Below are 56,179 nucleotides of genomic sequence, written 5' to 3'. Positions count from 1 at the left end.
GCCCTCGCCCGCTGGCAGAAGATCCGCGAGCTGGGGCCGCTGCGCTTCATCGTGCTCCGCGGCATGCTGGGCTGGGGCCTCACCACCGCCCTGCTGTGGTGCGGCTTGATGACGGTGTTCACCGACAGGGAGTTCGTGCCGCTACTGACGGCTGCGCTGATCGGCTTCCCCATCTGCGGCCTGGTCTGGGGTGGCGCGATGTGGTTCATGGCGGAGAAACATCGCGAGCGTTCGGAACGCTGACGAAGCACGCGCCTGACGGTTCGCAGCATCGACGACGGCCCGGCGAGGGGCCATTTTTTTTGCCGCATGTGCGGATGTTCTCCGCGCCGCCGGAAACCTTTGCTGCCGTGGGCGCGACGTGAGTCGCGATGAAGCGCTACCGATAGCCCATCGCGACTCACGTCGCTCCCACAAGAACCTCATGCCACGCCTGATCATCATGACGCGTCGAGCGTCACCCCACCCCCTCGCCCCGTGCAACGGGGAGAGGGGAGAGGGGAAGGCAAGACGAGCCCCATCGCTCGCACATTGCGCCCCGTGCACAAGGCTCGGAGCTCGATCAAGGGGGCTCCGGGTCCGATCTCGGACCTCGAGCCTTACGGCAACCGCAGCGTCACCATCACCGGGAAGTGATCGGACGGATAGCGACCGTTCCAGCGCGTCGTCACCGAGGCGACCGATTCCAGCTGCACGCCTCGTACGAAGATCCAGTCGATGCGCTTGTCGGCCTGGCCGGTGAACCCGTGGAACGTAGCGTCGCTGCCATCCACGCGCGGGGCGATCGTCCACGCATCCTGCAGCGCGCGTGCCAACACCGCATGCACTTCACTGTCGGGCGTGGTGTTGAAGTCGCCGGTCAGCACCACCGGCACGCCGGCCGGCAACGTGGCCAGGCGCGCGGCGATGGCCTGCGCTCCCTTCACCCGCGCGGCCTCGTCCTGCTCGCGGTACGGCAGGTGGGTGTTGAACAGGTAGAAGCGCTTGTGGTCGCCGAGGCGCTCGAACAATGCCCACGTCACCAGTCGCGGATGCGGGTGGTGCCAGGTGATGCTGCCGGGTACGTCGGGCGTGTCGGACAGCCAGAAGTCGCCGGACTCCACCACCTTCAACCGGTCCTTGTTGTAGAACACGCCCATGTGCTCGCCACCGCCATCGACCTCCCGCCCGCGACCGAACCAGGCGTACTGCGGCAGCTCCCGCGCGAGATAGTCGGCCTGCGTCTTCACCAGTTCCTGCAGGCCGATCACGTCCGGTGCCTGCTCGCGCAGCATGCGCACCGCCAGCGGCTTGCGCGTCTCCCAGTAGTCCACGCCGTCGCTCTCGGCGGGCAAGCGGATGTTGAAGCTCATCACGGAAAGCGGCGTGTCGTCCGCCGCGGATAAACCGGTACTGAAACCGGCTGCCACCACCAGCGCCAGCCATGCGATGCCACGTGCGATCCTCTTCATGCGCGCCTCGTCCACGGGAACCGGCCGCAGTATAGGCCGCGCGCACGACCGTCACGCATCAGGGAGAGATCATCATGTCGTTGCTCATCGCCACACTGTTCGCCTTCTCCGGACAAGCCGGCGCCCACGATCCGTACTACCTGGACCGCACCATCAACAGCGCCAACGATCTGGTGGGCTGGTGTCGTGCCGAGGCCGAAGCGCGCTATGCCGCACGCAGCATGCCGACCTACCAATGGACGTCGTCGCAGGTCGATCGCGGCAACACCCTGTTCGTTGAAGGCAAGCTGCGCGCGGACGGCCAGGATGCCATCGTCCGCTGCAGCGTCACCCGTGGCGCGCAGCTGCGCTATGCCAGCATCCAGATCGACGATGCCAGGATCCGCTGAATGATGCAGCCCCTCGTCCTTCTGCTGGCCTTGGCGTCTGCGCCCGATCCGGACATGCCGCATTCGATCCCGGACAACACGACCGCCTGCGTCGTGCAACGCCTGAAACCCTTCATGAGTCCCTACGGTATCCGGCAGGCGTGGCCGGTGATGGCTTCACCGCCGCCCGAGCTGCTGAACACACTGGGTTCGCCGATGTCGGACATGGGCCACATCGCCGACGGCTACCAGCAGTTCCTGCACGTCGATGCGCAGGCACGTGCGGTCTACGTGGTGGAGCAGGGTGGCTTCGCTGGCACCACGAAGGTGTTCGGGCCATTGCCGCTGCCGCGCTGCGCGCCAGACGCGCCTCCCGCATCGACGAGGCCACGCTGAGGTACGCGGCATCGCGGGTGCGGCTTATGCCGAGCGACGCTGAGCGCCGTGCTTGCCCTCGGCGATCTCTTCGACCAGCTTCGCGCAGAACGCCGGCAGATCTTTCGGCGTGCGACTGGTGACCAGGCCCTTGTCGACGACGACCTCATCGTCCTTCCAGGTCGCGCCGGCGTTTTCGAGATCCTTGCGGATGTTCGGCACCGAGGTGATCGTGCGGCCTTTCAGCACATCGGCGTTGGCGAGTACCCACGGCCCGTGGCAGATCGCGCCGACCGGCTTGCCCGCCTCGAAGAAGCCGCGCGTAAAGGCGAGCGCCTTGTCGTCAACGCGCAACGCGTCCGGGTTGAACAGACCGCCCGGGATGACCAGCGCATCGTAGTCCTGCGCGCTGACGTCGGACAGCACGCGGTCGACGGGGATTTCGTCGCCCTTGTCGAAGTGCTCGAAGCCCTGGATGCGTCCACTTTCCAGCGAAACGACGTCGACCTGCGCGTCGTGCTCCTTCAGCGCACGCATCGGCTCGATCAGTTCGGATTGCTCGAAACCGTCGGTGGCGAGGATGGCGACGCGTTTGCCGGTCAAGTGGCTCATGGGAAGACTCCCGTGCGAATGAACCATTACCGTAGCGTGCGCCATGCGCACGTCACGCGAAAGAATCGTTGCGGCCGCGTCAACACCCATCGCCGGCATGATTCAATGGCGCCCCCGCTCATGGAGCCGCACCCATGCCGAACCGCACGATCATCGTGCTGCGCAGCGCGCTGGGACTGGTGCTCGCCATCGCCGCGATCCCCGTCGTCAATCTGGCGGGCGGCGAACTGGCCGGCGTACTGGTACTGCCGCGCGGCGGCGATGCGCGTCTGGCCTACGACCTGCTGTGGGTCTTCCTGGCCGGAGTCGTCGGCAGTGTGTTGATGGTGGGCGTCGCAGCCGTGTCGAAGACCGCGCATGCATGGGCGATCTTCGTGCTCTACCTGGGCCTGGACCTGTACGTGACCGTGATGGCGTGGGACGACTTCCCGCGCTGGTTCACCCTCGGCTGTCTGCTGACGTTGCCGCTGCAGGTGTGGCTGGGCTGGTGGCTGGTGATGAAGCGAGGAGCGAACGCGAAGAAGTGAGTGGGCTTTCGCTCACTCCTCACTTCTCTTCACTCGTTCCTGCCTCACCGCCTGGGCCACGCCGCCAGCAGCGCCCACAGTCCGCCGATGCCGGCGATCCACGCAGCGGCCGGTACGTCGAACACGCTCGGACCACCGGCCTCCAGCCCGTACAGCACCGCAGCGACGATCAGCAGGCCGACACCGAGGATGGCGGCAACGACGCGGCGCTGCATGCCCTTCATCGTCTGCGCGAGATCTGCAAGGTCCTTCGAGCGCATCGCCAGTTCATGCCGCCCGTCCACCTGCTGGCTGAGCCACGCATGCACCAGCCGCGGCATGTCCGGCGCGTGCGTCATGATCTCCGGCAGGCGCTTGCGGAATTCCTGCGCGGCGCGCTGCGGGCTGTAGCGCTCCAGCAGGATGCGCTCCAGCACCGGTCGGGCGACCGCCCAGATGTCGATCTGCGGGTCCAGCTGGCGGCCGACGCCCTCGATGTTGAGCAGGGTCTTCTGCAGCAGGATCAGCTGCGGCTGCAGCGTCAGCTCGTAGCGCTGCGCGGTGCGGAACAGCTTGGCCAACACCTCGGCCAGCGAGATCTCGCTGAGCGGGCGGGTGAAGTAGGGTTCGCACACGGCGCGCGCAGCGGCTTCCAGTTCATCGATGCGGATATGCGCCGGCATCCAGCCGGCCTGCACGTGCAGTTCGGCGATGCGGCGGTAGTCGCGGTTGAAGATCGCCATGAAATTCTCGGCGAGCCAATACTGATCGTCGCGCGAGAGCTGCCCCATGATGCCGAAGTCGAGCGCGATGAAGCGTGGATCGGTCTTGCGTTCCGGATCGACCCAGATGTTGCCGGCGTGCGCGTCGGCATGGAAGAAATTGTCGCGGAACACCTGCTGGTAGAACACGCGCACGCCCTTGGCGGCGAGCGCCCGGCGGTCGATGCCGGCGGCATCGAGGGCGGCGATGTCGTCGGACGGGATGCCGCGCACGCGCTCCATCGTCATCGCGCGTTCGGCGGTATGCGACCAGATCACCTCAGGCACGTACAGGTCCGGCGACTCCGACCAGTTGCGCCGCAGCAGGCTGGCGTTGCCGGCCTCGCGCTGCAGGTCGAGTTCGGCCGCCAGCGTGTTCTCGATTTCGGCGACGATCTCGCGCGGGCGGATCTTGTCGGCGCTGGGATGCGCGCGCTCGACGATGGCGGCCACGCTTTCCAGCAGCGCGATGTCGCCGGCGATCTGCTTGCGGATGTCGGGGCGCAGCACCTTGACCACCACTTCGCGACCGCCTGGCAGCGTCGCCGCATGCACCTGCGCGATGGACGCTGATGCCAGCGGCGTGGTGTCGAACTGTTCGAACGCTTCGTGGATCGGGCGACCGAGTTCTTCTTCGACCAGCGCGCGCGCGCGGTCGCCATCGAATGGCGCCACCCGGTCCTGCAGCAGCGTCAGCTCTTCGGCGATGTCGGGCGGGATCAGGTCGCGCCGCGTGGACAGGATCTGCCCGAACTTGACGAAGATCGGACCGAGTTCCTGCAGTGCCAGGCGCAGGCGCGCGCCTCGCGGCTGCGCGGCGATTTCGGCCGATGCGCGTGGCACGAACGGGCGACCGAGTTTCAGCCAGCGCTCGACCGGCGTGCCATCAAGCAGGTCGTCGAGGCGGTAGCGGAGCAGCACCCGGCCGATGCGGCTGGCGCGCAGCACCGACTTCATGCGCGCTGCTCCACGCGGGCGGCCAGGCGACCGACGCGCACGGCCAAGCGCTCGACGTCGTCGCGGATCGCGTCGACGTCGTCGTGGAAGGCATTGAGTTCGTCGCGGCCGACGACGTCGCGCGACTCCTCGGTGATGTAGTCGGCGGCGGATTCCGCCAGGTTGCCGGCGGTGGCGCGCATCTGCTGCAGACCGCCGCGGACCGCGCTGGCGACCTGGACGCCGATCACGTCGCCGAACACACGGGTGAACGGCAGCGACCAGTCGGGATCGAAGCGCGTGGCGAGCGTTTGCAGGCGGCGTGCCAAGTCGGCATCGCCCGACACCTTGACCTTGCCCACCGGCGTCGCGTGGTCACGGCGGAGGAACGGCAGCTGCCCGAGCAGGCCACCGAGCGTGCTGCGCACGGCGAGATCGGCTTCGAGGACTTCGCTGGCCGGCCCCACCTGCAGGCGACCGCCGCCAACGATGATGTCCATCGCCAGCGGTGGTCCATCGACCTGCAACTGGATGCGACGACCTTCGAGCGGTCGCAGTGCCGCGGCGGTGTCGGGATCCAGCGTCAACGCATGGTTGAGCGCGGCTTCCAGCGCACGGCCGGCGAGTGGCTTGAGGGCATCGAACGGAGACAGGTCCATGCCGCCATTCTAGCGGCAAAGCCCGGACGCCCTGCCCGCCCGTCTGCCTGCATCGTGCAGTGCTCGGGGCGGGCTCGACGGCATCCTGCCGTCCCGGCGGAGACGAACAGGGACGACGTCAGACGCGCTTGCCACGCAGCAGCGAGATGATCGCCAGGATCACGAACACGACGAACAGCACCCACGCGATGTTGGTGGCGGCGCCGGCGATGCCGCTGAAACCAAGCACGGCCGCGATGAGGGCGATGACGAAGAAGATGACGGCGTAGCGCAGCATGGGAACTCCCTTTGGCATGTGGCCAGTGGTACAGCCGGTAGTGGCGTGGGGCCATGCTGGAGCGCGCGAAGTCACGGGCGCGTGATTGCCCGCGGCGCCCGGAAGGAAAAACTTCAGCGTCGTGATCCGTGCGTGAAGGCCGTTGCCGGTTGTAGGAGGGGCTTTAGCTCCGACCGCTTTTCGCCACCATTGAACCATTCACTATCCCTGCCGCGCGGCGGCGCGCTCATCTGCCTGCACGCGAATGATGCGCGTGGGCGCGGGCTAGAGCCCCTCCTACACAGGATGGTCACGCAACCAGGCGCGCAGGCGCTCGAACCCTTCGTCCATCGACACGCGCGGCACGTAGCCGAAGTCGCGCCGCGCCGGCGCCATGTCGTACCAGTGCGCGGTGCTGAGCTGTTCGGCCAGGAAGCGCGTCATCGGCGGTTCGCCCTTCAGCGGCAGCACGGTCCACAGCGTCTCGCACACGGCGCCGATGCGGTACGCCGCCTTGAACGACAGGTGCTTGTCCGCACGCGGTGCACCCGCGGTGTCCAGCAGCGCATTGAGCAGCTTGCGCATCGGCCACGGCTCGCCATTGGAGATGAAATAGGCCTTGCCGGCGCACGCGGCACCGGGCGCGAGATGCTCGAAGGCATCGAAGTGCGCCTGCGCGGCGTTGTCGATGTAGGTGGTGTCGACATGGTTCTCGCCACTGCCGACGATGCGCAGGCGACCGGCGCGCGCGCGCGACACCAGCCGCGGCAGGATCTGGTGGTCGCCGGGACCCCAGATCAGGCGCGGCCGCAGTGCCACCGTCGCCAGCGTGGCGTCATTGGCGGCGAGTACCGCCTTCTCCGCGATCATCTTGGTGGTGGCGTACGGCGCCTTGAAGCCCTCGCCGTACGGCACGTCGGCCGCGCTGCTGCCTTCCACCGGATGCGTGGCGCGATGCGTCACGCTGGGCGTGGAGGTGTAGACGAGGCGACCGATCCCATGCGTGCGGCAGGCATCCAGCACGTTCTGTGTGCCGACCACGTTGGCGTCGTGGTAGCTCCTGTAACTCCCCCACGCACCGGCCTTGGCCGCGTTGTGGAAGATCGCATCCATGCCTGCGGCGGCATGCATCACCGCATGGCCGTCGGCCAGGTCGCCCTGCACCTGCCCCACGCCAAGTTCGCGCAGCGCCGGATAGTTACCCCGGTTGAAGCTGATGACCTCATGCCCGCGCTCCACCAGGCCACTGCACAGCGCCTGGCCGAGGAAACCGCCGCCGCCGGTGACGAGGATCTTCATGCGTGCTGCTCCAGATGCGTTGTCGCCCACACGGCCAATTTCTCGCGGCCGATCTTGGCGTTGTGGCGGATGTCGACCGGGAAGCCGGGATGCGCCACGTACGCCGTGATGCGTGCGGTATGCGGATGACGCGTGGCGATGGTGCGCAGGTCGGCCTCGATGCGCAGCGGGTCGGCGCTGACGCCGGGCTGCAGTTCGTAGCAGAGCACGGGCTGCTGGCGCCCTGCTTCGCCGATGCCGACCAGCGCGGTGCGACGTACCTGCGGATGCGTGTTGAAGACCGGCTCCACCTGCTCGGTGTAGAGCGGACCGTCGACGGTTTCCACGCGCTGCGTCTTGCGGCCGCAGAACCACAACCGGCCTTCACCGTCGAACCAGCCGACATCGCCCATGCGGTGCACGATGCGCTCGCGGCCGCCGGCCTGCGCTTCGCGGATCTTGGCGATGCGGGTGGCGGCGTCGCGGCGGAAGTAGGTGTCGGTGGCGGTGGGGCCGGCGACGGTGATCTCGCCCACTTCGCCATCGGGCAACACCTCGACGCCGGCCCAGTCGGCAATGGCGTCATCGGTGATGCGGATGATGCGGACCTCGTTCGGCGACACGGCGCGGCCGACACAGGTGCCGGCGCCGGCTTCGGTCGCGGCGCGCGTGGCGTCCAGTTCACGACCTTCGATGACGGCCACCGGCAGGCATTCGGTGGCGCCGTACGGCGTCCAGAATTGTCCCGTGTCCGGCAGCAGCGTGCGGATCCTGGCGACCACATCCGGCGGCACCGGCGCGCCGGCCGAGGTCACGCGCTGCACGCCCGGAAGTGGCTGTCCATGGTCGGCCAGCACTTTCATCAGCGCCGGCGAACCAAACAGCTGGGTCACGCCGAAGCGCGCGATGGCCGCGTGCAGCTTCTCCGGATCGGCACTCGCGGGACGCGTGGGATCCATGTCGGGGATCACCGAGGTCAGCCCGAGCGCGGGATCGAACAGCGCGAACGGCGGGAATGTCGGCAGGTCGACACCGCCGGGCTGCATGCCGAAGGCGTTGCGCAGCAGCTCGATCTGCGCGACGAAATGGCGGTGGCGGTAGACCACGCCCTTCGGCACGCCGGTGGAGCCGCTGGTGAACAGGATGCCGGCCACGTCATCGGGCGAGGTGTCCGCCAACTGCGGACCCGCGCCCGCGCCACGCGCTTCGATCTTCGCCAGTGTGGTGCCGCCCCAGCCCCAGCGCGTGCCGACGGTGACGATCTTCGTCGCCGACCTGGCCCAGCGCAGCAGGCAGCGAGCGAACTGGGCCAGCGGGATGCCGATGAAGGCGTCGGGTTCGGCCTCGTCCAGGCACTGCTTCAGCGCGCGGCGATCAATGCCGGGATCGACCAGCACCGGCACGGCGCCCGCCTTGAACAGCGCGAACATCAGCAGGAAGAACTCCGGCGTGGGCCGCACCATCACCACGGTGCGCGTGCCACGGCCGATGCCGTAGGCGCCCAGCCCGGCGGCGATGGCGTCGCTGCGCGCGTCCAGCTGCGCGTAGGTCAGCTCGCGGGTGTAACGGCCGGCGCGGTCGGGACAGCGCATGGCCACGCGTTCGGGCTGCTCGCGGGCCAGTCGCGGAAGACTGGCGGCGATGTTGCACGGATCGGTCATGCGGCCATTGTCGCCGCTGGACGGTACTTGCGTCAGCCGCCGGCGTTGGCAGAATGCGCGTCCCGCCCGCGCCCCGACGCCAGCCCACGCCGATGCACCCCTGCCTGACCTGCGGCGCCTGCTGCGCCCACTTCCGCGTCAGCTTCCACTGGAGCGAGGCGGACCCCGACCAAGGCGGCGTGGTGCCGATCGGACTGACCGAGCCGCTGCGCGTGCACGAGCGCGTGATGCGCGGCACCTCGCGGAAAAGCCCGTGGTGCGTGGCGCTGGACGCCGACATCGGCCGCTACAGCCGTTGCACGATCCACGACCGGCGCCCGTCGGTATGCGCGCTGGTGCCGGCGTCGCTGGAGTTCGGCGAACGCAGCGTGCAATGCGACAAGGCACGGCTGGCGCATGGCCTGCCGTTGCTGGTGGAAGCGGACTGGGTGGGCGTGATGGAAGCGGAGAAAAATCCGTTGCCGGAGACTTAGTCCTTCTCCCCTCGTGGGAGAAGAGCCTGCCCCGTACTCGATACGGGGTGGCGCGCAGCGTCGGATGAAGGGAGGCGAGCGCAGCGAGCCACTCGGACACCCATCAAACAACGCAACAACAAGAGCGCCCCTCATCCGCCTTCGGCACCTTCTCCCCGCGAAGGCCTCGCCCCGTGGGGACAAGGATTCAATCGAGCGGATGGCGATCCAGGAAGTCCCGGATCAGCGGCACCAGGATCTCGTGCTTGTCTTCCAGCACGTAGTGGCCGGCGTCTTCGTACGCATGCACTTCGGCATTCGGCAGCGCAGCGCGGAAGCCGTCGAGGAAGTGCTTGTCGAACACGAAGTCCTTCAGGCCCCAACCTAGGAACACCGGGCGATCCGCGAACGACGGCAGCGCCTTGCCTGCCGCCTCGAGCAGCGACCACGCCTTGTCCTGCGGGCCCAGCGGGATGTCCTGCATGAAGCGGATGGTGGCGATGCGGTTCGCCCAGGTGTCGTACGGGGACACGTACGCGCGGCGCACGTCGGCCGGCATGCGCCGCTCCACGCCGATCCACGAGGCGCCGGCGGAGAACGCGTTGAAGCCGCGGATGACCCACTCGCCGATGGTCCAGTCGCGGCCCAGCCCGATCTGCCACGGCATCGCCTTCGCAGCTGGTATCGGGAACGCCGCGGTGTTGGTGACCACCAGCCGCTTCACCTGCGCCGCGTGCGAGAGCGCCCAGCCGAAGCCGATCATGCCGCCCCAGTCGTGCACGGCCAGCGTCACCGGGCCGGTGACGCCGAGGTGCTTGAGCAGCGCGGCGACGTCGTCCACGCGCGACTGCAGGGTGTACTCGTAGCGGCTGTCGTCCGGTTTGTCCGACAGACCCATGCCGATATGGTCGGGCACAATGCAGCGGTACTTGTCCGATAGCCCGGCCACCAGCGTGCGCCAGTAATAACTCCACGACGGATTGCCGTGCAGCATCATCACCACCTCGCCGTCACGCGGACCTTCGTCGAGGTAGTTCATCGACAGGCCCGGACGGACCTCGAAGCGCTTGGGATGGGGGGGATAGCCGGGAAGGTTCATCGTTAATCTCTTCGTTTGAGGCTTTACAGCAACGAAAGCTGATTGCCGCCCTCGTCGCGAAGGACCTCCGCACGACGAATCATCTGCTGGACATCTGCGACTGCATGGATCGCCACCAGTTCCACTTCGGGGTGCTCATTCGCAAACACGCGGAAGATTTCATCCGCAAAAGCCTGGCCGATGGTCGTGACGCCTTCGAAGTCCAGCATGACGCAACGGAATCGTTCGACCCGTCGCAGCAGCCGCTTGGCTTGCGATCGGGATATCAGGTTTTCGTCCCCTACCTTTGCCAGACGGACGGGCACGACCGTCTTCGCGAATGCGTATTCGTCCGGACCACTGGAGAATTCGGCGAAAACCTCTCGTGCAGTTCGTGGCGAGTCCATTGCGATCGTCATGCGCACCGCCGTACCCCCCACGTCGGCGGTTTCGTCGATGTCCAGAAGAATGTCATCCGGCTCATTAGCGTCATGGTCGAATACCAACTCCCCTGACTCGATCTCGAAATGATCGAACATGCGGGAAGTAAAAAAGACACCTTCACCGGAATGACGCCGGGGATCTGTCGTGAGCTTGCCCTTGGATAGCTCAAGTAGCGCGAGGCGCTCGTCCGGCAGCGCCAACGCCCTGGTGATCTTGCGGAAGATCCCGACACCGTCATCAATGACAGATAGACAGACTTGACCATTCTTCATGGCTACCACGACGTGTACGTCACTGCCTTCCGAATGATCTATCGCGTTGTTAACCATCTCCGTGATCGCGTGGTGGCATATGTCCAGTACGTTACCTGCCAGGCGGCGCAGCAGCGGCGACACATCACGCGACCAGACTTGGTCTTCCTGAAGGCCGTTCAGCGCATACCGGAACTCCACGTAGAAATTGCTACCTCGCCGATACGTGGGACGTGTCGTTCCCTCCTTGTCGAGGAAGCCCTGATCGGCCAATGCGCGCGCGCGCGAGGCCACCGCGGTGCGACTCAGCCCCAATGCTTCGGCGGCCACCCGCACCAGATCCTGCGGATGATCGTCGACCAGGCTCAGTAGAGCTTTCTCGATTTCTTGGGAGCGGTCTGGGCGTGCCATGGACCGATTGTAAAGTTAAGCGGCCTTATTTGAAAGTTAACCGCTCTAACTTAAAAGATATTCTCGCAATACAGAGAGATTTACCACTCCACCTCGGCCATCGTGCAGTTCAGGCCCGAGCCGATGCCGAGCAGGGCGATGCGGTCGCCTTTCTTCAGCTTGCCCAGTTCCTTCAGCTTGCTCAGCACGATCGGCACGCTGGCCGGGCCGATGTTGCCGTGCTCGGTGAAGATGGTCATGACCTTCTTCGGGTCGATGCCGAAGGACTTCACGAACGCCTGCGTGTGCGGGCGGCTGACCTGGTGGATGACGAACTGGTCCAGCTCGTCGACGGCCCAGCCCAGCGCGACCTTGGCGGCGGCGAACGTCTTGGTGGCCAGCTTCATGCCCTCGATCAGCAGCATGCGGGTATCGGTGACCATGCGGTCCAGGTTGCCGCGGCAGAGCTTGTTCCACTCGGTCGCCGAGCGGGTCACGCCGCCCTTGTAGCGCGGCGCTTCCGGGGCCAGCGCGCGGCGCGTCAGCACCATCGCCACGGCACCGCAGCCCAGGGTCAGGGCGGCGAGTTCGTCGCGGAACTGCTGCTCGGTGACATCGGGGGCGTTGAGGCGCTCGATGGTCTTTTCATAGACCAGGTTGGCGGTCTCCCCATCGACGACCAGGGCGTAGTCGATCTCGTCGCGCTCCAGCATGCGGGCGGCGATGTCCATGCCGTTGATGAAGGCGAGGCAGGCGTTGGCCACGTCGAAGGTCTGGCAGTGATCGCTTACGCCCAGGTTGCCGCAGACGATGCTGGCCGTGGACGGCTCCAGGTAGTCGCGGCTGACCGAGGTGTTGACGACCAGTCCGATCTTGTCGGCGCCGATGCCGGCGTCGAGCAGCGCCTTCCTGGCCGCCAGCGTGGCGGCGTCGGAGGCCTGCACGTCTGCGTCCCACAGGCGTCGGGCGTGCACGCCGGCGACGTCGTTCAACACATCCGTCTTGATGCCCAGGCGGTCGAGCGTGGGCTGCAGGCGCGCGTTGATTTCGTCGGACGTCAGCGTGTGCGGCGCATCGATATGCGCCAGTCCCGCGATGGAGACATTCTTGAAGAGCATCGAGGTTAGCGCCAAGGCTCAGGCGAGGGGGCCGACAAGGGTAACGACTTCGCGCCTTCACCGCATCTTTACGGATGCGCCGCGCCCCGCGAATCGATCCGAAAACTGTGACTCAGTTCACAATTAACGTCCGCAGCGGTAGGCCGCGAACCGCTGCTCGCCATTGGCCGGATCGCCCAGCGCCTGCAGCGTATTGGCCTGCAGGCCGGGAGCCTCGTTGCGGGCCAGGGTTTCCAGTTCGTCCCGGACACGCAGGGCGTTGCGCTCATAGAAGGCCACGCTGTCCTTGACCGACACCGAGACCTCGCCGCGCTTCTCGCAGCCCGACGGCATGGCGCCGGCAGCCACCACGCGGACGTCGCGGGCGGTCGGAGCCAGGTGGACCCAGGTGCAGGCGGACAGCAGCACGGCGGAAGCGGCGGCAAGCAGGACAACACGCATCGGGGTCACCTTGGAATGTGAGTCGGGGCCATTCTGGCCGATGCCGGATGAATCGAGGCGGGCCATGCGCCGCCCCTCGGCGGAGAGGCGGCGGCGTGTCGCGTCATCGCCCTGGCGCGTTGCGACGCGCTCAGGGCCGATGACAGCGGGTCACTTGGTGGGGCGCACCTTGCCGTCGGCGTCCAGCTCCACCGCTTCGCCCAGTTGCAGCGCGCGGACCGGTTCGCCGACCTTGGACAGGTCGCCCACCACCACCCATGTCAGTGAGGACGGGGACAGCGTGGCGGCCGCCTTGGCGACATCGGCGGCGCCAATGGCGTCGTTGCGGGCCTTGTACTGCACGATGTAGTCGTCCGGGCGGCCGTAGCGCTGGTTGGAGGCGATCTGGCTCAGCACGGCCGAGGCGGTTTCGTACGCGCCCGGCAGTTCCAGGGTGTTGGAGGCGCGGACCTTGGTGATCTCCTCCGGCGTGGCGGGTGCCTGGCCGGTGGCGAACTGGCTGATCTCCTTCTGCAGTTCCTTCATCGAATCGGCGGTGCGGTCGCTCTGCACGGCGGCGCTGGCCCACCAGGGACGCTGGCCCAGGGTGTTGCGCGCACCGCTGTAGGAACCGTAGGCCCAGTGCTTGTCCTCACGCAGGTTGGAGTTGAGGCGCGAGGTGAACTGCCCGCCCAGCACGCCGTTGGCGAAGTCGAAGTCGATCGTGCCGGCGTCGCCGGTGGGCGGCACCAGCTGCGCGGCATAGACGTTCGACTGGATGGCGCCGGGCTGGTCGATCAGGAACACGCGCGGCTTGGCGGCGTTGGCGACCTTGGGCACGGCCGCCAGCTTCGGCGCGTTCGGTGCGGCTTTCCAGTCGCCCAGGCGGGCTTCCAGCAGCGGCACGATCTCGGCCAGCGTGGTGTCGCCGACGATGGTGATACGGGCCTGGTCCGGCTGCAGCCAGTCGCGGTGGAAGGCGACCAGATCGTCGCGGGTCAGCGAGGCGATCGACGCTTCGGTGCCCGACCCGGTGAACGGGATCGCGTACGGATGGCCCGCGCCGTACAGCAGCGGCGGCAGGGTGCGCAGCGCGGCGGTCTGCGGACGCGCCTTCTCCTGCTTGATGCCCGCGATCCAGGTGGCGCGCACGCGCTCCACTTCCGCCGGAGCGAAGGTCGGACGGCGCAGCACGTCGGCCAGCAGGTCCAGCGAGGGCGCCAGCTTGTCGGTCAGCGCCGACAGCCCGACCGAGGCCGAGTCCAGACCGGCACCGGTGGTCAGTTCCGCACCCAGCGCTTCCTTGCGGGCGGCGAAATCGAGGGCGCCGTACTCGCCGGCGCCCTCGTCCATCATCTGCAGCGCGAAGCTGGCGGTGCCGAGCTTCTTGCCGACGTCGGCGGCATATCCGCCCGGGAACTCGACGTTGATCTGCACCACCGGGGTCTCGTGGCGCTCGGCCAGCGCGACCTGCATGCCGTTGGACAGCGTGGCGCGATGCACGGCGGGGAACTTCAGGTCGGGGAACGTGGTGGTCTTCGGCACGCCGGCACTGCGGTCGACCGTGCTGGCGATGGTCTTGAACTTCGGATCCACCTTCGGGGTGGCCGCCGGCGTGGTGGCCGGCGCCGCGAACACGGTCTCCGGCAATGCCGAAGCCGGGGTCTCGCTCGGCTGCACCAGGATGGTGTGCGATCCGCCGCTCAGCCACTTCTTCGCCGCCGCCTGCACCTCGGCCGGCGTGGCGCTGGCGTAGATGGCCAAGTCTTCCTTGTAGCAGTCGGGCTTGCTCTGGTAGACGGCGCAGGAAGCCAGCACGTCGGACTTGCCGCCGAAGCCGCCGATGCGCTCGATGCCGCGCACGAAGGCGGCCACGCCGGACACCCGCGCGCGCTCCAGTTCCTCGGCCGTCGGCCCCTGTGTGACCAGGCGCTTGAGTTCGTCATCCAGCGCGGCCTCGACCTTGGCCGGATCGACGCCTTCCTTGACGGTGGACATCAGGAAGAAGGTGCCGCTGATCTCGCTGCTCCACTGGTAAGCGCTGGCCTGGTCGGCGATCTTGTCGCCGTGCACCAGCCGCGTATCGAAGCGCGAGGCCGCGCTGCCGCCCAGCACCTGCGCGAACAGGTCGAGCAACACCGCATCCTTCGAGCCCATCTCGGCCACCGGCCAGGCGCGGTAGACGCGCACCTGCGGCACGCGGTCGGGGATGGTTTCGCGGGTGTCCTTGGCATGCACCGGGATGTTGGTCTTCATGTCCGCCAGCGTGGCGCTGGCCGGGATGTCGCCGAAGTAGCGGGTCACCTTTTCCTTGGCGGTGGCGAGGTCGATGTCGCCGGCCAGCACCAGCACCGCGTTGTTGGGGCCGTACCAGCTGCGGAACCAGGTCTTCACGTCGTCCAGCGTGGCGGCGTCGAGGTCGGCCATCGAACCGATGGTCTGCCAGCTGTACGGATGCCCGGCCGGATACAGCGCCTCGAACATGCGCGCGCTGATGCGGCGGCCGTAGGGCTGGTTCTCGCCCTGGCGCTTCTCGTTCTGCACCACGCCGCGCTGCTCGTCGAGCGCCTTCTGGTCGATCGCACCGAGCAGGTGGCCCATGCGGTCGGATTCCATCCACAGCGCCATGTCGAGCGCGGTGGTCGGCACGTTCTGGAAGTAGTTGGTGCGGTCCTGGTTGGTGGTGCCGTTCTGGTCGGTGGCGCCGACCAGTTCGAACGGGGTGAAGAACTCGCCGTCATGGTTCTCGCTGCCCTGGAACATCAGGTGTTCGAACAGGTGCGCAAAACCGGTGCGGCCCGGGGTCTCATTCTTGCTGCCCACGTGGTACCAGACGTTGACCGCCACGATCGGCGCCTTGCGGTCGGTATGCACGATGACCCGCAGCCCGTTCGGCAGGGTGAACTCCTCATACGGGATGACGATGTCCGCACCGGCGGCCGGCTTCGCATACGTCGGGGCCGGTGCGTACGCCACGCCGCCGAGGGCAGCGGACAGGGCAATGGCGAGCAGGGCGGCACGGGGCCGGCGGGAAAGGGACATCGGACACTCCTTAATACTGGATGGGCCTGCAGAACCCCCGATCCTAGCCGCCACCTGCGGTCATTACACTAGGCCACAAGCCATGACCAACGGCCTATGCGCCAACGGCTCGTGGTCTGCCGATCCTCCTGGAGGCGACATGGACCGCAAGCACTGCCTGGTGACCGGGGCCAATCGCGGCCTGGGACTGCAACTGGCCCTCCAGCTGCTGGCCCGCCAATGGCATGTGGTGGCGACCTGCCGCCACCCCGGCAAGGCGACGGCACTCAACCGGCTGGCCGGCGAGCACCCGGGCCGCCTGCACGTGCTGCCGCTGGACGTGGCCGATGCCCGCAGCCGCGATGCGTTGCTGCACGCACTGCCCCTGGTTGCCGATGAAGCACCGTTGCACCTGCTCATCAACAACGCCGGCGTGCTCCGTGGCGGCGAACGCTTCGGCCACGTCGCCGCCGAGGATCTGGACGCCAGCTTCCATACCCATGCCGCGGGTCCGTTCCTGCTGGCGCAGGCGCTCGCGCCGCAGCTGGCGGACGGCGCGGTGGTGGCGAACATCTCGTCCGAGATCGGTTCGATCGCGCTGCGGCAGGAGTTCCGCACGCCCAGCTACGCCATCGGCAAGGCCGCGCAGAACATGGCGACCTCCCTGCTGTCGCAGGCCTTGGCCCCACGCGGCATCAAGGTCGTCGCGCTGCATCCCGGCTGGGTGCGCACCGACATGGGCGGCGAGAACGCCGCGTTGTCGGTGGAGGAATCCGCCGCCGGACTGCTGCACGTGATCGACCACCTCACGCCCGGGGATAGTGGTCGCTTCCTCGACTGGCAGGGCGGGTCGCTGCCCTGGTGAAACTGAACGCTGGCTGCGCCCATCCGCCGTCCGCGCAACGCTTCCGGGTTGAACCGCATCCAAACACGTACGCGCTGGAATGACCGGACGTGGGGCGAAGCAGCGTGTTCGCCGTCACAACGAACATCACCGGCCGTCTTGATCCAGGCAGACGGACACCGGGACGGACGTTCGGCCCGGACAGCGGACACGCAGGAAGCAAGAAGAACCATTGATGGATCAACGATTTACGTTTGGCATGGTTTCTGCGTCACCAAGAACAAGAACGCGCAGCACCAGACGAACCTGACTGAAACCTGAACAATCCCACCAAAACGAAACGTTTTGCTTGATCGCTCCGTCTAGGTGTACTACATTACTACCACACCACCCAACAACATCACTACAGAGGCATGACAATGAACGCCAAGAACCTCCTCCCCCTGACCGCCGCCGTCGTGTTCGCCCTGTGCGCCGGCGCCATGGTCGTCTCCGCCACCCACGCCGACAACAATCACAACGGCGTCGCCCAGGCCGCTCGCATCGTCGACCTGCCGACCGTCACGGTGACCCCGGATGCCGCGGATCTGGCCCACTACCACACCTACAAGGACATCAAGATCGTCGACCTGGCCACGATCACCGTGACACCGGCGGCCGAGGACCTGGCCCAGTTTGTCGCCCAGCAGGCGGTCCGCATCGTCGACATGCCGGTGGTCACCGTGCGTCCGTCGGCCGAGGATGTGCAGCAGATCGCGGTACAGGCGGGCGTGCTGGCCGGCCAGCTGGCTTCGCGCTGAGTCGCAGGCGATACACGCTCCACCTGCGTCATCGTGCAAGCCGGCTGCGGCCGGAGTTCCACCGCAACACCCACCCGTGAGGCCATGCAGCGCCGCGTAGAATGCGCGCCATGACCGACACCCTGGACATCGACGTCCTGCTGTACCAGCCGGAAATTCCCCCGAATACCGGCAACGCCATCCGCCTCTGCGCGAACACCGGCGCGCGGCTGCACCTGATCGAACCGCTCGGGTTCGCATTGGAAGACAAGCAGCTCAAGCGCGCCGGCCTGGATTACCACGAATACGCCACGCTGCAGGTCCACGCCTCGCTCGATGCGGCCCTGCAGCGCATCCGTCCCGCCCGCCTGTTCGCCCTTAGCACGCGTGGCACGGTCCGCCACGACCAGCCCGCCTACCAGTCGGGCGATGCCTTCCTGTTCGGCCCCGAAACACGCGGCCTTCCGCAGGAGGTGCTGGACGGTGTGCCCGAAGACCAGCGCCTGCGCCTGCCGATGCGCCCGAACAACCGCAGCCTCAACCTGTCCAACACGGTCGCCGTGGTGGTGTTCGAGGCGTGGCGCCAGGCCGGATTCGTCGGCGGCGCGTAGTCTTCTGCTGTTCTGTAGGAGCGACGTGAGTCGCGACCGTACGCGTGGGCTGCCGATGCACCCACATCAGGCAAAAGCGCTCCGGCGAACCCCGGCATCAATCCCTTCGATCTGGATCCGTAGGTCTGACGATCCGAAGTCGCGATTCACGTCGCTCCTACAGACGCTGGAACCCGGTTAACCGAACCGCGCCAATGCGTACGGCGCCAGCGGAATCTCCGGCCGGTCGCCCGCCATCATCTGGTCGATCAATTTCCCCGTCACCGGCCCCTGCGTCAGCCCCAGATGCCCATGGCCCGTCGCCACGAAGATGCCCTCGCCCGGCACGCGGTCGATGATCGGCAGCGAGTCCGGTGTGCACGGGCGGTTGCCGGCCCACTCCGAGACCGGTTCGCCACGGATGCCCGGAAACAGCTTGCGCGCCTCCGGATCGAGCCGATGGATCAGCGCGTAGTGCGGATCGCGGTCGAGTGCGGTGAGTTCCTTGATGCTGGTCATGCGGATGCCCGCCTGCATCGGCGACACCACCATGTAGCGCTCGGCCCACAGCGTCGGGCGCTGCACCACGGCCTGCGTCTGCGGATACATCAGGTGGTAGCCGCGCGCCGGGATCACCGGGATCTTCAGGCCGAACGGCCGCAGTAGCGCATTGCTCCACGCACCGGCGGCCACGACCACGCGGCCGGCATGTACGGGACCGTGGTCGGTATCGACACGGTAGCCTTCGCCGTGACGCACGATGCCCGACGCGCTGGCGATCAGCGATGTCGCGCCTCGCGCACGGAGATCATCGAACAACCTCCGGCAGAAGTCGCCCGGATCGCGCATCGCCAGCGATTCGCGCTGGAACACGGCGCGCTGGAAGCCTGCACCGATGCCGGGTTCCAGCTCGCGCAACTGCACGGCGTCGAGTACGTCGAATGCCACGCCGCGTTCGCGCATCAGACCGCGCTCCCACTCACCCTTCGCGAACGTCGCGTCTTCGCTGTAGACATGCAGGTAGCCGGTGTGGGCGATCAGCTCGCTCGCACCGATCCGTTCGCCCAGGTCCAGCCACGCACCACGCGAGGCGGTATTGATCGCGCCCAGCGCATCGATGATCGGCAACACGTGCTGCAGCCGGCCCTGGTTGAGGAACTGCAGCAGCCAGCGCGCGTAGGACGGGCTGACGCCCCAGTCCAGCTTCAGCGGCGCCAGCGGGTTGGCGAGCATGCGCAGCGCCTTGGTGACGATGCCGGGCGTGGACTGCGGCATCACGTTGCCGACCGAAATGGACCCCGCATTGCCGAACGAGGTTTCGCCCGCCGGACCCTTGGCGTCGATCAGGAGGCAGGACAGCCCGCGATCCATCAGGTGGTGTGCGGTCGACAGGCCGACGATGCCGCTGCCGATCACTGCGACATCGGCCGTATGCAGCGAGGGGGAAGAAGGGGAAGGACTCATCGGATCGGGACGTCGTAGGCGGTACGGGGGGTAGGTTCGGGACGGAAGGTGAAGTGCCACCATTCCATTGCATAGTTCTGGAAGCCATGCCGTGCCATGGCCTGCACCAGTTGCGCACGATGGCGCCGCTGTTCGTCGGTGATCGACGGATGCGCCGTGTTGGCGCGCGGATCGAAGAAATCGAACGGCGTCCCCATGTCGAGTTCGACGCACGCTTCGCCGTCGCAGCGCACCAGCGTCAGGTCGAGCGTCGCGCCACGGCTGTGCCCGGAGGTTTCCGCGATGTAACCATCCAGCAGGCTCGCCTTCTCCAGGTTCGGGTAGTAGGCGGACTTGGTGCGCCGGTCGGCGGGGTCGTGCGCCCAGCGGACGAAGTGCTGCACCGCGCGCACCGGGCGATAGCAGTCGAACACCTTCAGCGACAGGCCTTCGCGCTGCACATCCTGCTGTACGCGCGCGAGCGCCTGCGCGACGGGCGCCAGCAGCAGGCACCTGGGCGCTTCGTAACCGGTGACGGGTGTTCCGACGAAGTTGTTGCCGCCGGCATAGCGGATCTCCTGCCGCAGGCCGGGAACGACCGCGGCCGCATCGACCAGATCCACCTCGGCCGCATCCTGCGCGGGCGAGACCTTCACGCCCGGCGAGGAGGCACAGGCACCCAGCCATGGCAACGCACAGGCCAGCAGCAGCCACGCGCCGCGCATGTCAGCGGCACGCCTGCGTGCGGTGGAAATCGAGATCGGCATAGTCGTAGCTGAAGTCGGCGTCCGGATCGACATGCGACAGTGTAAGTCCGGCGTCGCCACCTGCCGGCGCCATGGCGAAGTGCAGCCACGGTTCCGCGTCCACGCTGTCGTCGTCCCAGTCCACCAGCCAGCGTTCATCGACGCGCATGACCGTACCCGCCAGCATCGGCGAGCGCACGGCCACGAAGCGCACGCGATCGCCCTGCGGACACAGCGTCACATCGCCGAACCACGGATCGCGGTAGTGACCGGTCCATGCCGCCAGCGATCGCGCGCTGGCGGTCTTGCGATGCCGGGTATCCGGCTTGGGCCTGGCTGCGCGCTCACCGGCGCGCTCCTGGTCCAGCAGGTCTGCGTAGTACGCCACGGTGGGCGAGGACTGTGGCGCGGTGAAGTGCTTGGTCAGCACCTGGCCCAGCACCGTGCGCGCCGCTTCACCTTCGCCATTGATCAGGATGACGATGCCGGTGCGCTGGTCCGGCAACAGGATGACCGACGAATACATGCCGGCCAGCGTGCCGGTATGCGCGACTTTCCACGCCCCGTCCACGTCCGACAGCCGCCAGCCGTAACCGTAGGCGGAGAAATGGCTGTTGTCCCAGGTGCGCATGCGTGCGCCGACCGGCATCGGCATGTGCGGCGTCCACACCGCCTTGCGCTGCGCCGGCGACAGCCATGCGGGCGTCGCGTCCGGCGACAGCCACATGCGCATCCACGTCAGCATGTCGTCGAGGCTGCAGCGGATGCCGCCGGCCGCCATGGACGTGACGTTGGGGACGATCTCTTCGTCTTCGCGGATGACGCGGTTGCCTTGTGGCGTGCGCATGTGCGGCTGCGCCACGTTGCCGACATCGGCACGATTCCACTCGCCTACCTGGCAGCGCGACAGGCCCAGCGGCTGGAACAGCTGCCGCTTCACCAGTTCCTCGTACGATGCATCGCCCGCCGCTGCCGCGACCTCGCCGGCCACGACGTACAGCAGGTTGTCGTAGGCGTACGTGGCGCGGAAGCTGTGCGTCGGCTTGAGGTGCTGGAGGCCGGCGATGATGTCGTCGCGGGTGAACCGGTTGGGTTCCGGCCACAGCATCAGGTCTCCCGCGCCCAGGCCCAGGCCGCTGTTGTGGATCAGCAGGTCGCGCACCTGCATCTGCTGCGTAACCCACGGGTCGTGCATGCGGAACTGCGGCAGGTACTTCGTGACCGGGTCGTCCCACTTCAGCTTGCCGGCATCGACCAGGCGCGCGAGCACGCCGGCCGTCATCGCCTTGCTGTTGGAGGCGATCTTGAACAGCGTGTCGTTGTCGATCTTCTCGCCGCTGCCGCTTTCCAGTTCACCCAGCGTGCGCGTGTACACCACCTCGCCATCACGGATGATCCCGACCGCCATGCCGGGCAGTCGATACCGGTCGAACGCCTGCTGTACGGCCGCGTCGAACGTGGCGCTATCGGGGGCTGCATGCGCAGCAGACGACGACAACGCAAGCAGGACAAGAAGACGCTTCATGGCATGCCTCGGTGGGCTGCGTGGCGGCAGGCGCGGGCGCCTGCAAGCAGGAGGGCCGCCGCCGAATACCGGCGACGGCCCTGACCCCGGGCGATCCGCTGGCGGATCGGGTCAGTCGAACTTGTACTCGACCATCAGCGCGAACGAACGGCCGCGCGGATCGGCGACGCGAGGCTCCCATGCCGCACCGGACGCGAAGTCGTTCTGGTGCGCCGTGAACGGCGGATCCTCATTGAGCACATTGCGCATGACGAAGGTGAACTTGGCGTTCTCCAGCCCCGTCCAGCTGACGCTGTAGTTATAGGTGATGTATTCGTCGACATCCGGGTTCCAGTTCTCCGGAATGTAGCTGCCGTTGGCAACGCTGACCGGCAGTTCGTCCTTGTAGCCGTCGCGGTAGATCTGCGTCAGCGTGTGTGCCCAGTCGCCCTTGGCCCAGCTGAAACCAAGCGTGTGCTTCCACTTCAGCGGCAGGCTGTAGTAACGGACGTACTTGCCTACGAGGTTTTTGCCATAAGGCGACGTTTCCAGCGCCTTTTCCTGGAAGCTGTCGATGTAGCTGCCATTGAGGTTGACGCGCCAGGTGCCGCCGGCCAGCTCGCCGCGAAGGTTGGCATCGATCTCCACACCACTGATCAGCGTGCCGCCGGAATTGATGAAGCGGCGGTCGATCGCGATCACTTCGCCAGCCCCATTGCGGATCCAGTTGGCCGTGAACAGGTCATAGTTGGCGATCAACGTGGCCTGGTTGGGCGTGCGAATCGTGTTGGTGCGCTCGATCTCCCACCAGTCCAGACTGACGTTGAAGTTATCGGTCGGCGCAAACACCAGGCCGAAGCTCTTCTGTTCGGACTCTTCGGGCTTCAGATCCGCCTTGCCGCCGGTCAGGATGTCCGGCTGGATCGCCTCGCAACCGGGCACGGCCGGATTGGCGGCACCGCCAGGACACCTCGCCGGGTCAGCCAGGTCGAAGCCGGTATAGGGACTCTCGGTCACGCCGCTGAACAGCTTGGTGAACTCGGGCACCTTGAAGCCCGTGCTGTAGGCACCGCGGAACGCCAGCGCGTCGATCGGCTGCCACTTGAACGAGTACTTCGGATTGATGGTCGCGCCGAAGCCATCGTAATCATCGCGACGGACGGCAAGGCTGAGTTCCAGGCTGTCGACGATCGGCAGGAACGCCTCGGTGTAGACGGCCTTCACGTCACGCTGCACCTTGGGCATGTTGTTGGCCGCATCGAACGGCGCACCGAAGATGTATCTGTTGTCCAATATGATGCCGTCTTGTACCGAGCCGAACTCGAACTCTTCGCGGCGCAGGTCGATACCGACGGCCGCCATCACCTCACCGCCCCAGAGATTGAAACCAAGCCCACCGGAGAACGCGGCGTCCAGCGTGGTCACCGTGGACTCGCCGCCGTAGAGGCGGACGCCAGCGGCCGAAGCGGCCTGCAGGGCGGCCACGCCCTCGGGACGCTGCGACTGGCCCGGCATCAGGAACGGGTTCAACAAGCCGCTCCCCAGGACCGCCTTGAAGGCCGGAGTGAAGTAGTAGCCGCTGCCGAGCACCGACTCCGATTCACTGGAGGCACGAGAAATACCCACATCGTAGTCCCAGCTGCCGAGGCTGCCTTCAACGCCGGCCAGCAGGCGGTAGGCCTTGGTGGTCGTCTCGATCTGGCGCGGTCCACACACCTCGCAACGCCACCGGTACGCGATGCGATTGCCGTATACGAGATTCGCCGGGCCAAAATAACTGGCCAGCGCGTTGTAGACCATGTTGTAGGTGTCGCGCGTGTAGTCGTTCAGCGGATACCAGGTGCTCGGATCAAGGGTCGTGGCCGCGACGGTCGCGCTGGACGTGATCTGCTGCGCTTCGAACTGACGGTTGGATTCCGTCCGCGACCCCATGACTTCAGCGTAGATGCGATGGTTGTCGCTGATCTTGAAGGTGGCACGACCCAGCGCCTGGAGGCTCTCCTGCGGCTGCTGCATGACCTGCGCAGCCGGATAGTCCCATGCACAGGCGTAACGGGAATTCGCGACACCCCACAGCTGATAGGCGTACGGCCCCATCATGTCGCCGCCGGCCTCGCAGCCCGGCCCGCCGGGCAGGTTGAGGATGTTCACGAGGGCCTGGTTGGGACCGCCGGCAGGATTGACCAGCGTGCCAGTGATCATGCCGCCGGCAATGTTGGACACGGTGGCGAACGGCGTGCCCCGCGTATCCGGCGAAAGGCCACGGTCGAGCTGGAATGTATTGGAGAAATCACGGTCGGTACCCAGGAGAATCTCATTCTCCCGGTAGTTCAACGTACCCCACACGTTCCAGCGATCCGCATCCAGGTCGCCCGCACCACCCAGGATGCTGTAGGTGAAGACGTTGCCGCCCCCCTCCTGCGTCATGTCGAAGCCGGCATTGACGGTGATGCCCCGGTAGTCGCTGCGGGTGATGAAGTTGATGACGCCACCGATGGCATCGGTACCGTAGACCGCCGAGGCACCGTCGCGCAGGACTTCGACGCGGTCGATGGCAGCGAACGGAATGGAGTTGAGGTCCACCGCCTGGCCGCGCAGGCCGTGGGTGGCGACGCGGCGGCCGTTCAACAGCACCAGCGTTGCATCGGCGCCCTGGCCGCGCAGGTTGGCGCCCGATACGCCGTTGTTGCCGCGCAGGTCGGCAGGCGCGATGCCGGCGTTGGAGGCCAGGCTGTCCGAACCGTTACTGGCGATGTTGAGGAACTGCAGCAACTGCTCCGCCGACGTGATGCCCTGCGCCTCGATCTCCGCTTTCTGGATGATCGTGATCGGCAGTGCCGCTTCCACGTCCGTACGCTTGATGCGCGAACCGGTGACGGTCACGGTGTCCAGCGTGCGCGCACCACTGGCCGGTGACGCTTCCTCCTGCGCGAGCACGACGCCCGGGATGGCCAAGCCCAACAGGATGGCGGTGGCGAGATGGGTGGGCTTGAACGAACGACGGCGAGCGGGCATGCGGATCTCCTCTGGATGTCTGGACCGCGCAGTGCGCGCGATCGATGTGGTGGACTGCGATGCGCCCGACGCGCCGTTCCGGGAGTCCGACGCATTCGCCCCGGTCGGCGGCGTCGCTATCGATCTTCGATCCCGGCCCGGATGGCTCCCCATTCGCGCCTTGCAGCGCATCCCATCCCGGATGCGCACCACAGCTTGCAGATGAAACGGACGACACCGGCACCCCTGCCGGTAAAACCCCTGTGATGGCGGTGTAGCACGCAGCTTGACCGCAGTCAATAAATTATTCTTGCGCCGCAAAAAAATCGACTTGAATATTCCTGCCCATCACGGCGTCACGGCCGCTGGGCTTGTCAGCGCGTGAAGGATGCGCAGGTCCTCCGCATCTAGCTCGGTGCCTTCCATGCCACGGAAGCGATGGTGAAACGCCCGGACGGTATCGGCGCGATTGTCGACGGAGTAGCCGATCGCCTGAAGGGCCAGCCACGGATCGAAGCCGGGCGGCGGCTCGACCGCATCACCGGCCGGCCAGATGCCGAACCCGGCCTCGGCCAATCGCTTCCAGGGGAACAGGGGACCCGGATCGATCTTGCGCGTCGGGGCCAGGTCGGAATGGCCGATGATCTGCGACGGCGGAATGCGCAGGCGCTGCGTCAGGTCGCGCAGCAACACGATCAGGCTGTCCACCTGCGCATCGGGAAACGGACTCTTGCCGTTGTTGTCGATCTCGATGCCGATCGATGCGTTGTTGACGTCGGTGATCGCGCCCCAACGTCCGGCGCCGGCATGCCATGCGCGCTGCGAATCGCTGACCAGCTGGTAGACCTTGCCGTCCTTGCCGACGAGATAGTGGGAACTGACGCGCCCCCCGCTGTTGCGGCTGCGCAGCGTGTCCAGCGACTGCTCCACCGACTCCTGTTCGGTGTAATGCAACACGATGACGACCGGGCGCCGCTCATCGAAGTTCTTCGATGGCACCCAGGTGGCGAGTGGATTGCGGGGCGCAGTGTGCGCACAAGCGCCAAGGATGAGGATCAGCGATGCAAGGAGCATCGACCGGCAGGCGGAAGGAACGGACTTGGTCATGATGGATACCTCGGGGGAGCAGCCGCACGCAGGAATAGCACGGATGACTTCACGCAACGTCGATGGCGGGAGAAAAGAAAGGCCTGCCGCGAACGGCAGGCCACCGGAGAAAAAACGCGCCGACCGCATACGCCGCGCAATCAGAAATTCCAGGTCACCACGAGTTGCGTATAGCGCGGGGATTGCCAGACGGTACCCTGGCCGAAGTGCGGCATCGGTGTCCCGGGCGTACTTTCGTAGCGGGAATGGACATTGATGACGGTCTGCCGGTTGAGTAGGTTGTAGACCGAGAGGCGCGCCTTGAGATCGATGCCGTCCACAGGCAACGTCCACGTGACATTCGCACCCAGGTCGTAGACCCACGGCATGCGACCGAACGCGCCACGTTCGGAATAGACCAGCTGGCGCGTTGCCCAGGTGGAACAGTTGGCGACGCACAGCCAGCCAGAGCCACCTCCACTGAACTCGCCAGGCCCGCCCGCAGCGCGATTGTCGTTCGGCCACACCACGCCGTAAGCCGTGATCGGCCCGCCGGAGCGCGCGGAGAACGTACTGCCGAACGACCATTGCTCGTTGAACTTGTAGCTGCCCCTGAGCTTGATCTGATGTCGCGAATCGTTGAACAGCACGCCGTAGCGCTCATTGACGGCGGGATGATCGTAGTACTGGACCAGGTTGGTATCGGCATAACCGGTGTCCGAATTCACCGGCCCTTCGATGTTGCCCTCGGATTTGGACCACAAGTAGCTGGCATTGAAGGCCCATTTGTCGTCCCAGGCACGGTCCAGCTGGAACTCGACGGCCTTGTAGGTGCGCTTGGGCTTCTTGTAACCCATGATCGCGCCGCTGCCGGAGGCGATATAGCCGTCTCTCGACGAGTCGAATGTCACCCAGTCATCCGTCGTGGGGCACCACAACGTCGTGGTTTCACCCGGGTTGATGATCGGCCAGTCGCCGGAGTACCACGGGCATCCTTCGACATGATTGATGCGCGCATCCTCCACCGCGCGCGTCATGCGACGGTACGTCGCGTTGACGCCATACGACCAGGCGGGGTTGATCGCCTGCTGGAAACCGAGGATGAACTCGTCCTGGAAGACCATCTTCAGGTCTTTCGCGACCGCCGTACGGAAGTCCTCGGGAGCCGGCACATTGTTCGACGTGTTCACCGGGCCGATTTGCTGCCCCAGGATGGGAAGCAGGTAGGTTCCAGCCACCGGGTGCTCCAGTTGACGCCAGCCATCGAGCACGTAGTACGTATGCTCATCGGTGCTGCCAGCGAAGTAGTCGGCAAGCTTGTTGGTCAACGGCAAGTAATAGCGTCCCGCATTGCCGAAGAGCTTGGTCGAGCCGTCGCCCTTCATGTCCCAGCTGAAACCGACGCGTGGCGCGATCATGTCGGAGAAGTCCGCCTTTGCGAACGTCACGCCGGAGGCGTACTTGTTGTGGAACTTGTCGGCGCGCACCCCCAGGTTGAGCAACAGGTTGGGCGTCACGCTCCAGTTGTCTTCGATGTAGACCGCTTGCGCCTCGGTCGTGACGGGCGTGCCGGTGATATAGCGCCGTGCGTCGACGATCGCGGTGGTACCCGCCGGGATGATGGTCCCGTTTAGCGAGGCCCCCCCATTGGCGGCCTGCACCTGATAGCTCACTCCATCGTTGGGGTAACGCACCGCGCTGTTGGAATCCATGATCTCCTGATCAAGGCCGAAGCGCAGCAGGTGGTTGCCGAGTGACCATTCAAAGTCCAGGCGCGCAGCTTCACGCTTGTCCTCGCGCTGGCCGATGCTGGTGTCGGTGGGATGGCAGCCCTCGGGCGTTCCCTCAAGCCCGAAGCGGGTCGTGTAGCTGCCCGATCGGGTGACAATGCTGCAGTCGGGATCCTGATTGCTGCTATTTGCCGCACTGCGTTTGTTGACGCCGTACATTGCCTTGGCAGTGAAATTGTCGGTGAAGTGGCCGGTGTAGGTCAGCGACCAGTTGTCACCCCCCGAACCGGACACACTGTCGCCCTTCAATCGATCCTTTGAACCAGTGGCCCAGGTGTACTTGTAGATGCCGGTCGTCGATTCACTCTTGTCGGAGAACGCCAGGAGTTCCAACAGATGGTCGTCGTTGATTCGCCAGTCGAGCTTTGCGCCCCAGAAATCGTTGTCGCTTTTCGTGAGGAAAGCGTCGTTGGTATCGAAATCCTGCGGGTTGCTGTCGCGCTTCTCGTACATGGCAAAGAAGAACAGCTTGTCCTGCACGATGGCACCCGACGCCCAGACATTCGCCTTATAGAACGAACTCTTGTCGCGACTGGTGCGATTGCGCTCATCCAAAGTTCCGTCGCGGTGGAAGTGATCTTCCTTCGAGGATTCCCAGGCTGACGGCTCCAGCGTGACTTCTGCGCCTGCGTGGAACTCATTGCTGCCCGAGCGCGTCACGGCGTTGATGACGCCACCCGTGCTACGGCCGAACTCGGCCGAATAGCCACCCGTCTTGACCTGGAACTCCTGGTAGAAGGCGAAAGGAACCGACGAAAAGCCCTGCCGACGGTAAGGGTCCGTAACGTTGAGACCGTTGATGTAGACGGCGTTCTCCGCGACAGAGGAGCCGCCGAACGAAAGCCCCCCGAACGTGGCGCCTGAATTGACCACGCCGGGAGCCAGGAGGGCGACGGCGCTGAGGCTCTGATCGACCGGCAGCTTGGCCAGTTCTTCCCGATTGATGTTGGTCGCCGACTCCGTCGAGCGCACGTCCACGCGATTGACGACGCGCGACCCCACTACCTGCACCGCGTTGAGGTTCACCACGCCACCGTCGGCGCCCAGGTTCACCGTGGTCGTGCCGCCCAGCGAGACATTGACCCCGACGGCGTCGCCGACGTTGGCGCCATCGCGCTTGACCTGCAGGCTGTAGTCGCCGATCGGCAGCTGGGTCAGTCGGTAGCTGCCATTGCCTTCCACGGTGACCGTGCGCGTCGCACCTGTCGCGGTATTGACGATGGTGATCTGGTCGCCCGCATTCGCACGCCCCGCGACCGCGCCGGTGGCGCTCTGCGCCATCGCCAGCGGTGCCATCGTGGCGATACACGCGCCCAGCGCGATCCCCAGTGCCGCCTTCTTGATAACCCTGCCTTTCATCCCTGCTCTCTCCTGCTAAAGAGGTTGGTTGAATCGTGTGGTGGTGGAATCAGCCGCGCCCATCCCGGGGCAGCACGGTCCATTCGAACTGGTAATCCCATTGGTCGAAGTACAGGTTGCCGCCCTTCCATTCGACTTCGCCGCGCTGCAAGTCCACGGTTTCGGACCGCACATGCTGTTTGGCGGGGATGAACTCGCGCGAATAGTCGTCGTTGAAGGCAACACGGTAGGCATCCAGTCCACCGAGATAGAACCAGCGCAGCGCCGGGTCGTCCGAGGCCAACTGGCCGGTGGTCACGTCCATCGGCACCCACCCGTACGGCGCCAGGTACAGCGCGCCCCAGTCGTGCATGGTGTCGTGGCCTTCGACGTCTTCGGAAAAGGCCCAGCCGGATTGCCAGCGCGCGGGAATGCCGTTCATGCGCAGCAGCGTGATCAGCAGCAGCGTCTGCTGGCCGCAGTCGGCATGGCCGGCGCGGAACGCGTAGTCGCTGAGGTTGCTGATCGTGGAATATTCGCGCGCGCCGGCCCAGGGGATGCGGTCCACGGCGGCGAACAGTTTCTGCGCGACGCGATAGGGATTCGTCTCGTCGCCCACGACCTGTTCGCTGAATCGGCGCAGGTCATCGCCGAAGACGACATGCGGTGCGCGCTCGACGAGATAGGAAGCGAGTTCGGGCGTCGCGGGGGGCGGCACCACGCGATCAGGATCGATCGCCACCCGGCGCGCATGCACGGTGACTTCGTACGTCACCGAGAACGTCGTCGGCGTGCCTGCCACTGCCGCCTGTTCGAGATACGCGGTGCGCTGCAGCGCGCGCTCCGGTGCCACCTGCGGACGCGCAGGTCGGCTGTCCACCAGCGCGATCGCTTCCTGCTGGCCTGCGATGGCGCGTGGGTACGGCAGCCATGCGCGCACGGTGTCGCCCGCCGGCACGGCGTCGGGCTTCACGCTGAGGGTGTGGGTGATGCGCACGCGGCGCGGCAGCACGCTGGTAGCACCGGTCGCCTTCGCCACCTGCGTCACGTCACGATGATGGCGGTGCAACGATTCGTAAGGCCCCTGCGCGAACGGCCGCACCGGCGGCATACGGCGCGCAGCGGCCTCGGGACTCAGGCGGAACAGATTGGACGCGGACCGGTTGAAGTAGCGCGGTTCGCCGTCGATATCCAGCCGCTCGATCAGGCCGGCGCTGTCCCAGCGCTGGAACTCCTCTTCGCCCAGATCGGGGATCTGCGCGCGGATGCGGTCGCGCACCGTGGTGGCATCGAGGGCGAAGTCGAGGCGGATGCGACGCATGCGCTCGCGCTGGAATTGCAGGGCCTGGAGATCGTCGGCATCCGCATGCCCGCCCACCAGCGCCGCCATGATGGCCGCTTCGGCCTGCTGGAAGCGGCCCTGGTCGATGTCCGCCACGATGCCGGCCAGCGGATCGCCGGCCTCGGCCAGACCCGGCACCGGGAGTACCATCGGCCACCCGCACAGGGACAGCCACGCGGCCAGACGGCGCCGGGCGCGCCTGCCGCGTACTGTCACCACGTGCTGGCTCCTGCTGGCATCCACGTCGCACATCCCCACGCCGACCGGTGACGGCTGTGTAACACGGCGTGAACATGGGGGTCAATAATTTATTCTTGATTTTTCTTCAAGAAGAAATAAATATTCTTGTGGAATCCGCTGCCCGCCTGGCGTCATGGTGGCAGGGGGACGGAGCCTGACCGAGGGGAGTGAATGAACGCATCGATGCCGTATCGGCCGGACACGCGGCCCGGGATGCCCGGACGTACCGCCCTGGCCCGCCGATTGAATGCCCTTCTCCTGCTGGGCGCCCTGGTCACGGGCCTGTCTGCACAGGCTCGCGAACCTTTGCCCGTTCCCCCCAATGCCGTCGTCGGCGTGCAGGACCGGCATCTCCAGGCCGATGACTGGATCCATCGGCTGGACAGGCCGGATCGCGTACTGCTGGATCCCGCCGGCGTGGCGGCGCAGAACACCCGCATGTGGCAGCACGACCGGCATGTCCATGTGTTGCGGGACCTGCCCGCCGAACTCACGCGCGCGCAGGTCCGCAGCTGGCTGGATCCACTGTCCGCCCCGCCGACCCGCACCCTGTACGACGACCGCGGCCAGGAGATCGCAAAGCCGCGCCTTTCGGCGATCGCCGACAATGCCGCCGTCGATACCGTCGCCGCAACCGCCCCCGCGCGCTACGGCCTGGTCGTGCACCGCGCCGACCTGCGCACCTTCCCGACCCGCCAGCGCGTCTTCAGCAGCCAGGGCGACACCGACATCGACCGCTTCCAGGAAAGTGCGCTGTTCCCTGGCACGCCGGTGGTGATCGCGCATACCAGCGCCGACGGCGAGTGGTACTTCGTGGTGAGTCCGCTGTACGCCGCATGGATCGAAAAGCGGTTCGTCGGCGAAGGTTCCCGCGACACGGTGTTCGACTACGGCACGGGCACGCCGGTCCTGGTGGTCACCGGCGCCACCGCCCGCACGGTCTACAACCCCGAGGAACCCGGCCTCTCCGCGCTGCAACTGGACATGGGCGTGCGGGTCCCGGTGCTGTCCGACTGGCCGGCCGACAAGCCGGTGAACGGGCAGCATCCGTATACCTCGCATGTCATCCAGCTGCCGGTGCGCCGTGACGACGGTTCGCTGGAACTGTTGCCTGCGTTGTTGCAGCGCACCGCCGACGTCGCGCCAAGCTACCTGCCGTATACCTCCGCCAACCTGCTGCGCCAGAGCTTCAAGTTCCTCGGCGAGCGCTACGGCTGGGGCCACAGCTACGACAGCCGCGACTGCAGCGGTTTCGTTTCCGAGGTGTACCGCAGCATGGGCATCGTGCTGCCGCGCAACACCAGCGCGCAGGCGGTCAGCCCGGCGCTGGAACGCATCGGATTCGAACCGGGCGACAGCCACGAGAAGCGGCTCGCCGTGCTGCGCACGCTGCAGGTCGGCGACCTGGTCTATATCCCGGGCCACGTGATGATGGTGATCGGCCACGACAACGGCACCACGTACACCATCCACGACACCACCGGCATCACGTACCGCGGCGCCGACGGCAAGGTCGTTCGCACCACGCTCAACTCGGTGGCCGTCACCCCGCTGGAACCCTTGCTGTTCAACAGCGAGCAGCCCACCGTCGACCGCATCACCGCCATCCAGCGCATCCGTCCCCAAGGGGCTCCATGAAGATCACCGACATCACCTTCGGCATGCTGCGCGTGCCGCTGAAGACACCGTTCAAGACCGCGCTGCGCACCGTCGACACGGTGGAGGACATCGTGGTGATCGTGAAGACCGACACCGGCCACGTCGGCTATGGCGAAGCCCCCGCCACTGCCGTCATCACCGGCGACACGCACGGCTCGATCGTCGAGGCCATCGGCAAGTTCATCCGGCCACGGTTGATCGGCCAGGACATCGCCAACCTCAACCACATCACCGAGCTGGTGCAGACTGCGCTGGAGCGCAACACCAGCGCCAAGGCGGCGGTCGAAATCGCGGTCTACGACCTGTGGGCGCAGCTGTACGACGCGCCGCTGTACAAGATGCTGGGCGGCGGCGATCCCGTCATCACCACCGACATCACCATCAGCGTGGACTACATCGACAAAATGGTCGCCGACTCGATCAGCGCGGTGGAACGTGGCTTCGAGTCGCTGAAGATCAAGGTCGGCAAGGACATCGGCCTGGACATCGAACGGGTGAAGGCCATCTATTCCGCCGTGGAGGGCCGCGCGCTGCTGCGGCTGGACGCCAACCAGGGCTGGACCGCCAAGCAGGCAGTGTTCGCCATGCAGCACCTGGAGGACGCCGGCGTGGTGCTGGAACTGCTGGAGCAGCCGGTGAAGGCGCGCGACCTCGACGGCCTGAAGTACGTCACCGACCGCGTGCACACGCCGGTGATGGCGGACGAAAGCGTGTTCGGCCCCACCGAAGTCATCGACCTGATCAAGATGCGCGCCGCCGACATCATCAACATCAAGCTGATGAAGACCGGCGGCATCTCCAACGCCATCCGCATCGCCGACATCGCCTCGCTGTACGGCGTGGAGTGCATGATCGGCTGCATGATCGAAACCAGCATCAGCGTGGCCGCTGCCGTGCACGTGGCGGCGGCGAAAGCCAACGTCATCACCAAGGTGGACCTGGACGGCCCGTCGCTGGGCCAGTTCAATCCGGTCGAGGGCGGGGTGATCTTCAACGAGTCGGAAATCACCATTACCGACGCGCCGGGCCTGGGCATCCGCGAGATCCGCGGCCTGGAGCTGCTGCCGGGCTGAGCCCGGTGGCGATGGCCCGTTGTCAGCCCACTTCCACGCCATCACACTCACCCCATGACAACGTCCCTGGTGAAGATCCGCTCCGAACGCGACCAGATGTCGGCCATCGAGCGCCGCATCGCCGACTTCATCCTCGACAACGCGCACCTGCTGCGCGACTACTCGTCGCAGCAACTCGCCAGCGCGCTGGGCATCAGCCAGTCGAGCGTTGTGAAGTTCGCGCAGAAGTTCGGCTTCAAGGGCTATCCCGACCTCAAGTACACCATCGGTGAGGCGGTCGCCCGCAATGGCAACGGCCAGATGCAGCCGCCGGATTCGGTGGAGCACGACACGGCCGACGCTTACCAGCAACTCCAGGACGGCCTGCGCCGCAGCAAGATGGCCGCCGAAGAGGAGACGCGCAGCCTCAACCCGCGCACGCACATTGAGCCGATCGTCGAACTGATCGACCAAGCGGGCAAGGTGTTCGTCTGCGGCCTGGGCGATGACGGCCTGTTCGCGCGCGAGTTCGCCATGCGGCTGTCGCTGCTCGGGCTGCTGACCGTGCACCACGCGGACCCCATCCTGATGATGGCCAACCTGTCGGCCGCCCGCCCCGGCGATGTGCTGCTGATGTTCTCCGAGTTCGGCAAGCTGCCCGAACTGTCGCAGGTCAGCCGCCAGTTCCAGGCCTGCGAGGGCAAGGTCATCTCGATCACCCGGCATACCGCCAACCCACTGCGCGCGCACGCCGACGCCGCGCTGGTGATCTCGGCGCACGATCCCGCGCCGCACGTGGAACAGCTGCTTTACCGCTCATCGCTGCAATCGCTGCTGGATTTCGTCTTCGTGCTGCTGTGCCAGACCAATCCGGATCGCAACCGCCAGCTCGCCATCAACCTCGAGCGCATCCACCACCTGCTGGAATCCTGATGCCCGCCACCTCATTCCCGTTTCGCCCTTTCCGCCCGATCGCGCTTGCCGCGCTCATGTTGGCCTCGTTCGCCCAGCACGCTCAGGCGGCGGAGGCGGTGGTCGCGGCCCCGCACGCCTGGCGCGATGCCCGCCAATTGGTGCTTGTCATCACCGATGACTGGAACACCACCACGGGCACCCTGCAGCGCTTCGAAATGCGGGACGGACACTGGCAGGCGGCGTCGAACCCGGCGCCGATCTCGGTGGGACGGAACGGTGCAGCGTGGGGGCTTGGGCTGCATCCGGCGCAGGCGCAGGGACCGCAGAAACAGGAAGGCGACGGTCGCGCGCCGGCAGGCGTGTTCACGCTGGGCGATGCCTTCGGCTACGCGGAAAGCATCCGCACCGCCATGCCGTATCGTCCAATGCACGCGACCAGTTACTGCATCGACGTTCCGGATTCGCCGCTGTACAACCGCATCATCGATACACGCGACGAAGGCGAAGCCGCTGCGGAAGGTTCCACCGAACCCATGCGCCTCGACCTGCGCAACGAGGGCGATCCGCGCTACCGCGAAGGCCTGGTGATCGGCCACAACCCCGGCGCGATACCCCGCGCCGGCAGCTGCATCTTCGCGCACCTGTGGCGCATGCCGGGAGAAGCCACCGCCGGTTGCACGGCCATGGCCAGCGAGACCATGGACAGCCTGCTGGGCTGGCTGCGCCCTGACGCGCGCCCTGTCTTCGTGCTGCTGCCGCGTACCGAGTACACGCGCCTCTCCCGGGACTGGCAGTTGCCGGAGGCAGCCCGATGAGGTGGCCAGGCGCCACGGCGCGCGTACTCCTCGGCCTCACCGCAGGCGCGATCGTCGGCCTGTCGCTGGCGCACTGGCTGCCAGCCACCGCCGTCACGGCCGTGGCCATCGCCCAGCCGATCGGCAAACTGTGGCTCAGCGGCCTGCAGATGACCGTGGTGCCACTGGTGCTGTCACTGGTGATCCTCGGCGTCGCGACCGCCAGCGATGCCGCCGCGTCGGGCCGCGTGGCGCGGCGCGCGATGGTGGTATTCATCTCCCTGCTGTCGTTGTTCGCCGCCTATGCCGCCATCGTGGCCCCGCTGGTGCTGTCGCTGGTGCCGCCCAGCGCGGACCTCACCGCGACGTTGCATGGCACGCTGCCGCCGGCGGGCGGCACTGCGGCGCCGGGACTTTCCGACTGGATCGGATCCGTGGTCCCCAGCAACGCCATCATGGCTGCAGCGCAGGGCGCCATGCTGCCGGTGGTGGTGTTTGCGCTGTTCTTCGGCTTCGCGCTCACGCGCGTGCAGGAAGATCGCCGTGCGCAGATCATCGGCTTCTGCCACGGCATCGCCGACACCATGATCGTCATCGTGCGCTGGATGCTGCTGGCGGCGCCGATCGGGGTCTTCGCCCTGGTGCTCGCCGTCTGCGCACAGGCCGGCATCGGCGTGATCGGTGCACTGGCCGGCTACATCGCCCTGCAATGCGGGATGTACCTTGGCGCTACGCTGATCTGCTACGTGCTGGTGGCCGTCTTCGCACGGCAGTCGCCGCTCGCCTTCGCCAAGGCCATCCTGCCGGCACAGGTGGTGGCGGCCAGCACGCAGTCGTCGCTGGCGTCGCTGCCCGCGATGGTCGAAAGCGCGCGTTTCCGCCTTGGTCACCCGCGAGCGGTGGCCGCGCTGGTGCTGCCGATGGCGGTGACGCTGTTCCGCATCACCAGCCCGATCCAGTACATCGTCGCCGCGTGCTTCGTCGCATGGGCCTACGGCATCGACGTGCACGCGGTGACGCTTGCCGCCGGCGCGGCGCTCGCCGTGGTGATCAGCCTGGGGTCGATCGGCCTGCCCGGGCAGGTCAGCTTCATGGCGACCGTCATGCCCGTGACACAGTCGATGGGTCTGCCGATCGAACCGCTGGGCCTGCTGCTGGCCGTCGACACCATTCCCGATGTGTTCGCGACCACCGGCAATGTCACCGGTGACCTGACCGCCACCAGCATCGTTGCGAGGCAATCGCCCGATGCACGCGATAGCGACGCCGACACCGATTGACGAGTACCTCGGTCAACCGAGCTTGCGGGCGATCCGCGGCGTGCGATCGGGCAGTCTCACCGCATCGATATCGATCGCACGCCGGACCGCATCCAGGCAAATCTGGTGGATGTGTGATGCGTGGAGTGCTCATCGTCGCCGTGGACGATGAGCATGATGTCGGCCATGTGCATGTGATGGCCGGTGGTCTCGATGACCACGACGGTGTTCTCGGCAGGCATGGCGCCAACGTCTTGGTATCAGGCCACCGGACCTGGAGACCCGACTGCAATCAGAATGGAGTGAAGCGTGGACCGGCGCGTCGGTTGACGGACGCTGGATGGTGCGAGAGCAGGTAGTCGCTGACGAGCCGGCGCAGGGGGTCGGCGATGTCGGCATGCGATTGCAATGATGCGATCACTTCATCCCAGATGCCGTCCTGCGCCCACCGGGTAAACCGCACATAGATGCTGTGCCACGGACCCCATGCCGAGGGCAATCGACCCCATGGCTGGCGGGTGACCGCGATCCACAGCACCGCTTCCATGAACGCGCGGGTCCGCACCCCGTTCATCGCGCGTGCGCGAACGAGCGGCGGCAATATTGCCACGATCGCGTCCCAACGCGCTTGATCCAGTTGCAATGCGGCAGCCGTATCGACCATCTCCGCATCTCCGTCCCCGAGTCCCCGCTCCCAGCCGCGCTCTTCCATCATCGCGTGTCTCCCGACGCTCAAAAAAAAACCTGCGCATATCCCCGCGCTGCGGAATCCTTCCGCCCGTCTTTTCAATTCGCGTCTTTTCGGATGAAGCGGACATGCATCGCATTCGTGCGCCGCTGCAGGACGCAAGAAGAAGTTCCCGCGACGGACGGGTAATTTATGTACTGGTCAGTTTTATATTCAGGAGATGTTGTGAGCCGAAGCGGATACTTCGACCACCGTCGCTTCCACCAGGACGGACACACAACAACAAGAGAGAAGTACGCCCCATGAAGAAGTCCTTGCTTGCCCTCACCCTGCTGGCTGCCGCTCCCTTCGCCGCTTCGGCCGCGGAAGGCGTTTCCTACAACTATGTCGAAGGCGGTTACGCCGCGACCAACGTCAATGGTCCCGATGCCGATGGCTGGGCATTGAAAGGCTCCGTGGCCGTGCATCCGAATTTCCACGTCTTCGCCGACTACACCAAACAGGAAGTGGACGACGTCAATGTCGACTTCGACCAGTGGCGTATTGGCTTGGGCTACAACCACGAGCTCTCGCAGCGCGTCGACCTGCTGACCCGCGTGGCCTATGAAAAGGCGAAGACGGACAGCTTCACTGCCGGCAACGTGCGTTTCCCCAGCCTCAGCGCCGATGGCTACAGCGTTGAAGTCGGCGTCAACAGCGCGCTGACCAACCGCCTCAACGGCTATGCACTGGCAGGCTATGAAGACGGCGGCCGCGACTACGACGGCGAGTTCTACGGCCGCCTGGGTGCGCAGGTGAAGTTCACCCCGAACTGGAGCGCATCGGCCGACGTCAAGCTGATCGACGGCGACACCCAGTGGTTCGTGGGTCCGCGCTTCAGCTGGTAATCCGCGACAACGTTCCCCCGCGACGCGTCCTCTCTCCCCGCGTCGCACCCCAAAGCCCGGCCCCCACGGCCGGGCTTTTCTTTGTGTGGGAACCATGCAAGAGAAAGCCCGGCGTTGCCGGGCCTGTTTCATCGCACGGTGATGCGCCTTACTTGAACAGCGTCTCCGGATACTCCGGCTTCTGCTCGCGCGCGAGCAGGTGTTGCAGGCCATCGCGCGGGGTCAGATCGCCGTGCAGGACGGCACGCACCGCGCTGGATATCGGCAGGTCGATGCCATGGCGATCCGCCTGGCGCATGACTTCGTCGGCCGTCTGCACCGATTCCACCACCTGGCCGATTTCGCGCACCGCATCCTGCAGGGACTGGCCGCGCCCGAGCGCCAGGCCCAGGCGACGATTGCGCGACAGGTCTCCGGTGCAGGTCAGCACGAGGTCGCCGAGACCGGCAAGACCCATCAGGGTTTCCGGCTTGGCACCGATGGCGGCGGACAGGCGCAGCATCTCGTTGAGGCCGCGCGTGATCAGGCCGGCACGGGCATTGAGGCCCAGTTGCATGCCGTCGGATACGCCGGTCGCCACGGCGAGCACGTTCTTCATCGCGCCACCGAGTTCCGCACCGACCATGTCGTCGCCGGTGTAGGCACGGAACGCGGGGCCGTGCATCACGTCGGCGACGGCCTGCGCGAATTCCGGATCGGCACCGTGCACGGTGACGGCGGTCGGCAGGCCGAGTGCGACTTCCTTGGCGAACGAAGGCCCCGTCACGACCGCGATCGGCACGTCGGGGCCCAGTACTTCCTCCGCCACCTCGTGCAGGAAACGGCCCGAACCGGTTTCGAACCCCTTGGTCGCCCACGCCACGCCGGCCTTGGCCGGGCGCAATGGCGCGAGCGTGCGGAGGGTTTCGGTGAAGGCGTGCGACGGGACAACCACCAGTACCTGATCGGCATCGGCGAGCGACGCGGCCAGGTCGGTGGTGGCGCGCAGGCTGTCCGGCAACGGGATGCCGGGCAGATAGCGGGTGTTTTCGTGCTGGCGGTTGATGGCGGCCGCGACCACCGGGTCGCGACCCCACAACGTCACCTGGTGGCCATGGCGCGCCATCAGCGCGGCCAGGGCGGTACCCCACGAGCCGGCGCCCAGCACCGCGATCTTCAGCACATCGGCGGACTTCGGGTCAGACATCCGTCACCCCTGTGTGCGGCGTCGCCGCCCTGACGGGACCATGCATCGCCGGTCAGGCGTTGCCGGCCGGTTCCGAGTTGGCCAGGCTGGCTTCGCCGCCCTGTGTGCGCTGGCGCAGCGATTCGGCGTACAGCGCTTCGAAGTTGATCGGCTGCAGGAAGAACGGCGGGAAACCGCCAGCCTGCACCAGGTCGCTGACCAGCTGGCGCACGTACGGGAACAGGATGTTCGGGCACTGCGTGCCGAGCAGCACGTCCACGGCCTGCGGTTCCAGACCGATCAGGCCGAAGATGCCGGCCTGCTGCACTTCCGCCACGTACGCGGTCTTGTCGCCGGCCTTGCAGGTCAGCGTCACGCCGAGCACCACTTCGAAGGCGTTCTCGCCCAGGCGCTGCACGCGCTGGTTGAGGTTGAGCTGCAGTTCCGGCTGCACGTTCTCGGCGAACACGGCCGGCGCGCCGGGAGCCTCGAAGGAAACGTCCTTGACGTAGATCTTCTCGACAGTGAAAGCGGGGCCAGCGGCTTCGGCGGCAGGCGCAACCGCGCCGTTGGTGGTCTCGTCGGACATTTCGTTGACTCCGGAATCTGGATTGCAGCGGTGAATGGAAAGTATGTCATGGCGACACGCGGCGCCCGGTTCAAGGGCGGTTCCGCGGCCACCCGGGGCTCAGCGGCCCTTGATCAACGGCAGGTCGGCCTGCTGCCAGGCGGCGATACCGCCGTCCAGCACGTAGACCTTTTCGAAGCCGGCCTTCTTCAGGCGCTTGGCGGCGCCACCGGATGCCTGTCCGGTGCGGCAGACCAGCACGACCGGCTGGGCTTTCGCCCCGGCCAGCAGCTTGCTGTCGGGGTCGAAGTTGCTGGGCAGCACATTGCGGCTGCCGGCGATGTGGCCCTTCTCGAAATCGTTGCTTGCCGACAGGTCCACGACCAGTGCGTTCTCGCTGTTGACCAGCTGGGTCAGCTCGGCGGGGCGCAGCGTCCTGTAGCCGCGGAACAGGCGCGACAGCTCGGTGTAGACGATGGCGACCGTCAGGCCGACGAGGGCCAGCGACAGCATCTGGTTGAAGGGCGAACGGGTGGCAAAAGCCAGGATTTCTTCGAAATTCACGGGGTTGGCGATCTTCGAGCGGGCGGCGATTGTCGCACAGGACGCCATCGGGGCGCCGGAGGCTATTCCCCGTGCCAGAGGTCCGGCAGGCCCACCACCAGCCACCAGCGCTTGGCTTCAGGGTCCCAGCGCCAGCGCTCGCGGTAACGCATCGTCCGTTCCGCCATGGTGTGCTTGTTGACGACACGCAGTTCGATGGCACGCTCGATGGTGCCGTCCGGTCCGCCGCTGGTCGACAGGTCGCGGTAGCCGGAAATCTGCACCTGCTGGTAACGCTCGAACTCCAGCTCGGTCATCGGGTGCTCAGCCTTGTAGGCGGGATCGACGAACTGCCAGGCGCTCTCGAAATCGCCCCACCGGACGGCCGCCGCGTAGGCGTCCTGCAGGGGCGGCAGCTTGTTGCGCTGCAGCCGGCCCTGCGCGGATGCCGGTGCGAGCACCAGCGCCAGTACCGCCGCCAACAGCCACTTTCCGATCATATGTACGGCCACTCCCCCGATGATGTCCGCATGCTACCGCTTCGCGATGGCGACGAAGCGGCCACTCAGCGTGGTCGCCATGCCGCCTTCAGGCAGCTGCACACAGGCCTCCACCTGGATGCGCGCGCGGCCCCGCTGAACCAGCGTGTCGACGAACGTCTCCAGCGACTGGCCCTCGGCGAAGGTCGCGTCGGCGACCAGGTCGCCATACAGCGGCGCGAGATAGCGGATCTGGCTGTCGGCGACATAGACCTCGGCCTTCAGCCCGGCCAGCCGCAGCTTCAGCGTCACCAGCCCCCAGCCCGCCACGGTCATCAGCGACGTCAGGCTGCCGCCGAAAGCATTGCCCTTGTCGTTGACGTTGGCCGACAGCGGCGCGGTCAGCCGCAAGGCCTCGCCATGGAGGCCGTCGACGTTCACCCGCATCGCCGCCACCGGCGGCATGGCGAGGCAGTATTCACGCAGTTCCTGCAGGGCTTCTTCCGGACTCATCGCTCATAATCCGCGCATGGGACATCCAACGCCGCCGGCATGGTACGTCATCTCGCTGCGGCCCCAGGGCGGCCACGATGCGCTACGCCGCGCCGCGTCCCGGCACGGCGCGGGCCTGCTGGCGCTGTCGCCGTGGCGCATCCGGACCAACGACGACGGCGCCACGCGTGACGCACTGCGCGCTGCATTGGCCTGTCCGGTCGTCGTCTTCACCAGTCCGGCGGCCGTCGCTGCTGCACGGTCGCTGCAACCGCTGCAGGCGCACGCCGGACAGGCCTGGCTCGCCGTGGGCGAAGGCACGGCGAGGGCGCTGCGCCGGGCCGGCATCGGCCGCGTCGCATTCCCGACCCGCATGGACAGCGAAGGCCTGCTGGCCATGACCGAACTTGCCGCCGTGCGCGATACCGACCTCGGCTTCGTGACCGCACCCGACGGCCGCAACCTGCTGACGCCGACACTGGCGGCGCGCGGCGCGCGGCTGCACCGGGCCGAGGTCTACCATCGCGACCCCATCGCCCTGCCGGCGCGCGCGCAGGAAGCGCTGGCGCGCCTGGACGCGCCAGCCGTGCTGCTGCTCAGCAGTGGAGGCGCACTGGAAGAGGTGCTGTCGCATCTGTCGCCAGCCCTCGCCGCCCGCCTGAAGACCGCTGCGGTCGTGGCCGCCAGCGAGCGCCTGGCCGGCGCCGCGCTGCGTGCCGGATTTCCGCGCGTCGTCGTGGCCGACGGGCCGCGCCCCGCGCAGTTGATGAAGGCGGCGTGCACGGTCCGGCCCGCCGGCATCCGGTAGCATCTGCGGCATCCATCACGTTCTGCCGGTAGTCCAGGATGCTTGTGAACGACGATCCACCTTCTTCATCCCCAGCCGGCGTCAACGGACGGCTCGTCGTCGCGGCCCTGCTGGTGCTGGTCGTCGGCGTCGGCGCCTGGCGCGGCTGGGCGTGGTGGCTGGCGCGCGGCATGGAAGCGCAGATCGCGAAGACCGCAGCGGAGCAGCGCCTCGAAGCGCTGGAGTCGCGCACCGAGGCATTGCGCCGCGACCAGCGCGCGCAGGCGCAACGGTTGCTGGACGCCGCTGCCACCAACCGCGTACTGCGCGACGAAGTCCTCGGGCTGGGCCAGCGCGGTGCCCTGCTGGAAGAAAGCGTTGCCAAGCTCACCGATCCCAACCGGCATGGCGCGCAGGCACTGCGGCTGGACGAAGTGGAACTGCTGCTCTCGCAGGCGGCGCAGCGGCTGGACATCGCCCATGACCTTGGCGGCGCACGACGCGCCTATGCGCTGGCGGCTGGCGCGCTCGATGGCATCGACGACCATCGGCTGCTCAACCTGAAGCAGGCGCTGGCGCAGGAACGCACGGCACTGGACGCGCTGGGCGCGGGTGCGCAAGCGGACACGCTCGCGCACCTGGATGCCGTGGCGGTGGCGCTGGCCGGGCTGCCGGTCGGCGCCGCCGCAGACGTACCCGCGGCCTCGCGCCCGGCCTGGCAACGCTGGTTGGCGCCGTTCGTCGATATCCGCCCGACACGCGACACCACCCTGGTGGCGCCCACCGAACGCGCTGCCGCCAATGCCGCGCTGCAGGTGGAAATCAGCCTGGCGCGTGCCGCCGTCGAGCGCGACGACGATGCCGCCTACCGCGCGGCGCTCGCGCGCGTGGACGCATGGCTGCCGCAATTGTGGCCGGACTCATCCCAACGACGGCAGGTTCACGCGCAGTTGCGCACATTGCAGGCGACGCCCGCACCCGCGCGGCCGACCGAACTGGGCAGCACGCTGCAACAGCTGCGCGTGTTGCGCAACGCCGGCGTGCGGCTGGCGCCGATCACGCCCGAGGTGACCCCATGAAGCCGTTCCGCACCGTGGTGATGCTGCTGTTGCTGGTCCTGGCCGGCGTGCTGGCGGCGCAATGGATGGCGGGCACCGACCGCGACCTGGGCGAGGTCTTCGTCCGCTTCGCCGGTTACGACCTGCACACCAACGTGCCGCGCGCGCTGCTCGCGCTGGCGCTGGCCGCTGCGCTGGCCTGGCTCGCATGGCAACTGGTCACGCTGCCGTTCCGTACCTGGGGACGCCATCGCCGCAAGCAGGCGCGGGCGCGCCTCATCGACGGCCTGGAGGCCCTGCATGGCGGCCACTGGCAGAAGGCCGAGAAACTGCTGGAGCGCGCGGCGGACGACGACGAGGTCGGCGCCATCGCGCGCGTCGCGGCGGTGCGCGCGGCCCTGTCGCGTGGCGACGTCGCCGCCGTGCAACGGCATCTGGCCGCACTGCGCGAACGCTCCGCTTCCGCCCATGCCGTGGCGTCGGCGCAGATAGCACTCGATGAGGCGCGTCCGCTCGATGCCCTCGCGGCGCTCGATGCCGCCGACGTGCAGCCGCTGCCGCCTCGCGGCCTGGAGCTGCGCGCGCAGGCGCTGGCAGCCACGCATCGCGCCGGCGAAGCCTATGGCCTGCTCGGTGCGCTGAAGCAGCAGCAGGCATTGGCGCCGACCACGTTCGATACGCTGGAAACCCGCCTGGCGTCGCAATCGCTGCGCGAAGCCCACGACCCCAACATCCTGGCCGAACGCTGGGAAGCGCTCACCAAACCACTGCGCCACCAGCCGGCGGTGGTCGCTGCCTACGCGGAACGCGCGGCTGCGCTGCGCTGGGAAGACGCCGCGACACGCAGCATCGAGCAGGCGCTGGAATCGCACTGGAACGAGGACCTTGCGTCACTGTACGGTCGCCTCCCCGTCGGCAAACTCGACTCGCGTCGCGCCAGCGCGCAGCACTGGCTGCAGGCGCGGCCCGCCAGCCCCGGCCTGCTGGTGACGCTGGGCCGGCTCGCGCGCCTGCAGGGGCAATGGGCGCAGGCGCAGGAATTCCTGCACCGCGCGCTCGCGCAGGGCGCAGGTGCCGAAGCGTGGGAAGAACTGGGCCTCGGTTTCAGCGAGGCCGGCGATGCCGGCACGGCGCAGCAGTGTTATGCCAATGCCTTGAAGGCATCGCGCGGCGAAGCCTCCGTCCGCCTGCCAGTGCGCGACATGCGCCAGGAAATCCACGACGCGGCCGTCGTGGAGGAGCGCGACGAACACGGGCTGCCGCGGCTCAGGGGCTGAGCAGTCGCGCCGTCTTCAGCCTGCCGCCGGCTTCCTGCGCCAGCGGCGCCATGCGAGCACGCCAGCCAGCGCGACCAGCCACAGCGGCCACACCGCAGCCAGCACCACCAGGATATCCAGGCCACCGCGCCACCCGACCGCGAGCGATTCACCCAGCCGGCTGAAGAAGCCGGGGCCGTTGTCGCGCAATACCGCCTCCACGTCGACACGCTCGCTGCTGCGTATCCGGGCGTCCTGGCCCAGCGACAGCGTGATGGTGCTGAACGCCACGCGATCCTCGAACTCCTTCTGCGCGATCAACGCCTCGTCGCGACTGGTGCGAGCTTCGCCACGCGCCTGGATCGCATCGGCCTTGTCGCCGAGCTTGCCACCCGCCTGCACGGCCGCGCCGAGTTCCTGCTGCGCATCCTGCGCACGCTGACGCGCAAGCTGCTGGCGCAACAGATCGAACTGCGCATCGCGCGCGTTGAAGGTCCGCCTGTCCAGAAATTCCATCTGCGACGCGATGGCGCGCAGGAACACCTGCGTGCGCTCACTGGAGACGCGCACGGTCAACGTGCCCTGCAGGCGATACTCGGACAACTCCAGCCGCTTGCCATGGCCGATCGGCCGGCTCTGCACGCGCTGGACCTGCGCCTGGATGTCGTTGTCGACGACGAAGCCGCCCTGTTTCGCGACTTCGTCCTCGATGGCCAGCGCCGTTCGGTACACATCCTTGACCTGGAACTCCGCCATCGCGGTGCGGATGAAGCGGCGCTGCGGATCGGTCTGCACCAGGGCATCGGATGCGAGGTGCGAAGCCGCAACGCCGGGTTCCTGCAGCGCGGGCACTTCGAGATCCTGCGGAGCCGCCGCTGCGGCGAAGCCGTCCGGGGCCGCTTCGCTCGCTACCGCCGCATCCGCACTGGCCTCGGCAGGCGCCCTCTCGTGCTTGCTGCACGACATGGCCAGGACGGACACGATCAACATGGGGACAACGCGATACATCCTTGGCGTGCGCATGCAAGCTCCAAGCAGGGTGGTGGCCGACAGGCCGGTCAGACGTCCAACGCCCGGCGCCATCCACCGGGGTTGGCGGACATCATTCCATGCCCGGACACCCGCGTGGCGAGCGGCCGCACGTGTGACAATCCGGCGGCCTGTCATGCGGTGACGTCCGATGAACCGACTTCTGCGCGTCTCGTTGCTTCTGGTCGCGCTGGTGGCCACGGCCACCCAGGCCAAGACACCGGTCGCCAGGGGAACCGGGGGGGCCGCCGCCACGATCAGCGAGCAGGCCACGCAGTCCGCGATGACGATCCTGGACCAGGGCGGGAATGCCGTAGATGCTGCGGTGGCGGCGGCAGCCACGCTCGGCGTGACCGATCCCTTCAGCTGCGGCATCGGCGGCGGCGGCTTCATGGTCGTGTACCTGGCGAAGGAACAGCGCGTGATCACGATCGATCATCGCGAAACGGCGCCCGCCACCACCACGCCGACGCTCTTCATCGAAGACGGCAAGGAAATGGATTTCGACACCGTCGTCGCCAGCGGCCTGTCCGTCGGCGTGCCCGGCACCGTGCGCGGCTGGGACGAGGCACTGCGGCGTTACGGCACGATGTCGTTCGCGCAGGTGCTCGCGCCGGCGATCTCGGTCGCCGACGAAGGCTTCACCGTCGATGCCAATTTCTCGCACCTGGTGGAACAGAACGAGCGCAAGTTCAATCGCTTCCCGGCGACGGCAGCGCTGTACCTGCGGAACCGCAAGGCGATCCCGCCCGGCACCCCGTTGCGCAATCCCGATCTCGCGCGCACCTACCGGCTGCTGGCGAGCGGCGGGGTCGCTGCGTTCTACGACGGGCCATTGGCGCGCGCCATCGTCGACACGGTCAATCGGCCACCGACCACCGCCGGCATCTCCGTGCGCGGCGGTCGCATGTCGCTGGCGGACCTGGCCAACTACGAAGCACGCCTGCGCCTGCCGGTGCATTCCACCTACCGCGGTTACGACCTCTACGGCATGCCGTTGCCGAGCAGCGGCGGCATCACCGTGTTCGAAGCCCTGAACATTCTCGAAGGCTACGACCTGGCGTCGATGCCGCGCACGCAGGTCGAGCACGTGTACCTGGAGGCGAGCCGGCTCGCGTTCGCCGACCGCGATGCGTACCTGAGCGATCCCGAGTTCGTCGATGCACCGGTGGCGGGGCTGCTGAGCAAGGACTACGCGGCACAACGCCGTTCCCTTATCGACGCGGTGCGCGCCGCATCGGGTCCTGTCGCGGCGGGCGACCCCTATCCGTTCCAGCAGGATCCCAGCTTTCCGCTGAGGCCTGCGTCAGGCGCACTGCAACCGGAAAGCACGCACACCACCCACCTCACCGTTTCCGACAAGGACGGCAACGTCGTCGCCTACACCTTCACCATCGAGGACTGGGGCGGCAGCGGCATGGTCGTGCCGGGCTACGGCTTCCTGCTCAACAACGAACTGACCGATTTCGATTTCACTCCACCACATCCGAACATTCCGGAAGCCGGCAAGCGCCCGCGCAGCAGCATGACGCCGACGATCGCGCTGAAGGACGGCAGGCCCGCGTTCTCGCTCGGCAGTCCGGGCGGGTCCACCATCATCACGACGGTGTTGCAGACCATCGTCAACCACATCGACCTGGGCATGCCGATGGACCAGGCCATCGATGCGCCGCGGCTGTCGCAGCGCAACGGCGCGATCACGGACATCGAGCCGGGTTATTCCGACAGCACGGATGCGAAAGCGCTGGTTGCGCGCGGACAGCGCTGGTCGGCGCGCGCGGAAGAAATCGGCGCGGCTAACGCACTGGTGTTCAACGCCGATGGCACGGTGACCGCAGTGAGCGAGGGCCACCGGCATGGCGTGGGGAGTGCGCAGGTGCAGGACCAACGAGAGCGTTGACTAGGAGATCATCTCCAAGAAAACGACCAGTAACACGCTAAGGCGTTGGCCGCGCGAACGCTCAACTCCGGGAACCTGGCACGCAGTCTTTCCTGGTAGCGCGCTTGCTCGGCAGCAAGATCGTTGCTTGCCCTCCCAGCTGGAGGATGACCTGGTGTAGACAGGTACTTTGCGATAGTCGCTGCCAGCGCTTCTCCGCGAGGGCCGTAGGTTGCAATCAGACGTGTCTCGCCAGAGCCGATGGGATCGTATCCACCGCTCGGCCCGGCTCCCAGGTACGTGCAAATGACGTCGTTGGGATCGGCTTCCATTGCTGCCTAACGCTCGATGATCGCCACCACGCCCATGCCACCGGCGGTGCAGATGGAGACCAGCGCGCGGCCGCCGCCGCGCTGCTTCAGTTCCTTCGCCACGGTGGCGACGATGCGCGCACCGGTCGCGGCGAACGGATGGCCGGTCGCCAGCGAGGAGCCATTCGGATTCATCTTCGCCGGATCGATCCTGCCAAGCGGCGCGTCCAGGCCCAGGCGGTTGCGGCAGTAGTCTTCGCTTTCCCATGCGCGCAGCGTGCACAGCACCTGTGCGGCGAAGGCTTCGTGGATCTCGTAGATGTCGAAGTCCTGCAGCGTCAGCCCGTGGCGCTTGAGCATCTCGGGCACGGCCACCGTCGGCGCCATCAGCAGGCCTTCGCCGTGGACGAAGTCGACGGCAGAGACCTGCGCGTCCTTCATGTAGGCGAGCGGCTCATGGCCGTGCGCCTTCGCCCACTCGTCGCTGGCGAGCAGTACCGCGGCGGCACCGTCGGTCAACGGGGTGGAATTGGCCGCGGTCAGCGTGCCGCGGCCGGAGGTTTTGTCGAACGCCGGCTTCAGCGTGGCCAGCTTCTCCAGCGAGGTGTCCGGACGCAGGATGTTGTCGCGCTCAAGCCCGCGGAACGGGGCGATCAGGTCTTCGAAGAAGCCGCGCTCGTAGGCGGCGGCCAGCTTCTTGTGCGAGGCCACGGCCAGCTGGTCCTGCGAATCGCGCGAGATGTTCCACTCCTTCGCCATGTCCTCGCAGTGCTCGCCCATGCTCTTGCCGGTGCGCGGCTCGGCCACGCCGGGGAACTCGGGTTTCAGCTCGCCGAACCTGAAGCCGCTGACCAGCGCCTTCAGCTTGTCCTGCGTGGTCTTGGCACGGTTGGCGGCCAGCAGGCGCGCGCGCAGCTTCTTGCCGTAGACGATCGGCACTTCGGAGGTGGTGTCCGAACCGCCGCCGATGCCGGACTCGATCTGGCCCAGCGCGATCTTGTTGCCGATATGGATGATGGTGTCGAGGCTGGTCCCGCAGGCGCGCTGCAGGGTGATGCCCGGCGTCAGCGGCGACAGGCCGGACGACAGCGCGGCTTCGCGGCCCAGGTTCCAATCCGACGAATGCTTGATCACCGCGCCCATCGCCACTTCGCCCAGCTGCTGGCCGTGCAGCCCGAAGCGCTCGACCAGCGCGCCCAGCGTGCGCACCGACATGCCCAGGTTCCCCACATCCGCGTAGGCCGTGTTCTGGCGACAGAACGGAATACGGACGCCGCCGAGGATGGCGACGGGGCGGGGAGCGGGCATGGAGACCTCGGTGCGGATGGCGATGATGGGGTGGGTGAAGATGCGCCTGCGTACGGCAGGCATAATGGGGGAGTGTAATGCGCCCCTCCATCGCCTCCAACCGCTGACATGACTCGATCCCCAACCGGCCCCGTCGTCATGGGCGTGATCGCCCTCGAACTGGCGGCAGGGCATGCGCCACAGCGCGCGGCCCTGTCCGCTGCCGAGGCCAGCGGGCTGGCGGAAAAGCTGGGGCGCGACCTCGCGGTGCATGCACCGCAGGTCCGCGACCTGGATCTCGTCCTCGCCGCGGCGCATTTCGATCCCGCCGAAGCGCTCCGGCCAGGCTGGTCGCTGCACCAGCGCCTGCGCGAGCTGCACCAGCGTGCGCCGGGACGCGGTGAAGGCGCGCGGCTGATCGCGTTCGGCACCGACGAGAACGGCGATGTTCCGTTGCCGCTGCAGGCCGAAGAAGGTTTGCGGGGCGGCCTGCTGCGCGTGGTGCCCTTCCTGCTGACCGGCGATGGCCCGACGGTCGACGCGGTCGGCGAACGGCTGGAAACCGTCCTGCTCGAAACCGGCATGGCCCAGGCCGATACCGCGCTGCTCGCGCAGACCGCATTCGGCGCGCAGATCGAGCATGCGCGCTACATGACGCTGCACGACCTGGCGGCGATGACGGCGATGCAGTACGAGCACGGCGGCCTGGGCGCGCTGTGGCCGGTGATCGAGACCGCGCTGATGGCGCCGGCCGAGGAACAATGGCTGGATGCGCCGCCGGAACCGCTGCTGCGCTACTCGGGCGGCGAAGTGCACATCGCACTGTTCGAACCGGCCGCCTGGCGTGTGCGCTACGCCCCGCAGGATGCCACCGACGAGCAGCTGGAACGCGCCTACCAGCATTTCCAGGCGCGCCAGCAGCAGATCGCCGCGGTGCTGGAAGCGCATGGCATCCCGGTGACGTTCGCGCATTGCCCGGGCAAGACCGACGCGCGGGAAACCCTGCAGTCGTAGCGTGCGCCGCGCGCACGACCACGGGAACCACACATCGTGCGGTCGTGCGCATAGCGCACGCTACGTAGATGATGCCGGCCACGCGGACCGGCGCGTTGCCGTCGGACTCGGCGCGCACCATCGGCACGCTGTAAGCGCACGACATTCCCGGCAAGACCGATTAAAGGGAAGCCCTGCGGTCGTAGCGTGCGCCGCGCGCACGACCACGGGAACTACACATCGTGCGGTCGTGCGCATGGCGCACGCTACGTATCGGTGGTGTTACTGGGTGACCTTGATGATGCCGCACGCCACGCGTGCACCGGCGTTGCCGGCGGGCTGGCTGGCGTAGTCGTCCGGTGCGGCGTGCACGATCAGGGCGCGGCCGGCCACGTCGTTGATCGCGCCGCCGCCCAGGGTGACGCCCTCGATATGCGCATCGACCTTCGCCACGCCCTCGGCGTTGGCGGTCAGGTTGTTCATGTCGCCGGCGTGGTGCGCGCCACTGCCGGTCTTGCCGTGCGCGGCGTTGAATGGATTGAAGTGCGGGCCGGCGCTGCTCGCGTCTGCGGCGCTGCAATCGCCCTTCTCGTGGATGTGGAACGCGTGCGTGCCGCTGGCCGGCAGGCCGCCGACTTCACCGGTCAGGTGCAGGCCCTTGCCCATCGGCGTCAGGGTCACGCTGCCGCTGACCCGACTGCCGGAGGCCGAGGCCAGCACGGCGACCGCCTGCTTCGCGGTGCTGGTGGTGGGAACGGCGGTCGTCGCCGAGGACGGCGGCGAGGACGGAGACGGCGTGGTGCCGCAGGCGGCGAGCGCGAGGGCGGAGGCGGTGGCCAGCAAAGTGATGCGCATGGGGAGCTCCGGGTGCAGGGTGTGGCCCGCTACCGTAACGGCCGATACCTTCATGTTCAATGAAAGCGATGGCGTCCGCTCATCCGCGCTTGCGCCCCGGTCCCAGCTTGCGGGTCACCGTGTTGCGTCCCACGCCGAGCTTCGCGGCGGCTTCGGCGCGGCGTCCATGCGTCAGTTCCAGTGCCACCTCGAGCAGCGTGCGGTCGAGCCGCTCGCGCGCTTCGGCATGCAGCGATTCCGCACCCTCCAGCAGGCGGCGGCGCGCCCACTCGCCGAGCGCGTGGTCCCATTCGCCGCGGCCGCCGGCGATCGGCGCATGCGACAGCGCGCCCTGCAGGTCGGTGGTGTTGATGACGTCGGCCGGCGCCAACGCGGCCAGGCGCCAGCAGACGTTTTCCAGCTCACGTACGTTGCCGGGCCAGTCGTGGGCCTGCAGCAGGTCCAGCGCCGGATTGCTGAAACGCTTGGGCGCGATGTCCAGCTTGCGCGTGGCCATGGCGAGGAAGTTCTCGGCCAGCTGCGGCACGTCCGCGCGTCGCTCGCGCAGCGGCGGCAACTGCAGCCGGACCACATTGAGGCGATGCAGCAGGTCGGCGCGGAAACGGCCTTCGCCCACCAGCCCGTCGAGGTCCTGGTGGGTGGCGGCGATCACGCGCACGTCCACGCGGATCAGTTCGCGGCCGCCGACGCGGAAGAACTCGCCTTCGGCCAGCACGCGCAGCAAACGCGTCTGCAACGGCAACGGCATGTCGCCGATCTCGTCGAGGAACAGCGTGCCGCCATCGGCCTGTTCGAAGCGGCCGATGTGGCGCTTCTGCGCGCCAGTGAACGCGCCGGCTTCGTGGCCGAACAATTCGCTTTCCAGCAGCTCCGACGGAATCGCGGCGGTGTTCAGCGCGACAAAGGGTTTGCGCGCGCGCGGCGATTCGTGGTGCAGCGCATGCGCGACCAGTTCCTTGCCGGTGCCGGTTTCGCCGGTGATCAGCACCGACAGCGGCGCCTGCGCCAGGCGGCCGATGGCGCGGAACAGCGCACGCATCGCCGGCGTATCGCCGATCAGTTGCGGCGTGGGCGCCGCGTCGCTCTCCTGCACGGCATCCGCCGCCTCTTCCGCATCCGGCAGCGTGCGCGCAGCCAGCGCCACCGCGTCATCGAGATCGAACGGCTTGGACAGGAATTCGTGTGCTCCGCCGCGGAAGGCACCGGCAGTGCTGGCGACGTCGGTGTAGGCCGACATCACGATGACCGGCAGCTGCGGATGCGTGGCCTTCAGCTTGTCGAGCAGCACCAGGCCGTCATCGCCCGGCATGCGCACGTCGGTGAACAGGAGGTCGGGCGCACCGCGCGCACCGAGGGCGCTCAGCGCGGCGGCGGCGCTGTCGAAGCCGTCCACCGCATAGCCGGCATCGCGCAATGCGGTGGCCAGTACGAAGCGGACCGAGCGGTCGTCATCGACCACCCAGATGCGGCGCGCGTCGGCGCCAGGGGCGGCGGCCAGGCGATCAATGGACATGACGTTCCTCGTCGGTGTCGTGCGGCGACTGCGGCAGCAGCAGGGTGAAGACCGTGTGGCCGGGGCGCGAGCGGTAGGTCAGCGACCCCCGGTGTTCGCGCGCCACCTGTTGCGACAACGCCAGGCCCAGGCCGCTGCCTTCGGCGCGGCCGCTGACCAGCGGCAGGAACAGGTGCTCGGCGAGTGCTTCGGGCACGCCGCGGCCGTCGTCGACGATCTCCACCCGCAGCGCCATCGCGTGCAGGTGGTCGTGGATGCGCGACCCGTGTTCGACCCGGGTGCGCAGGATGATGTTGGCCGCACCCGCCTGCAGGGCGTTGCGGACCAGGTTCCAGACCGCCTGGGTCAGGCGGTCGGCGTCGCCGGACAGTTCCGGCAGGCTGGGGTCGTAGTCGCGCTGCAGGCGCACCGACCAGCCGCCTTCGTTCTCGGCCAGGCGCAGCACGCGTTCCAGCACGGTGTGGATGTTCAACGGCGCATGCGGGCGCTGCGGCGACGGCGACAGCAATTGTTCCAGCAGCGTGTTGAGGCGGTTGATCTCGGATTCGATCAGTTCGATCAGCTCGCGCTCATCGTCGTTGTCGCTGCGGTGGGCCGCCCGGCGTGCCAGCAATTGCGCGGCACCCTTCAGGCCCGCCAGCGGATTGCGCAGCTCGTGCGCCAGCCCCTTCAGCGCGGCACTCAGCGCGTTCGGCAGCACCTGGGTGGGGTCGAGCGCGGGGAATTCGTCGACCGGGTGCGCTTCCAGCAGCCAGCCACCGCCGTCCAGCCGCGACAGCCAGCCTTCGGCGAAGCAGGGCGACTCGCCCGGCATGCCCAGTGCCAGCCGGTGCAGGCGCAGGACGTCGCGGTCGGTGTTGTCCAGGAAGCGCGCCATGGCGTCGCCTTCGATCTCCAGGGCCGCCAGCGGTTGCCCGATCAGGCGGCGGGTACTGACGCCCAGCCAGCGGGCGAAGGCGGGATTGACGCCGCGGACCAGGCCACTGGCATCCGCCCAGGCCACCGGCGTGCTCAGCGCGTCGGTGGTGGGTTCGAAACGCATCAGGGACGGGACCGGGGACGACATTGCACCAGTTTAGTGCAAAGCCATCCCCGGCATGCCATCAGGCCTCGTAGGCCGATTCGCCGTGCGAGGCGATGTCCAAGCCCTCGCGCTCGGCGTCTTCGGCCACGCGCAGGCCGAACACCAGCTTGGCCACGAGGAAGGCGATCACCGACACCACGCCGATCCAGACGATGGTCAGGCCCACGCCCAGCGCCTGGGTCGCGACCTGCGACGCCATGTCGAAGTCCTCGCCACCCTGGCCGCCCAGCGACGGCGCATAGAACACGCCGGTCAGGAGGGCGCCGACGATGCCGCCGACCGCATGCACGCCAAACACGTCGGCGGTGTCGTCGACCTTCAGCAGGCGCTTCAGGCCGGTGACGCCCCACACGCAGACCACGCCGGCGATGAAGCCGATGGCCACGGCGCCGAACGGACCCACCAGGCCGGCAGCCGGGGTGATGCCGACCAAGCCGGCCACCGCACCCGAGGCCACGCCCAGCGCGGACGACTTGCCCTTGAAGATCTTCTCGGTCAGCGCCCAGGCAAGCACGGCCGCCGCCGTGGCGACCAGCGTGTTGATGAAGGCCAGCGCGGCGCCCGCGTTGGCTTCCAGGTTGGAGCCGGCGTTGAAGCCGAACCAGCCCACCCACAGCAGCGAGGCACCGACGTAGGTCAGCGTCACGTTGTGCGGCTTCAGCGCCGTCTGGCCATAGCCCAGGCGCTTGCCGACGAAGTACGCGCCGACCAGGCCGGCCACGCCCGCGTTGATGTGCACCACGGTGCCACCGGCGAAATCCAGCGCGCCCTTCTCGAACAGGAAGCCGCCGCCGGCCCAGACGATGTGCGCGATCGGCAGGTAGCCGAAGGTGAACCACAGCACCGAGAACAGGATGACCGCCGCGAACTTGATGCGTTCGGCGAACGCGCCGACGATCAGCGCGCCGGTGATGCCGGCGAACGTCGACTGGAACGCGATGAACACGTACTCCGGCAGGCTGACGCCGTCGGTGAAGGTGGCCGCCAGCGTGTCGACGGAGACGCCCTTCAGGAACAGCTTGTCCAGGTTGCCGATCCACGGCCCCGCACCGGAGAACGCCAGGCTGTAGCCGTAGACGATCCACAGCACCACCAGCAGCGAGAACACGGTGATGACCTGCACCAGCACGGACAGCACGTTCTTCGAACGCACCATGCCGCCGTAGAACAGCGCCAGGCCCGGCACCACCATCAGCAGCACCAGCAGCGTGGAGGTCAGCATCCACGCCACGTCGCCCTTCTCCACCACGGGTTCGGCGGCGGCCGCTTCGGCCGGTGCGGCCTCGGGCGCGGGCGCTTCGGCCACCGTCTCGGTGACGGTTTCGACAACCGCCTCCGCCGCAGGTGCGGCCGGGTCCTGGGCAGCGAAGGCGTTCGCCGCCACGCCGGTCATCATCACGCCGCACAACGCGGCCAGGCAAAGTACGTGCGCACGGGTCTTCCACCCGGACAACAGTCGAGTCTTCATGTGTGGGGGCTCCGAGTGTTAGAGCGCGTCCGCGCCGACTTCGCCGGTGCGGATGCGGATGACCTGGTCGATGGTGGTGACGAAGATCTTGCCGTCGCCGATCTTGCCGGTGCCGGCGGCCTGCTGGATGGCCTCGATGACGGCGTCCAGTCGCTCGTCGGTCACGACGGTCTCGATCTTGATCTTGGGCAGGAAATCGACGACGTACTCGGCGCCGCGGTACAGCTCGGTGTGGCCCTTCTGCCGGCCGAAGCCTTTCACTTCGGTCACGGTGATGCCGGACACGCCCGCTTGCGACAAGGACTCTCGGACCTCGTCGAGCTTGAACGGCCGGATGATGGCGGTGATCAGTTTCATGCGCATACCCCGATGGTGGATGGAACCGGCCGACCGGAGCCGGCCGGCGGTTTCAGGTCACCGGTGCGCGCAACCCCCTGGCCGCGTGCACGTGATCGGTGCGGAGCGATGCATGACCCGCCGCCGTGCCCGCCGCGATGACCTGCGGCTGGAACGGATGACGTGGGAGGGAGTAGCGGTTCATGCACCTCTCCTGTGGTTCCCCTGGTACAGCGTTGGTGCGATCTCCGAGAATCGAAGACGGGTGGTGCCCCGGTTCCCCAACCGGTCGAAGGCATCGCGAGGCGATGTCCTCGATAAGGTGCGGCGATGGCGACGGGTGGGAGGGGAGATCCGTCGCCATCGCCGCGATAACTCAGTGCGCGACCGCTGCGGTGCGGAGGACCTCGGGAAGGCCCTCCGCGTGCGTGGCGATGTGCGCGTACGCCGGCATCAGCTGGCGTAATACAGCTGGTATTCCAGCGGGTGCGTGGCCGCGCGGAACTTGGTCACTTCCTGCATCTTCAGCGCGATGTACGCATCGATGAAGTCGTCCGACATCACGCCGCCGGCCTTGAGGAAGTCGCGGTCCTTGTCCAGCGCGTCCAGCGCCTGGTCGAGGCTGGAGCAGACCTGCGGGATGTTCTTCTCTTCTTCCGGCGGCAGGTCGTACAGGTCCTTGTCGGAAGGAGCACCGGGGTCGATCTGGTTCTTGATGCCGTCCAGGCCGGCCATCATCAGCGCGGTGAAGGTCAGGTAGCCGGACTGCAGCGGATCGGGGAAGCGGATCTCGATGCGGCGCGCCTTCGGATTGGCCACCCACGGAATGCGGCACGAGGCGGAACGGTTGCGCGCCGAGTAGGCCAGCATCACCGGCGCTTCAAAACCAGGCACCAGGCGCTTGTAGCTGTTGGTGCCCGAGTTGGCGAACGCGTTGATCGCCTTGGCATGCTTGAAGATGCCGCCGATGTACCACAGCGCCAGCTGCGACAGGCCACCGTAGCCGTCGCCGGAGAACAGGTTCTGGCCGCCCTTGGCCAGCGACTGGTGCACGTGCATGCCGCTGCCGTTGTCGCCGACGATCGGCTT

At 67.1% G+C, this 56,179-nt stretch carries 52 protein-coding genes and 2 pseudogenes (1 of these 54 cut by a window edge); 19 read left to right on the top strand and 35 right to left on the bottom strand.

Annotation, left to right across the window (positions count from 1 at the left end):
- Window positions 1-243, top strand: partial view of a hypothetical protein gene (locus V7060_RS06660; RefSeq protein WP_334178462.1) — the 3' portion only. 33 nt of this gene lie to the left of the window's left edge; the window shows 243 of its 276 coding nt (coding positions 34-276); its start codon lies off the left edge, out of view; the stop codon is at window positions 241-243.
- A gap of 356 nt (window positions 244-599) precedes the next feature.
- Here the strand turns inward: V7060_RS06660 and V7060_RS06655 are convergent, their stop codons facing one another.
- Window positions 600-1,451 carry an endonuclease/exonuclease/phosphatase family protein gene (locus tag V7060_RS06655; protein WP_334178461.1) on the bottom strand — a complete coding sequence of 284 codons (852 nt, stop codon included), beginning with the start codon at window positions 1,449-1,451 and terminating at the stop codon, window positions 600-602.
- A 74-nt stretch (window positions 1,452-1,525) separates the two neighbouring features.
- Here V7060_RS06655 and V7060_RS06650 point away from each other — a divergent pair, with 74 nt between their 5' ends.
- Together V7060_RS06650 and V7060_RS06645 are read left to right on the top strand one after the other, a co-directional pair.
- Entirely contained in the window at window positions 1,526-1,840 is a 315-nt protein-coding gene (locus V7060_RS06650; RefSeq protein ID WP_334178460.1) for a hypothetical protein, read from the top strand.
- Complete coding sequence (locus tag V7060_RS06645; protein ID WP_334178459.1) at window positions 1,841-2,215, top strand: hypothetical protein; 375 nt, start codon at window positions 1,841-1,843, stop codon at window positions 2,213-2,215.
- 24 nt (window positions 2,216-2,239) lie between these two features.
- On the opposite strand, the gene V7060_RS06640 is transcribed toward V7060_RS06645, so the two are convergent.
- The gene (locus V7060_RS06640; protein ID WP_334178458.1) at window positions 2,240-2,806 is read right to left on the bottom strand and encodes a type 1 glutamine amidotransferase domain-containing protein; all 567 of its coding nucleotides are present in this window, start codon (window positions 2,804-2,806) and stop codon (window positions 2,240-2,242) included.
- A gap of 134 nt (window positions 2,807-2,940) precedes the next feature.
- On the opposite strand from V7060_RS06640, the gene V7060_RS06635 reads away from it, so the two are divergent.
- Complete coding sequence (locus V7060_RS06635; protein WP_334178457.1) at window positions 2,941-3,333, top strand: hypothetical protein; 393 nt, start codon at window positions 2,941-2,943, stop codon at window positions 3,331-3,333.
- Window positions 3,334-3,377: 44 nt separating this feature from the next.
- Here the strand turns inward: V7060_RS06635 and ubiB are convergent, their stop codons facing one another.
- The 5 genes from ubiB to oleC form a co-directional block, all read right to left on the bottom strand.
- Complete coding sequence (ubiB, locus tag V7060_RS06630; protein WP_334178456.1) at window positions 3,378-5,030, bottom strand: ubiquinone biosynthesis regulatory protein kinase UbiB; 1,653 nt, start codon at window positions 5,028-5,030, stop codon at window positions 3,378-3,380.
- Window positions 5,027-5,668 carry an SCP2 sterol-binding domain-containing protein gene (locus V7060_RS06625; RefSeq protein ID WP_334178455.1) on the bottom strand — a complete coding sequence of 214 codons (642 nt, stop codon included), beginning with the start codon at window positions 5,666-5,668 and terminating at the stop codon, window positions 5,027-5,029. The genes ubiB and V7060_RS06625 overlap by 4 nt, the downstream gene beginning before the upstream one ends.
- Before the next feature lie 118 nt (window positions 5,669-5,786).
- Window positions 5,787-5,945 carry a DUF1328 domain-containing protein gene (locus V7060_RS06620; protein WP_146388387.1) on the bottom strand — a complete coding sequence of 53 codons (159 nt, stop codon included), beginning with the start codon at window positions 5,943-5,945 and terminating at the stop codon, window positions 5,787-5,789.
- A gap of 276 nt (window positions 5,946-6,221) precedes the next feature.
- Window positions 6,222-7,223 carry a 2-alkyl-3-oxoalkanoate reductase gene (gene oleD / locus V7060_RS06615; RefSeq protein ID WP_334178454.1) on the bottom strand — a complete coding sequence of 334 codons (1,002 nt, stop codon included), beginning with the start codon at window positions 7,221-7,223 and terminating at the stop codon, window positions 6,222-6,224.
- Complete coding sequence (gene oleC, locus V7060_RS06610; RefSeq protein ID WP_334178453.1) at window positions 7,220-8,863, bottom strand: olefin beta-lactone synthetase; 1,644 nt, start codon at window positions 8,861-8,863, stop codon at window positions 7,220-7,222. Before oleC ends, oleD begins: the two co-directional genes overlap by 4 nt.
- 92 nt (window positions 8,864-8,955) lie before the next feature.
- Between oleC and V7060_RS06605 the strand changes: the two genes are divergently transcribed.
- Window positions 8,956-9,336 carry a YkgJ family cysteine cluster protein gene (locus V7060_RS06605; protein WP_334178641.1) on the top strand — a complete coding sequence of 127 codons (381 nt, stop codon included), beginning with the start codon at window positions 8,956-8,958 and terminating at the stop codon, window positions 9,334-9,336.
- A gap of 187 nt (window positions 9,337-9,523) precedes the next feature.
- Here the strand turns inward: V7060_RS06605 and V7060_RS06600 are convergent, their stop codons facing one another.
- From V7060_RS06600 to V7060_RS06580, 5 genes are all read right to left on the bottom strand, one after another.
- Window positions 9,524-10,414, bottom strand: a complete 891-nt coding sequence (locus tag V7060_RS06600) for an alpha/beta fold hydrolase (protein WP_334178452.1) — start codon at window positions 10,412-10,414, stop codon at window positions 9,524-9,526.
- A 23-nt stretch (window positions 10,415-10,437) separates the two neighbouring features.
- Window positions 10,438-11,499, bottom strand: coding sequence for a DUF4325 domain-containing protein (locus tag V7060_RS06595; RefSeq protein ID WP_334178451.1), 1,062 nt, complete (start codon window positions 11,497-11,499; stop codon window positions 10,438-10,440).
- 80 nt (window positions 11,500-11,579) lie between these two features.
- Complete coding sequence (locus V7060_RS06590; protein ID WP_334178450.1) at window positions 11,580-12,596, bottom strand: 3-oxoacyl-ACP synthase III; 1,017 nt, start codon at window positions 12,594-12,596, stop codon at window positions 11,580-11,582.
- Between the two features lie 123 nt (window positions 12,597-12,719).
- Entirely contained in the window at window positions 12,720-13,037 is a 318-nt protein-coding gene (locus V7060_RS06585) for a DUF4156 domain-containing protein (RefSeq protein ID WP_334178640.1), read from the bottom strand.
- Between the two features lie 150 nt (window positions 13,038-13,187).
- Window positions 13,188-16,058 carry a pitrilysin family protein gene (locus V7060_RS06580; RefSeq protein WP_334178449.1) on the bottom strand — a complete coding sequence of 957 codons (2,871 nt, stop codon included), beginning with the start codon at window positions 16,056-16,058 and terminating at the stop codon, window positions 13,188-13,190.
- A 139-nt stretch (window positions 16,059-16,197) separates the two neighbouring features.
- Between V7060_RS06580 and V7060_RS06575 the strand changes: the two genes are divergently transcribed.
- The 3 genes from V7060_RS06575 to trmL all read left to right on the top strand — a co-directional run bounded on the left by V7060_RS06575 (window position 16,198) and on the right by trmL (window position 18,271).
- On the top strand, window positions 16,198-16,902 hold the full coding sequence (locus V7060_RS06575) for an SDR family oxidoreductase (protein WP_334178448.1): 705 nt from the start codon (window positions 16,198-16,200) through the stop codon (window positions 16,900-16,902).
- Between the two features lie 398 nt (window positions 16,903-17,300).
- A complete protein-coding gene (locus V7060_RS06570; protein ID WP_334178447.1) occupies window positions 17,301-17,681 on the top strand; it encodes a hypothetical protein in 381 nt (126 codons plus the stop codon).
- A gap of 110 nt (window positions 17,682-17,791) precedes the next feature.
- A complete protein-coding gene (gene trmL / locus V7060_RS06565) occupies window positions 17,792-18,271 on the top strand; it encodes a tRNA (uridine(34)/cytosine(34)/5-carboxymethylaminomethyluridine(34)-2'-O)-methyltransferase TrmL (protein ID WP_334178446.1) in 480 nt (159 codons plus the stop codon).
- 177 nt (window positions 18,272-18,448) lie between these two features.
- On the opposite strand, the gene V7060_RS06560 is transcribed toward trmL, so the two are convergent.
- From V7060_RS06560 to V7060_RS06530, 7 genes are all read right to left on the bottom strand, one after another.
- The gene (locus V7060_RS06560) at window positions 18,449-19,714 is read right to left on the bottom strand and encodes an FAD-dependent oxidoreductase (protein ID WP_334178445.1); all 1,266 of its coding nucleotides are present in this window, start codon (window positions 19,712-19,714) and stop codon (window positions 18,449-18,451) included.
- Window positions 19,711-20,418, bottom strand: a complete 708-nt coding sequence (locus V7060_RS06555; RefSeq protein WP_334178444.1) for a M15 family metallopeptidase — start codon at window positions 20,416-20,418, stop codon at window positions 19,711-19,713. The genes V7060_RS06560 and V7060_RS06555 overlap by 4 nt, the downstream gene beginning before the upstream one ends.
- 1 nt (window position 20,419) lies before the next feature.
- Window positions 20,420-21,964, bottom strand: a complete 1,545-nt coding sequence (locus V7060_RS06550) for a serine hydrolase (RefSeq protein ID WP_334178443.1) — start codon at window positions 21,962-21,964, stop codon at window positions 20,420-20,422.
- Between the two features lie 111 nt (window positions 21,965-22,075).
- Entirely contained in the window at window positions 22,076-24,958 is a 2,883-nt protein-coding gene (locus V7060_RS06545) for a TonB-dependent receptor (protein WP_334178442.1), read from the bottom strand.
- 327 nt (window positions 24,959-25,285) lie between these two features.
- The gene (locus V7060_RS06540; protein WP_334178441.1) at window positions 25,286-26,044 is read right to left on the bottom strand and encodes an N-acetylmuramoyl-L-alanine amidase; all 759 of its coding nucleotides are present in this window, start codon (window positions 26,042-26,044) and stop codon (window positions 25,286-25,288) included.
- A 140-nt stretch (window positions 26,045-26,184) separates the two neighbouring features.
- On the bottom strand, window positions 26,185-29,172 hold the full coding sequence (locus tag V7060_RS06535) for a TonB-dependent receptor (RefSeq protein ID WP_334178440.1): 2,988 nt from the start codon (window positions 29,170-29,172) through the stop codon (window positions 26,185-26,187).
- A gap of 49 nt (window positions 29,173-29,221) precedes the next feature.
- On the bottom strand, window positions 29,222-30,643 hold the full coding sequence (locus V7060_RS06530; protein ID WP_334178639.1) for a transglutaminase domain-containing protein: 1,422 nt from the start codon (window positions 30,641-30,643) through the stop codon (window positions 29,222-29,224).
- 333 nt (window positions 30,644-30,976) lie between these two features.
- Here V7060_RS06530 and V7060_RS06525 point away from each other — a divergent pair, with 333 nt between their 5' ends.
- The 5 genes from V7060_RS06525 to V7060_RS06505 are packed head-to-tail and all read left to right on the top strand — an operon-like array spanning window position 30,977 to window position 36,433.
- Window positions 30,977-32,371, top strand: a complete 1,395-nt coding sequence (locus V7060_RS06525; RefSeq protein ID WP_334178439.1) for an SH3 domain-containing protein — start codon at window positions 30,977-30,979, stop codon at window positions 32,369-32,371.
- Complete coding sequence (locus tag V7060_RS06520) at window positions 32,368-33,465, top strand: dipeptide epimerase (protein WP_334178438.1); 1,098 nt, start codon at window positions 32,368-32,370, stop codon at window positions 33,463-33,465. The genes V7060_RS06525 and V7060_RS06520 overlap by 4 nt, the downstream gene beginning before the upstream one ends.
- Before the next feature lie 54 nt (window positions 33,466-33,519).
- Window positions 33,520-34,377: a MurR/RpiR family transcriptional regulator gene (locus tag V7060_RS06515; protein ID WP_334178437.1), complete on the top strand. Its 858-nt coding sequence runs from the start codon at window positions 33,520-33,522 to the stop codon at window positions 34,375-34,377.
- 56 nt (window positions 34,378-34,433) lie between these two features.
- Complete coding sequence (locus tag V7060_RS06510) at window positions 34,434-35,174, top strand: hypothetical protein (protein WP_334178638.1); 741 nt, start codon at window positions 34,434-34,436, stop codon at window positions 35,172-35,174.
- Window positions 35,171-36,433 (top strand): dicarboxylate/amino acid:cation symporter, encoded by a 1,263-nt coding sequence (locus V7060_RS06505; protein ID WP_334178436.1) that lies wholly within the window; start codon window positions 35,171-35,173, stop codon window positions 36,431-36,433. Before V7060_RS06510 ends, V7060_RS06505 begins: the two co-directional genes overlap by 4 nt.
- Window positions 36,434-36,489: 56 nt before the next feature.
- Here the strand turns inward: V7060_RS06505 and V7060_RS06500 are convergent, their stop codons facing one another.
- Window positions 36,490-36,654, bottom strand: coding sequence for a hypothetical protein (locus V7060_RS06500; protein WP_334178435.1), 165 nt, complete (start codon window positions 36,652-36,654; stop codon window positions 36,490-36,492).
- A gap of 50 nt (window positions 36,655-36,704) precedes the next feature.
- Window positions 36,705-37,124 carry a transposase gene (locus V7060_RS06495; RefSeq protein ID WP_334178434.1) on the bottom strand — a complete coding sequence of 140 codons (420 nt, stop codon included), beginning with the start codon at window positions 37,122-37,124 and terminating at the stop codon, window positions 36,705-36,707.
- Window positions 37,125-37,402: 278 nt separating this feature from the next.
- On the opposite strand from V7060_RS06495, the gene V7060_RS06490 reads away from it, so the two are divergent.
- Complete coding sequence (locus V7060_RS06490) at window positions 37,403-37,987, top strand: Ax21 family protein (RefSeq protein ID WP_334178433.1); 585 nt, start codon at window positions 37,403-37,405, stop codon at window positions 37,985-37,987.
- Between the two features lie 148 nt (window positions 37,988-38,135).
- Here V7060_RS06490 and V7060_RS06485 read toward each other — a convergent pair whose 3' ends face one another.
- The 5 genes from V7060_RS06485 to V7060_RS06465 form a co-directional block, all read right to left on the bottom strand.
- Complete coding sequence (locus V7060_RS06485) at window positions 38,136-39,173, bottom strand: NAD(P)H-dependent glycerol-3-phosphate dehydrogenase (RefSeq protein ID WP_334178432.1); 1,038 nt, start codon at window positions 39,171-39,173, stop codon at window positions 38,136-38,138.
- Between the two features lie 52 nt (window positions 39,174-39,225).
- Entirely contained in the window at window positions 39,226-39,741 is a 516-nt protein-coding gene (gene secB / locus V7060_RS06480; protein ID WP_334178431.1) for a protein-export chaperone SecB, read from the bottom strand.
- Between the two features lie 99 nt (window positions 39,742-39,840).
- The gene (locus tag V7060_RS06475) at window positions 39,841-40,284 is read right to left on the bottom strand and encodes a rhodanese-like domain-containing protein (protein ID WP_334178430.1); all 444 of its coding nucleotides are present in this window, start codon (window positions 40,282-40,284) and stop codon (window positions 39,841-39,843) included.
- 62 nt (window positions 40,285-40,346) lie between these two features.
- Window positions 40,347-40,763 (bottom strand): hypothetical protein, encoded by a 417-nt coding sequence (locus tag V7060_RS06470; protein WP_334178429.1) that lies wholly within the window; start codon window positions 40,761-40,763, stop codon window positions 40,347-40,349.
- A 33-nt stretch (window positions 40,764-40,796) separates the two neighbouring features.
- Window positions 40,797-41,255: a YiiD C-terminal domain-containing protein gene (locus V7060_RS06465; RefSeq protein WP_334178428.1), complete on the bottom strand. Its 459-nt coding sequence runs from the start codon at window positions 41,253-41,255 to the stop codon at window positions 40,797-40,799.
- Window positions 41,256-41,271: 16 nt separating this feature from the next.
- On the opposite strand from V7060_RS06465, the gene V7060_RS06460 reads away from it, so the two are divergent.
- From V7060_RS06460 to V7060_RS06450, 3 genes are read left to right on the top strand one after another with little or no spacing between them, the layout of a single operon-like run.
- The gene (locus V7060_RS06460) at window positions 41,272-42,042 is read left to right on the top strand and encodes a uroporphyrinogen-III synthase (RefSeq protein WP_334178427.1); all 771 of its coding nucleotides are present in this window, start codon (window positions 41,272-41,274) and stop codon (window positions 42,040-42,042) included.
- 44 nt (window positions 42,043-42,086) lie between these two features.
- On the top strand, window positions 42,087-43,100 hold the full coding sequence (locus V7060_RS06455; RefSeq protein ID WP_334178426.1) for a uroporphyrinogen-III C-methyltransferase: 1,014 nt from the start codon (window positions 42,087-42,089) through the stop codon (window positions 43,098-43,100).
- Window positions 43,097-44,356, top strand: coding sequence for a heme biosynthesis HemY N-terminal domain-containing protein (locus tag V7060_RS06450; RefSeq protein ID WP_334178425.1), 1,260 nt, complete (start codon window positions 43,097-43,099; stop codon window positions 44,354-44,356). Before V7060_RS06455 ends, V7060_RS06450 begins: the two co-directional genes overlap by 4 nt.
- A gap of 15 nt (window positions 44,357-44,371) precedes the next feature.
- Here V7060_RS06450 and V7060_RS06445 read toward each other — a convergent pair whose 3' ends face one another.
- Window positions 44,372-45,325, bottom strand: coding sequence for a DUF4349 domain-containing protein (locus tag V7060_RS06445; protein WP_334178424.1), 954 nt, complete (start codon window positions 45,323-45,325; stop codon window positions 44,372-44,374).
- Window positions 45,326-45,515: 190 nt separating this feature from the next.
- On the opposite strand from V7060_RS06445, the gene ggt reads away from it, so the two are divergent.
- Window positions 45,516-47,264 carry a gamma-glutamyltransferase gene (ggt, locus tag V7060_RS06440; protein WP_334178423.1) on the top strand — a complete coding sequence of 583 codons (1,749 nt, stop codon included), beginning with the start codon at window positions 45,516-45,518 and terminating at the stop codon, window positions 47,262-47,264.
- 317 nt (window positions 47,265-47,581) lie between these two features.
- On the opposite strand, the gene V7060_RS06435 is transcribed toward ggt, so the two are convergent.
- A complete protein-coding gene (locus tag V7060_RS06435; protein ID WP_334178422.1) occupies window positions 47,582-48,862 on the bottom strand; it encodes an acetyl-CoA C-acetyltransferase in 1,281 nt (426 codons plus the stop codon).
- Between the two features lie 108 nt (window positions 48,863-48,970).
- On the opposite strand from V7060_RS06435, the gene V7060_RS06430 reads away from it, so the two are divergent.
- Window positions 48,971-49,855, top strand: coding sequence for a hypothetical protein (locus V7060_RS06430; RefSeq protein ID WP_334178421.1), 885 nt, complete (start codon window positions 48,971-48,973; stop codon window positions 49,853-49,855).
- 253 nt (window positions 49,856-50,108) lie between these two features.
- Here the strand turns inward: V7060_RS06430 and V7060_RS06425 are convergent.
- From V7060_RS06425 to glnA, 7 genes and pseudogenes are all read right to left on the bottom strand, one after another.
- Window positions 50,109-50,689: pseudogene (locus V7060_RS06425) on the bottom strand (superoxide dismutase family protein); the annotation flags it as partial.
- Window positions 50,690-50,768: 79 nt separating this feature from the next.
- Window positions 50,769-52,202: a nitrogen regulation protein NR(I) gene (gene ntrC / locus V7060_RS06420; protein WP_334178420.1), complete on the bottom strand. Its 1,434-nt coding sequence runs from the start codon at window positions 52,200-52,202 to the stop codon at window positions 50,769-50,771.
- The gene (locus V7060_RS06415) at window positions 52,192-53,268 is read right to left on the bottom strand and encodes an ATP-binding protein (protein WP_334178419.1); all 1,077 of its coding nucleotides are present in this window, start codon (window positions 53,266-53,268) and stop codon (window positions 52,192-52,194) included. The genes ntrC and V7060_RS06415 overlap by 11 nt, the downstream gene beginning before the upstream one ends.
- A 37-nt stretch (window positions 53,269-53,305) precedes the next feature.
- Window positions 53,306-54,754 carry an ammonium transporter gene (locus V7060_RS06410; RefSeq protein ID WP_334178418.1) on the bottom strand — a complete coding sequence of 483 codons (1,449 nt, stop codon included), beginning with the start codon at window positions 54,752-54,754 and terminating at the stop codon, window positions 53,306-53,308.
- An 18-nt stretch (window positions 54,755-54,772) separates the two neighbouring features.
- Window positions 54,773-55,111, bottom strand: coding sequence for a P-II family nitrogen regulator (locus V7060_RS06405; RefSeq protein WP_056880236.1), 339 nt, complete (start codon window positions 55,109-55,111; stop codon window positions 54,773-54,775).
- Window positions 55,112-55,163: 52 nt separating this feature from the next.
- Window positions 55,164-55,295 carry a hypothetical protein gene (locus V7060_RS06400; protein WP_334178417.1) on the bottom strand — a complete coding sequence of 44 codons (132 nt, stop codon included), beginning with the start codon at window positions 55,293-55,295 and terminating at the stop codon, window positions 55,164-55,166.
- 248 nt (window positions 55,296-55,543) lie between these two features.
- A pseudogene (glnA, locus tag V7060_RS06395) lies at window positions 55,544-56,179 on the bottom strand (glutamine synthetase); the annotation flags it as partial.

It is taken from the genome of Pseudoxanthomonas sp. (assembly GCF_036845285.1).
Lineage (GTDB): Bacteria > Pseudomonadota > Gammaproteobacteria > Xanthomonadales > Xanthomonadaceae > Pseudoxanthomonas_A.
This window is presented reverse-complemented; position numbering and strand designations above follow the sequence as displayed.

Bases quoted from the DNA above. Each gene is read 5' to 3' on its own strand.
- V7060_RS06655 (WP_334178461.1), bottom strand. From the start codon at position 1,451: ATGAAGAGGATCGCACGTGGCATCGCATGGCTGGCGCTGGTGGTGGCA.
- V7060_RS06650 (WP_334178460.1), top strand. From the start codon at position 1,526: ATGTCGTTGCTCATCGCCACACTGTTCGCCTTCTCCGGACAAGCCGGC.
- V7060_RS06645 (WP_334178459.1), top strand. From the start codon at position 1,841: ATGATGCAGCCCCTCGTCCTTCTGCTGGCCTTGGCGTCTGCGCCCGAT.
- V7060_RS06640 (WP_334178458.1), bottom strand. From the start codon at position 2,806: ATGAGCCACTTGACCGGCAAACGCGTCGCCATCCTCGCCACCGACGGT.
- V7060_RS06635 (WP_334178457.1), top strand. From the start codon at position 2,941: ATGCCGAACCGCACGATCATCGTGCTGCGCAGCGCGCTGGGACTGGTG.
- ubiB (WP_334178456.1), bottom strand. From the start codon at position 5,030: ATGAAGTCGGTGCTGCGCGCCAGCCGCATCGGCCGGGTGCTGCTCCGC.
- V7060_RS06625 (WP_334178455.1), bottom strand. From the start codon at position 5,668: ATGGACCTGTCTCCGTTCGATGCCCTCAAGCCACTCGCCGGCCGTGCG.
- V7060_RS06620 (WP_146388387.1), bottom strand. From the start codon at position 5,945: ATGCTGCGCTACGCCGTCATCTTCTTCGTCATCGCCCTCATCGCGGCC.
- oleD (WP_334178454.1), bottom strand. From the start codon at position 7,223: ATGAAGATCCTCGTCACCGGCGGCGGCGGTTTCCTCGGCCAGGCGCTG.
- oleC (WP_334178453.1), bottom strand. From the start codon at position 8,863: ATGACCGATCCGTGCAACATCGCCGCCAGTCTTCCGCGACTGGCCCGC.
- V7060_RS06605 (WP_334178641.1), top strand. From the start codon at position 8,956: ATGCACCCCTGCCTGACCTGCGGCGCCTGCTGCGCCCACTTCCGCGTC.
- V7060_RS06600 (WP_334178452.1), bottom strand. From the start codon at position 10,414: ATGAACCTTCCCGGCTATCCCCCCCATCCCAAGCGCTTCGAGGTCCGT.
- V7060_RS06595 (WP_334178451.1), bottom strand. From the start codon at position 11,499: ATGGCACGCCCAGACCGCTCCCAAGAAATCGAGAAAGCTCTACTGAGC.
- V7060_RS06590 (WP_334178450.1), bottom strand. From the start codon at position 12,596: ATGCTCTTCAAGAATGTCTCCATCGCGGGACTGGCGCATATCGATGCG.
- V7060_RS06585 (WP_334178640.1), bottom strand. From the start codon at position 13,037: ATGCGTGTTGTCCTGCTTGCCGCCGCTTCCGCCGTGCTGCTGTCCGCC.
- V7060_RS06580 (WP_334178449.1), bottom strand. From the start codon at position 16,058: ATGTCCCTTTCCCGCCGGCCCCGTGCCGCCCTGCTCGCCATTGCCCTG.
- V7060_RS06575 (WP_334178448.1), top strand. From the start codon at position 16,198: ATGGACCGCAAGCACTGCCTGGTGACCGGGGCCAATCGCGGCCTGGGA.
- V7060_RS06570 (WP_334178447.1), top strand. From the start codon at position 17,301: ATGAACGCCAAGAACCTCCTCCCCCTGACCGCCGCCGTCGTGTTCGCC.
- trmL (WP_334178446.1), top strand. From the start codon at position 17,792: ATGACCGACACCCTGGACATCGACGTCCTGCTGTACCAGCCGGAAATT.
- V7060_RS06560 (WP_334178445.1), bottom strand. From the start codon at position 19,714: ATGAGTCCTTCCCCTTCTTCCCCCTCGCTGCATACGGCCGATGTCGCA.
- V7060_RS06555 (WP_334178444.1), bottom strand. From the start codon at position 20,418: ATGCGCGGCGCGTGGCTGCTGCTGGCCTGTGCGTTGCCATGGCTGGGT.
- V7060_RS06550 (WP_334178443.1), bottom strand. From the start codon at position 21,964: ATGAAGCGTCTTCTTGTCCTGCTTGCGTTGTCGTCGTCTGCTGCGCAT.
- V7060_RS06545 (WP_334178442.1), bottom strand. From the start codon at position 24,958: ATGCCCGCTCGCCGTCGTTCGTTCAAGCCCACCCATCTCGCCACCGCC.
- V7060_RS06540 (WP_334178441.1), bottom strand. From the start codon at position 26,044: ATGACCAAGTCCGTTCCTTCCGCCTGCCGGTCGATGCTCCTTGCATCG.
- V7060_RS06535 (WP_334178440.1), bottom strand. From the start codon at position 29,172: ATGAAAGGCAGGGTTATCAAGAAGGCGGCACTGGGGATCGCGCTGGGC.
- V7060_RS06530 (WP_334178639.1), bottom strand. From the start codon at position 30,643: ATGGTACTCCCGGTGCCGGGTCTGGCCGAGGCCGGCGATCCGCTGGCC.
- V7060_RS06520 (WP_334178438.1), top strand. From the start codon at position 32,368: ATGAAGATCACCGACATCACCTTCGGCATGCTGCGCGTGCCGCTGAAG.
- V7060_RS06515 (WP_334178437.1), top strand. From the start codon at position 33,520: ATGACAACGTCCCTGGTGAAGATCCGCTCCGAACGCGACCAGATGTCG.
- V7060_RS06510 (WP_334178638.1), top strand. From the start codon at position 34,434: ATGTTGGCCTCGTTCGCCCAGCACGCTCAGGCGGCGGAGGCGGTGGTC.
- V7060_RS06505 (WP_334178436.1), top strand. From the start codon at position 35,171: ATGAGGTGGCCAGGCGCCACGGCGCGCGTACTCCTCGGCCTCACCGCA.
- V7060_RS06500 (WP_334178435.1), bottom strand. From the start codon at position 36,654: ATGCCTGCCGAGAACACCGTCGTGGTCATCGAGACCACCGGCCATCAC.
- V7060_RS06495 (WP_334178434.1), bottom strand. From the start codon at position 37,124: ATGGAAGAGCGCGGCTGGGAGCGGGGACTCGGGGACGGAGATGCGGAG.
- V7060_RS06490 (WP_334178433.1), top strand. From the start codon at position 37,403: ATGAAGAAGTCCTTGCTTGCCCTCACCCTGCTGGCTGCCGCTCCCTTC.
- V7060_RS06485 (WP_334178432.1), bottom strand. From the start codon at position 39,173: ATGTCTGACCCGAAGTCCGCCGATGTGCTGAAGATCGCGGTGCTGGGC.
- secB (WP_334178431.1), bottom strand. From the start codon at position 39,741: ATGTCCGACGAGACCACCAACGGCGCGGTTGCGCCTGCCGCCGAAGCC.
- V7060_RS06470 (WP_334178429.1), bottom strand. From the start codon at position 40,763: ATGATCGGAAAGTGGCTGTTGGCGGCGGTACTGGCGCTGGTGCTCGCA.
- V7060_RS06465 (WP_334178428.1), bottom strand. From the start codon at position 41,255: ATGAGTCCGGAAGAAGCCCTGCAGGAACTGCGTGAATACTGCCTCGCC.
- V7060_RS06460 (WP_334178427.1), top strand. From the start codon at position 41,272: ATGGGACATCCAACGCCGCCGGCATGGTACGTCATCTCGCTGCGGCCC.
- V7060_RS06450 (WP_334178425.1), top strand. From the start codon at position 43,097: ATGAAGCCGTTCCGCACCGTGGTGATGCTGCTGTTGCTGGTCCTGGCC.
- V7060_RS06445 (WP_334178424.1), bottom strand. From the start codon at position 45,325: ATGTTGATCGTGTCCGTCCTGGCCATGTCGTGCAGCAAGCACGAGAGG.
- ggt (WP_334178423.1), top strand. From the start codon at position 45,516: ATGAACCGACTTCTGCGCGTCTCGTTGCTTCTGGTCGCGCTGGTGGCC.
- V7060_RS06435 (WP_334178422.1), bottom strand. From the start codon at position 48,862: ATGCCCGCTCCCCGCCCCGTCGCCATCCTCGGCGGCGTCCGTATTCCG.
- V7060_RS06430 (WP_334178421.1), top strand. From the start codon at position 48,971: ATGACTCGATCCCCAACCGGCCCCGTCGTCATGGGCGTGATCGCCCTC.
- ntrC (WP_334178420.1), bottom strand. From the start codon at position 52,202: ATGTCCATTGATCGCCTGGCCGCCGCCCCTGGCGCCGACGCGCGCCGC.
- V7060_RS06415 (WP_334178419.1), bottom strand. From the start codon at position 53,268: ATGTCGTCCCCGGTCCCGTCCCTGATGCGTTTCGAACCCACCACCGAC.
- V7060_RS06410 (WP_334178418.1), bottom strand. From the start codon at position 54,754: ATGAAGACTCGACTGTTGTCCGGGTGGAAGACCCGTGCGCACGTACTT.
- V7060_RS06405 (WP_056880236.1), bottom strand. From the start codon at position 55,111: ATGAAACTGATCACCGCCATCATCCGGCCGTTCAAGCTCGACGAGGTC.
- V7060_RS06400 (WP_334178417.1), bottom strand. From the start codon at position 55,295: ATGAACCGCTACTCCCTCCCACGTCATCCGTTCCAGCCGCAGGTCATC.